The organism is Campylobacter concisus UNSWCS (assembly GCF_000466685.1).
GTDB classification, from domain to species: domain Bacteria; phylum Campylobacterota; class Campylobacteria; order Campylobacterales; family Campylobacteraceae; genus Campylobacter_A; species Campylobacter_A concisus_A.
In genome coordinates, this window is the sequence record NZ_ANNG01000044.1 from 1 (window position 1) to 57,671 (window position 57,671).

53 protein-coding genes and 2 pseudogenes (1 of these 55 running past the window's edge) are annotated in these 57,671 nt (G+C 39.7%); 15 read left to right on the forward strand and 40 right to left on the reverse strand.

What is annotated here, in order from left to right; genetic code table 11:
* The 14 genes and pseudogenes from UNSWCS_RS09185 to dnaG form a co-directional block, all read right to left on the reverse strand.
* Positions 1 to 312 (reverse strand): annotated as a pseudogene (locus UNSWCS_RS09185) (flagellar biosynthesis protein FlgG); the annotation flags it as partial.
* Positions 313 to 1,069: 757 nt separating this feature from the next.
* The gene (locus UNSWCS_RS09190; protein ID WP_035143834.1) at positions 1,070 to 2,332 is read right to left on the reverse strand and encodes a hypothetical protein; all 1,263 of its coding nucleotides are present in this window, start codon (positions 2,330 to 2,332) and stop codon (positions 1,070 to 1,072) included.
* The gene (locus UNSWCS_RS09195; RefSeq protein WP_021088291.1) at positions 2,317 to 2,646 is read right to left on the reverse strand and encodes a hypothetical protein; all 330 of its coding nucleotides are present in this window, start codon (positions 2,644 to 2,646) and stop codon (positions 2,317 to 2,319) included. Before UNSWCS_RS09195 ends, UNSWCS_RS09190 begins: the two co-directional genes overlap by 16 nt.
* Before the next feature lie 307 nt (positions 2,647 to 2,953).
* Positions 2,954 to 3,241, reverse strand: a complete 288-nt coding sequence (locus UNSWCS_RS09200; protein WP_021088304.1) for a type II toxin-antitoxin system RelE family toxin — start codon at positions 3,239 to 3,241, stop codon at positions 2,954 to 2,956.
* Complete coding sequence (locus UNSWCS_RS09205; protein ID WP_021088296.1) at positions 3,231 to 3,482, reverse strand: type II toxin-antitoxin system Phd/YefM family antitoxin; 252 nt, start codon at positions 3,480 to 3,482, stop codon at positions 3,231 to 3,233. Before UNSWCS_RS09205 ends, UNSWCS_RS09200 begins: the two co-directional genes overlap by 11 nt.
* Before the next feature lie 270 nt (positions 3,483 to 3,752).
* Positions 3,753 to 4,517 carry a DUF996 domain-containing protein gene (locus UNSWCS_RS09210; protein ID WP_021088284.1) on the reverse strand — a complete coding sequence of 255 codons (765 nt, stop codon included), beginning with the start codon at positions 4,515 to 4,517 and terminating at the stop codon, positions 3,753 to 3,755.
* A gap of 710 nt (positions 4,518 to 5,227) precedes the next feature.
* Positions 5,228 to 6,808, reverse strand: a complete 1,581-nt coding sequence (locus UNSWCS_RS11550) for a retention module-containing protein (protein WP_021088301.1) — start codon at positions 6,806 to 6,808, stop codon at positions 5,228 to 5,230.
* A 189-nt stretch (positions 6,809 to 6,997) separates the two neighbouring features.
* On the reverse strand, positions 6,998 to 7,987 hold the full coding sequence (locus UNSWCS_RS09220; protein WP_021088307.1) for an argininosuccinate synthase domain-containing protein: 990 nt from the start codon (positions 7,985 to 7,987) through the stop codon (positions 6,998 to 7,000).
* Positions 7,988 to 8,046: 59 nt separating this feature from the next.
* A complete protein-coding gene (gene pepT, locus UNSWCS_RS09225) occupies positions 8,047 to 9,270 on the reverse strand; it encodes a peptidase T (RefSeq protein WP_021088269.1) in 1,224 nt (407 codons plus the stop codon).
* 9 nt (positions 9,271 to 9,279) lie between these two features.
* A complete protein-coding gene (gene dcuC, locus UNSWCS_RS09230) occupies positions 9,280 to 10,590 on the reverse strand; it encodes a C4-dicarboxylate transporter DcuC (protein ID WP_021088318.1) in 1,311 nt (436 codons plus the stop codon).
* A gap of 14 nt (positions 10,591 to 10,604) precedes the next feature.
* Positions 10,605 to 11,303: a dipeptidase PepE gene (gene pepE, locus UNSWCS_RS09235; protein ID WP_021088305.1), complete on the reverse strand. Its 699-nt coding sequence runs from the start codon at positions 11,301 to 11,303 to the stop codon at positions 10,605 to 10,607.
* Complete coding sequence (locus tag UNSWCS_RS09240; protein WP_021088288.1) at positions 11,300 to 12,619, reverse strand: amidohydrolase; 1,320 nt, start codon at positions 12,617 to 12,619, stop codon at positions 11,300 to 11,302. The genes pepE and UNSWCS_RS09240 overlap by 4 nt, the downstream gene beginning before the upstream one ends.
* Positions 12,620 to 12,621: 2 nt before the next feature.
* Complete coding sequence (locus UNSWCS_RS09245) at positions 12,622 to 13,860, reverse strand: M20 family metallo-hydrolase (protein ID WP_021088276.1); 1,239 nt, start codon at positions 13,858 to 13,860, stop codon at positions 12,622 to 12,624.
* Between the two features lie 98 nt (positions 13,861 to 13,958).
* Entirely contained in the window at positions 13,959 to 15,671 is a 1,713-nt protein-coding gene (gene dnaG, locus UNSWCS_RS09250; RefSeq protein WP_035143835.1) for a DNA primase, read from the reverse strand.
* 61 nt (positions 15,672 to 15,732) lie between these two features.
* Between dnaG and UNSWCS_RS09255 the strand changes: the two genes are divergently transcribed.
* From UNSWCS_RS09255 to UNSWCS_RS09285, 7 genes are all read left to right on the forward strand, one after another.
* Positions 15,733 to 16,758 carry a tetratricopeptide repeat protein gene (locus UNSWCS_RS09255; RefSeq protein WP_035143836.1) on the forward strand — a complete coding sequence of 342 codons (1,026 nt, stop codon included), beginning with the start codon at positions 15,733 to 15,735 and terminating at the stop codon, positions 16,756 to 16,758.
* A complete protein-coding gene (gene rnhA, locus UNSWCS_RS09260; protein WP_021088313.1) occupies positions 16,736 to 17,170 on the forward strand; it encodes a ribonuclease HI in 435 nt (144 codons plus the stop codon). Before UNSWCS_RS09255 ends, rnhA begins: the two co-directional genes overlap by 23 nt.
* On the forward strand, positions 17,167 to 17,838 hold the full coding sequence (gene rnc, locus UNSWCS_RS09265) for a ribonuclease III (protein WP_021088317.1): 672 nt from the start codon (positions 17,167 to 17,169) through the stop codon (positions 17,836 to 17,838). The genes rnhA and rnc overlap by 4 nt, the downstream gene beginning before the upstream one ends.
* Before the next feature lie 8 nt (positions 17,839 to 17,846).
* Complete coding sequence (gene aroC, locus UNSWCS_RS09270) at positions 17,847 to 18,914, forward strand: chorismate synthase (protein ID WP_021088315.1); 1,068 nt, start codon at positions 17,847 to 17,849, stop codon at positions 18,912 to 18,914.
* A 559-nt stretch (positions 18,915 to 19,473) separates the two neighbouring features.
* Entirely contained in the window at positions 19,474 to 20,742 is a 1,269-nt protein-coding gene (locus UNSWCS_RS09275) for a hypothetical protein (protein ID WP_021088308.1), read from the forward strand.
* Positions 20,735 to 21,076 (forward strand): YolD-like family protein, encoded by a 342-nt coding sequence (locus UNSWCS_RS09280; RefSeq protein ID WP_021088311.1) that lies wholly within the window; start codon positions 20,735 to 20,737, stop codon positions 21,074 to 21,076. The genes UNSWCS_RS09275 and UNSWCS_RS09280 overlap by 8 nt, the downstream gene beginning before the upstream one ends.
* 107 nt (positions 21,077 to 21,183) lie before the next feature.
* Positions 21,184 to 21,492, forward strand: coding sequence for a hypothetical protein (locus UNSWCS_RS09285; protein ID WP_035143837.1), 309 nt, complete (start codon positions 21,184 to 21,186; stop codon positions 21,490 to 21,492).
* Positions 21,493 to 21,918: 426 nt separating this feature from the next.
* Here the strand turns inward: UNSWCS_RS09285 and pyrF are convergent, their stop codons facing one another.
* The 10 genes from pyrF to UNSWCS_RS09340 all read right to left on the reverse strand — a co-directional run bounded on the left by pyrF (position 21,919) and on the right by UNSWCS_RS09340 (position 30,111).
* Positions 21,919 to 22,599, reverse strand: a complete 681-nt coding sequence (pyrF, locus tag UNSWCS_RS09295) for an orotidine-5'-phosphate decarboxylase (protein ID WP_021088303.1) — start codon at positions 22,597 to 22,599, stop codon at positions 21,919 to 21,921.
* On the reverse strand, positions 22,596 to 22,991 hold the full coding sequence (nusB, locus tag UNSWCS_RS09300; RefSeq protein ID WP_021088290.1) for a transcription antitermination factor NusB: 396 nt from the start codon (positions 22,989 to 22,991) through the stop codon (positions 22,596 to 22,598). Before nusB ends, pyrF begins: the two co-directional genes overlap by 4 nt.
* Before the next feature lies 1 nt (position 22,992).
* Positions 22,993 to 23,463, reverse strand: coding sequence for a 6,7-dimethyl-8-ribityllumazine synthase (gene ribH / locus UNSWCS_RS09305; protein WP_021084559.1), 471 nt, complete (start codon positions 23,461 to 23,463; stop codon positions 22,993 to 22,995).
* A 53-nt stretch (positions 23,464 to 23,516) separates the two neighbouring features.
* A complete protein-coding gene (locus UNSWCS_RS09310) occupies positions 23,517 to 25,949 on the reverse strand; it encodes a TonB-dependent hemoglobin/transferrin/lactoferrin family receptor (RefSeq protein ID WP_021088278.1) in 2,433 nt (810 codons plus the stop codon).
* Between the two features lie 209 nt (positions 25,950 to 26,158).
* Positions 26,159 to 26,482 carry a DMT family transporter gene (locus UNSWCS_RS09315; RefSeq protein WP_021088286.1) on the reverse strand — a complete coding sequence of 108 codons (324 nt, stop codon included), beginning with the start codon at positions 26,480 to 26,482 and terminating at the stop codon, positions 26,159 to 26,161.
* The gene (locus UNSWCS_RS09320; RefSeq protein WP_021088292.1) at positions 26,479 to 26,808 is read right to left on the reverse strand and encodes a DMT family transporter; all 330 of its coding nucleotides are present in this window, start codon (positions 26,806 to 26,808) and stop codon (positions 26,479 to 26,481) included. Before UNSWCS_RS09320 ends, UNSWCS_RS09315 begins: the two co-directional genes overlap by 4 nt.
* Before the next feature lie 4 nt (positions 26,809 to 26,812).
* A complete protein-coding gene (locus UNSWCS_RS09325; RefSeq protein ID WP_021088281.1) occupies positions 26,813 to 27,331 on the reverse strand; it encodes a hypothetical protein in 519 nt (172 codons plus the stop codon).
* Between the two features lie 13 nt (positions 27,332 to 27,344).
* Positions 27,345 to 28,145, reverse strand: a complete 801-nt coding sequence (gene kdsA / locus UNSWCS_RS09330) for a 3-deoxy-8-phosphooctulonate synthase (RefSeq protein WP_021088300.1) — start codon at positions 28,143 to 28,145, stop codon at positions 27,345 to 27,347.
* Between the two features lie 10 nt (positions 28,146 to 28,155).
* Positions 28,156 to 29,205 carry a hypothetical protein gene (locus UNSWCS_RS09335; protein WP_035143839.1) on the reverse strand — a complete coding sequence of 350 codons (1,050 nt, stop codon included), beginning with the start codon at positions 29,203 to 29,205 and terminating at the stop codon, positions 28,156 to 28,158.
* Positions 29,206 to 29,220: 15 nt separating this feature from the next.
* Positions 29,221 to 30,111: a DMT family transporter gene (locus UNSWCS_RS09340; protein ID WP_004317649.1), complete on the reverse strand. Its 891-nt coding sequence runs from the start codon at positions 30,109 to 30,111 to the stop codon at positions 29,221 to 29,223.
* Between the two features lie 152 nt (positions 30,112 to 30,263).
* Between UNSWCS_RS09340 and der the strand changes: the two genes are divergently transcribed.
* The 6 genes from der (at position 30,264) to UNSWCS_RS09370 (ending at position 37,906) form a co-directional block, all read left to right on the forward strand.
* A complete protein-coding gene (der, locus tag UNSWCS_RS09345) occupies positions 30,264 to 31,652 on the forward strand; it encodes a ribosome biogenesis GTPase Der (RefSeq protein ID WP_021088273.1) in 1,389 nt (462 codons plus the stop codon).
* Positions 31,633 to 32,154 carry a shikimate kinase gene (locus UNSWCS_RS09350; protein WP_021088274.1) on the forward strand — a complete coding sequence of 174 codons (522 nt, stop codon included), beginning with the start codon at positions 31,633 to 31,635 and terminating at the stop codon, positions 32,152 to 32,154. The genes der and UNSWCS_RS09350 overlap by 20 nt, the downstream gene beginning before the upstream one ends.
* A 716-nt stretch (positions 32,155 to 32,870) precedes the next feature.
* Positions 32,871 to 33,836, forward strand: coding sequence for a tryptophan--tRNA ligase (gene trpS, locus UNSWCS_RS09355; RefSeq protein WP_035143840.1), 966 nt, complete (start codon positions 32,871 to 32,873; stop codon positions 33,834 to 33,836).
* A gap of 8 nt (positions 33,837 to 33,844) precedes the next feature.
* Positions 33,845 to 34,285: a hypothetical protein gene (locus UNSWCS_RS09360; RefSeq protein WP_021088323.1), complete on the forward strand. Its 441-nt coding sequence runs from the start codon at positions 33,845 to 33,847 to the stop codon at positions 34,283 to 34,285.
* A gap of 10 nt (positions 34,286 to 34,295) precedes the next feature.
* Positions 34,296 to 35,540, forward strand: coding sequence for a serine--tRNA ligase (serS, locus tag UNSWCS_RS09365; protein WP_021088289.1), 1,245 nt, complete (start codon positions 34,296 to 34,298; stop codon positions 35,538 to 35,540).
* On the forward strand, positions 35,540 to 37,906 hold the full coding sequence (locus tag UNSWCS_RS09370; RefSeq protein ID WP_021088306.1) for a tetratricopeptide repeat protein: 2,367 nt from the start codon (positions 35,540 to 35,542) through the stop codon (positions 37,904 to 37,906). Before serS ends, UNSWCS_RS09370 begins: the two co-directional genes overlap by 1 nt.
* Positions 37,907 to 37,960: 54 nt before the next feature.
* On the opposite strand, the gene UNSWCS_RS09375 is transcribed toward UNSWCS_RS09370, so the two are convergent.
* The 16 genes and pseudogenes from UNSWCS_RS09375 to selA all read right to left on the reverse strand — a co-directional run bounded on the left by UNSWCS_RS09375 (position 37,961) and on the right by selA (position 55,606).
* Complete coding sequence (locus tag UNSWCS_RS09375) at positions 37,961 to 39,214, reverse strand: DUF2920 family protein (protein WP_035143842.1); 1,254 nt, start codon at positions 39,212 to 39,214, stop codon at positions 37,961 to 37,963.
* Positions 39,215 to 39,245: 31 nt separating this feature from the next.
* Positions 39,246 to 39,824 (reverse strand): hypothetical protein, encoded by a 579-nt coding sequence (locus UNSWCS_RS09380; protein WP_021088293.1) that lies wholly within the window; start codon positions 39,822 to 39,824, stop codon positions 39,246 to 39,248.
* An 8-nt stretch (positions 39,825 to 39,832) separates the two neighbouring features.
* Positions 39,833 to 40,327 carry a TlpA family protein disulfide reductase gene (locus UNSWCS_RS09385; protein WP_021084538.1) on the reverse strand — a complete coding sequence of 165 codons (495 nt, stop codon included), beginning with the start codon at positions 40,325 to 40,327 and terminating at the stop codon, positions 39,833 to 39,835.
* On the reverse strand, positions 40,317 to 41,006 hold the full coding sequence (locus UNSWCS_RS09390; RefSeq protein WP_004317741.1) for an ABC transporter ATP-binding protein: 690 nt from the start codon (positions 41,004 to 41,006) through the stop codon (positions 40,317 to 40,319). The genes UNSWCS_RS09385 and UNSWCS_RS09390 overlap by 11 nt, the downstream gene beginning before the upstream one ends.
* A gap of 1 nt (position 41,007) precedes the next feature.
* Positions 41,008 to 42,150: an ABC transporter permease gene (locus UNSWCS_RS09395; RefSeq protein WP_021088316.1), complete on the reverse strand. Its 1,143-nt coding sequence runs from the start codon at positions 42,148 to 42,150 to the stop codon at positions 41,008 to 41,010.
* Positions 42,137 to 43,429 (reverse strand): ABC transporter permease, encoded by a 1,293-nt coding sequence (locus tag UNSWCS_RS09400; RefSeq protein WP_021088298.1) that lies wholly within the window; start codon positions 43,427 to 43,429, stop codon positions 42,137 to 42,139. Before UNSWCS_RS09400 ends, UNSWCS_RS09395 begins: the two co-directional genes overlap by 14 nt.
* The gene (locus UNSWCS_RS09405) at positions 43,426 to 44,805 is read right to left on the reverse strand and encodes a Fe-S-containing protein (RefSeq protein ID WP_021088321.1); all 1,380 of its coding nucleotides are present in this window, start codon (positions 44,803 to 44,805) and stop codon (positions 43,426 to 43,428) included. The genes UNSWCS_RS09400 and UNSWCS_RS09405 overlap by 4 nt, the downstream gene beginning before the upstream one ends.
* A 51-nt stretch (positions 44,806 to 44,856) precedes the next feature.
* On the reverse strand, positions 44,857 to 45,378 hold the full coding sequence (locus tag UNSWCS_RS09410) for an iron transporter (RefSeq protein WP_009294901.1): 522 nt from the start codon (positions 45,376 to 45,378) through the stop codon (positions 44,857 to 44,859).
* Between the two features lie 20 nt (positions 45,379 to 45,398).
* Complete coding sequence (locus UNSWCS_RS09415; RefSeq protein WP_021088320.1) at positions 45,399 to 47,342, reverse strand: FTR1 family iron permease; 1,944 nt, start codon at positions 47,340 to 47,342, stop codon at positions 45,399 to 45,401.
* Positions 47,343 to 47,657: 315 nt separating this feature from the next.
* Positions 47,658 to 48,218 carry a formate dehydrogenase FDH3 subunit beta gene (gene fdh3B / locus UNSWCS_RS09420; RefSeq protein WP_021088297.1) on the reverse strand — a complete coding sequence of 187 codons (561 nt, stop codon included), beginning with the start codon at positions 48,216 to 48,218 and terminating at the stop codon, positions 47,658 to 47,660.
* A gap of 10 nt (positions 48,219 to 48,228) precedes the next feature.
* Positions 48,229 to 50,883 (reverse strand): formate dehydrogenase subunit alpha, encoded by a 2,655-nt coding sequence (locus UNSWCS_RS09425; RefSeq protein WP_235044403.1) that lies wholly within the window; start codon positions 50,881 to 50,883, stop codon positions 48,229 to 48,231.
* A gap of 60 nt (positions 50,884 to 50,943) precedes the next feature.
* Positions 50,944 to 51,204, reverse strand: a pseudogene (locus tag UNSWCS_RS12770) (hypothetical protein); the annotation flags it as partial.
* Positions 51,205 to 51,215: 11 nt separating this feature from the next.
* A complete protein-coding gene (locus tag UNSWCS_RS09435) occupies positions 51,216 to 51,422 on the reverse strand; it encodes a twin-arginine translocation signal domain-containing protein (RefSeq protein ID WP_004317725.1) in 207 nt (68 codons plus the stop codon).
* A 280-nt stretch (positions 51,423 to 51,702) separates the two neighbouring features.
* Complete coding sequence (locus tag UNSWCS_RS09440; RefSeq protein ID WP_004317675.1) at positions 51,703 to 52,410, reverse strand: thioredoxin domain-containing protein; 708 nt, start codon at positions 52,408 to 52,410, stop codon at positions 51,703 to 51,705.
* Positions 52,411 to 52,463: 53 nt separating this feature from the next.
* Positions 52,464 to 54,284, reverse strand: a complete 1,821-nt coding sequence (gene selB, locus UNSWCS_RS09445) for a selenocysteine-specific translation elongation factor (RefSeq protein ID WP_021088280.1) — start codon at positions 54,282 to 54,284, stop codon at positions 52,464 to 52,466.
* Entirely contained in the window at positions 54,281 to 55,606 is a 1,326-nt protein-coding gene (gene selA, locus UNSWCS_RS09450) for an L-seryl-tRNA(Sec) selenium transferase (protein ID WP_021088310.1), read from the reverse strand. Before selA ends, selB begins: the two co-directional genes overlap by 4 nt.
* Positions 55,607 to 55,760: 154 nt before the next feature.
* Here selA and UNSWCS_RS09455 point away from each other — a divergent pair, with 154 nt between their 5' ends.
* The gene (locus UNSWCS_RS09455) at positions 55,761 to 57,434 is read left to right on the forward strand and encodes a 4Fe-4S dicluster domain-containing protein (RefSeq protein ID WP_021088272.1); all 1,674 of its coding nucleotides are present in this window, start codon (positions 55,761 to 55,763) and stop codon (positions 57,432 to 57,434) included.
* On the forward strand, positions 57,427 to 57,671 hold the 5' portion of the coding sequence (locus UNSWCS_RS09460) for a molecular chaperone (RefSeq protein WP_021088270.1). The gene runs 469 nt beyond the window's last position; 245 of the gene's 714 nt are visible here — the first part of the coding sequence; it begins with the start codon at positions 57,427 to 57,429; the stop codon falls past the right edge of the window. The genes UNSWCS_RS09455 and UNSWCS_RS09460 overlap by 8 nt, the downstream gene beginning before the upstream one ends.

Genomic DNA, 57,671 nt, shown 5'->3' on the forward strand with positions numbered 1-57,671 from the left:
AAGCTCATCAAGCGTGCTTTTGTGGATTTTAAAGTCCTGTGGCAAGCCTGCAGCCTTGTTAAAATCAGCTCCCATAAAGCCAGCCCTATCCACTGTGTAGCCATAAGCTTGAAGGTCACTGAAATTTAAAGAGACGAGGCTATTTTGTGAAGAAGTGGTATAAGTAAATTTAGCTGGCTCTTGGCTTGGTTTGTTGCTTTCTTCTTTAACACTTTGCTTTATAAGATCACTAAAATTTAAAAATCTCTCACGTTTGTGTTGTTGCTTAGTGTATGAATTTATATTTGTGCTTAAGATGCTAATATCATTCATGGCTCGCCTCCTAACTTCTTGCTTGATACCAAGCAAAACATATTCCAACCCACAAAAATAAAAAATCAATCAATATAAATAAAATTTGGTCTAGTAGTTTAATTTTATGTTCTATTTGTTGCTATTATTGCCTACTACATAAAAATTGCTATTTACTATTTGTTTATATAAAAAATTAGTTTAAAAATATAATCTCTATTTAAGTAATAGTAAATTCATCTTTCATGTTGTGTTTCAGTTACTAATAAGCATCATCTCAAAAAATATCTTTCAAATATAAGTTTTAGCTCTATGGTGCTAAAACTTATTTAGCACTATCAAGAGATTGATAGTGCTATAAGGTCTTAGCCAGACGGGCGAATAGCCTAAGGGCTATTATAAAAATAAGTCAAATAATGCCAAGAGTCTAGTAGCTTATTTTTATGACTAGAGGCAATAAAATATTAAATAAGATATTTTGTTTATTTTATATTTAATATTTTTACTTTATTTTTATATGAGAAATCAGTCAGTAAATTGATAATGTATATTAACTTTGTAAAATATTTAAAGCATAAATTTCACTATAGCAGGTTACTTTTTTATAAATCAGCCAAATTTAGCCAAGTTGTACAACAAAAGTAGTAGAAATTTAAGATCGTCTATTTTTACGTTCTAACTTTAGTAGAAGTAACACATACTTAGATAAGCCAGCTTAATATAATACCTAACTGGCTTACTGATAAGTAGCAAAAAGAGCCTTGCGAGAGAGTCGCTATCACATTTCTAAGCTAGAGTCTTTTTTGCCAAATATCTCATTTTTTATCTCGGGTAGATGACTATTTATAAAATCCCTGACATTTGGGATAGTGCTTGCCACACTTTTAAAGAAGGTTACCACTTTTTCTTTAAAGACCTTAAGAGTTGTATTTTCATCTTTTAGCTTTTTATTTTCATATGCTAGACTTTGATTTTCATTTTTTAACGATTCATTAGCTTCCATTGCTTGCCCCAGCTCCTCTACCTCTTTTTGTTGTTTGGCAGCTAGTTCTTTATATGTTTTAATTTCTTTTTCTAGCTCTTCTTTTTCTTCTTCCACTTCTATTTTCTTGGCTTCAACACCCTTTAGTCTTGTCAGCTCTTCTTTGTCTGCCTTGGATTGGTTCATAATTTCTTTGCTGTTAAGTATCTGACTTTTATAACCGCGTATAGCTACATCTTTTTGCTTCAAGCTTTCTTTTAGTCCATTAATCTCTTCTTTTTGAGCCAATACTATATCTTTATCCTCAAAAGTCTTATTTAGCTCTTTTAGTTCTAAAACCTCCTTATGTAAGAGTTCATTTTCTAACTCTAACTCATTTTTTCTAGCCAATACTTCACTCTTGTCGGCTAGTTGTTTTTCCAGCTCATCTATCTTATTTTGAAGATCAGTGTCTTTAATTATGGTTATGTTTTGTTTTGTTAAATCATAGATATCTTTACTAATAGTTTTTATAAACTCTTCCATGCCCTCCTTGGATATCTCATAGTGTATCTTGCCAGTGAATGACTTTTTTTCATCAAAAACTTTCCCAACATACTCTTCAAAACTAGAAGTAATATCTTTTTTGAGTGCTTGTTCGCTTTTATAAGATAGCTCTGTTTCATGCATTTGTTTTAGAGTTTTATGAACAGCTTTGCTTCCAACCACGCCTCTTACAGCTATACCACTAAGTGCGTCTGCACCCATATCTTGCATTTCCCTACCATATATAGCCATATTTTTCATATCTCTTCTTATGCAAGCGTGCTTAGTAAAATCATAGTTTGAAAAAAGAATTTGCCAGTGTTTGGTTTTTTCATCATTATGCTCAGCTGCAGCTACACATTCTACGCCGTATTTTTTACAATATTTATTAATAAAATCCTTGGCGTTAGCAATAATGTTTAGCCCATTTATAAACTTGGTCTCTTCTTCGTTGAGTCCTTCATTTTCTTCTTTGGGTCTTTGTGTTCCAAATGTTAAAAGTATCTCCGTAAAAGGGGTCATCTTTTTTGCCATACACGCTTTCTTGACTTGCCGTTTTTATCAGTTATCGTTTGGCTCTCATAGTCTTTTTTGAATAGCAACATCATCTCTTTTAGCTTATTTTCAATATCTTCGTGAGACATGCTACGAGATGACTCTTTTTCTATAAGAACGCCATGGCTATTTTGCACAAAATACCTATTGGCTCTTGTATCCCTTCTTAAATACTTTATATTCTTTGTTTGTTTGGGCTCACGCATGTTGTGACACATTCTATCTATGGCTTTTTCATAGGTGATATTGTCAGTTAGCGTATTTATAACTATTTCATAACCATTTATCTTCATCTTAATATCCTTATTTAGATAAATTTTTAAGGTTATTTTGTAAAAATTCACAGCCTAAAACAAGGAATTCGGTAGGCTTCAGCCCCCTAAAATGCGTGTTTTTTAAAAATACTATGAAATATATAATATAATTTTTGTAGCTTTTAAATTTTCTCTTAGAAATTTAGTCTGGTATAAAATTAAGAAAATAAAATAATAAAAATATAGGGGTTGCGCTCATCATAAAAGAGCACTTTAGATAGGACAAGTTAGCAACATGAAATTAGTTACTAGTAAATCACAGATGACTAAAATTCTAGCTTTATGCTTAGTTAAATTTATCCTTTAGCATCTCGTATACTTCGTTGTTCTCTCTTTTGCCGACAACTAGCACCAATACTACGATCTCGTCATCTTTTACTTGATAGGCCAAGCGGTAGCCGATATCTCTTAGCTTGATCTTATAGACATCTTCGTAGCCTCGTAGCTTGTCCTTGGCAACCTTTGGGTTTTCTAGACGCTCACTTAGCTTCTTTTTAAACTGCACTTTTATGCTACTATCTAGCTTTTGCCACTCTTTTAAAGCGCCTGGTAAGAACTCTAACTCATAGCTCATCTAAGCTTACTTTTACTGGTTTTTCACCACTTGCTAAAGCAGTATCTACTGCTTTACTTAGATGATACTCTTCTATTATCTCTGCCATTTTTTCATAGACAGCACTTGGTACTAGATATGCGCTAGGGACATTGTGGTTTAGTATAGCTACGACATTATCTCCAGCTTGTTTTAAAATTTGAGCTGGAGACTTTTTTAGCTCACTTATGCTAGCTGTAAAATTTGCTTGTATAGTTTGCATTTTTATCCTTTATTTAATACCTAAAATAATACTAAATAAGATATAAAGATAGTCTTAAAAGTTTATGCTTTGAAATTTATCCCTACTCATTATCATACGATACCATCTCTACTTTAGCCTTTAGTGTGTTTGCATTAATAGGCTTGGCGTAAATGTTTAGCAAATTTTATACTGCAAACTTACTATAATAAGGCAATTAAATACAAGTTTTGTGTTATATAAAGAAAGAAAATCGGAGCAAGAAATTCTTCTCCGATTTATGATTGAAGTTTAAGCTGTTTTGATCTCTTGCAATCTATACCATGCGATGATTTGTAAAACAAATGCCACAATCAACAAGATATAACCAATAAATATGAATACAGTAATGGTTCCAACAACCGAACCTATAAAATAGTATAGGAAAAATTTATCGCCAGATATGTTTGAAAGCTCGTTATAGACTTGAAATTCTTTGAAAAATGCATAAATCATACCTACAACGCCCACTAAACCTAAAATGACGCCAAAAATAGCACCTGTCCCACCAGCATTCGCATAGCCAGAACCCATACCAGCAAAGCCTAATGCCCCAGTTATTGCACCGATCGAGATCAGGATAGTTGATGCTACCGCAACAACTAGATATAAGATATAGTTTTTCTTTAGTGTAGGACTGCCAACTTTATCTGATAGCTTAAATATAGCAAACAACATACATAAAAATCCGGCGATAAAAAAGATAAATCCGATGAATGGGATAATGCCCAAAATAGGTAAAGCAGAGCCTGCTAATCCCAGCGTTCTAATGGTAGATAAATCATTGCTTTTAATATCAAAATTTATGTTATCTAAATTTAGATTCATAGATTTTGCTTTTGTGAGATAGATTTGTTTTGCAGTTTGTCCGTCCGCGATAAAATCAACCTCATCGCCTTGTTTTAAAACTATGGCGGCTCCGTCTTTTGCCACCGATGCTACGTCTTCTTGTAGATAAGTAAAACGCTGTTCATCAGCATTTAATATTATGCCAGGAGCTAATACAGTCCCTTTCATGTCTATTCCTTTAAGATTAAGATAAAAAATGCTTATTATAAATTTGTTAAACAAAGTGTTGGCTTAAGTTTATAAGGTATAAAAGATAATTTTATAGAAACTAAATAATGTGGGGGGGGATTATGTATATCTAAGCAGTGACTACTTTATAGCATTAGCTTCTCTTTTTAGTATAACTGGCGACAAAAAAACTTATATAATAGGTCAATCTCTAATTAAATTTTTGAAAAGCAATTAATTTAATTGCGAGAATCTCAGGCTAAAAAATGGATTATGTTTTTAGGCGTTGACTCTTTCTCCTTCTTTCCTCTCCCCAACCATCTCTATAACACTATCATCATAGATCTAAATAAAACAGCAATATAGATACTACTAGAGCTAACTGATCGCAATTGTGATAAAGTAGCTATAAAGTATCTTGAATAGGCAAAGAAAGCGATCATGTGATTTATGATAAAAAATTTAATAGGAAATAGTTTTAAAAATTTTTTGGATTTGCGACATAGTTGTAAATTTAGATAGCAAATATTTTAAATTTTTTATCTAGCTTTTGCCACTCTTTTAAAGCACTTGGTAGAAATTCCAACTCATATCTCATCTAAGCTTACCTTTACTGGTTTCTCGCCATTTGTATAAATCTAAATTTGTGTCAAATAATAATTTTTTAAATAATAAGAAATAGCGAAGAGAAAAACTCTTCGCATAATTGATTATAGGTGATCTTCAGGCGCAGTTGTTGGCATAAAGAATGTAGTTGGAGTAAGATCAAGCGTCTCACCTGATGGGTTGGTAGCTTTTGCCTCAACTGTGTGGTAGTCAAGCATAGAGTCTTTATAATCAACTTTTGCCTCTACGCTCCATTTGCCATTCTCATCAGCTCTTGTTGTTAAAATATCTTGTATCTCAACTGGAGTTCTCGTTTCTGTATTAAAATCATAACCATGATGCTTAACAACTAATGTTATCTCAGCATTTGCTTCTGCTGTGCCCTCAAATGTTGGCTTTCTATCCCCATCAACAGGTCTATAAATAGGACTATAATCGCCTTGCACTTCTGTTAGATCACTAAATTCATCATCATATATGCGCTCTATTGAGAATGCACCATTTTTTGGCGTATAGTTTTTAGGCAAATTTGTAAAACTTGAATTACCAGCAGGGTCAAACACCTGTGTTGTGAAAGAGTATTCACCAGGCACAAAGTGTTCTGGGAAACCATCACCCATTGTAGATTTATCTACTGTGAAGTTGCCATTATCATCAGCTGTTACCTTGCCTTCAAAAACTGTATGAGTTCCACTATCGTCTATTTTGCCTATTCTTACATTTATTTCAGAATTTGGCTCAGTCTTACCACTCATTGATGGCTCAGAATCACTATCGCTCATAGAAATTACATTTTTTCTTATAATGTTATGTGGTAAATCTGTCCACTCTACTGTTGGTTTAGTTGTATCAATAGTAACCTCAGCCCCTTTGCTGCTAAGGCTTCTCTCGCCATCTACAACAGCCACAGTTGTGATAGTGTGCTTTCCATCAGGAAAGTCATTTTGCACCACATACTCCCAAGTGCCATCATCATAGGCTCTTGTTTCATCTATCTTAGTGCCATTGTCATAGATTTCAACTATTGACCCAGCCTCTGCTGTTCCTTTGATAAATGGTCTATTATCATTTGATAGATCACCTATTACATCAGCATTCCATTTGCCACCATACTTGCCATCTATTATTGTTGTAATAGTTGGAGTTGGAATACGGCTAGTTGGGTATATCTCATCAATAGCAGCTGCAATGAGATCAAGAGTGACCGCCTCTGCACCGCCTACGTTTGAAACAGCTGGGGCATTTGCGCTTGCTTGAGATGAAAGGTTAGAAAAATTCGCACTTATATTTGAGTAGTGACCACCCTGTGCAAAGCTAGCAGCACCAAGACTTACTCCGTCACCTCCAGCGTTTCCACCAGCTTGGTTTCCACCAGCTGCAGTCTCTTCTAAAGCGTTAAGGTCTTGACCGCCTAAAATTGCTTTTTGAAGTGAATTTATATCAGCTGTTGTTTGAGAATTTTCACTAACGCTTTGGTCTAAATTTATTGAGTCTTTACCTATTAGGCTTATCTCTTTTCCATCTGCTTTTGCTATTACTACTTTTGCGTCAGTTGTTTCAGTGACTATCTTTTCACCTTGATATACTATGTCACCTACTTTTAATTCTCTGCTTTCGCCTGTTGGGCTTACAGCTTTTACGCTTCCTTGCGTTACATTTTTTACTACGCCTATTTCCTTTGACATGTGTCTCCCTTTTTAAATTTTTTCTTAAATTTAGCGGTTTTATTAAAATCAAACCATTGTACTTCGGTACAGTTGTGACATATTTATGACTGAAAATTTTGCAAATTTAGATTTTGTGGGGGTTTGGGTGGTTGGGAAAATTTAGATATTGCAAAGAAATTTAGATCAAATTCCTTTGCAAATTTGGATTTACTTCACAAAAAACTCTTGTGCTAGCTTTTTATCTTCAGGCCTAATAATAAATTTCTCATTAGCGATACTAACTTCAAATTCATCATCTTGGCTAGCTTTTGTATAAGCTAGTGCGAGCCTTGCGGCAAGCTCTTTGTCAGCTTGGCTAGCATTTTTGCTTATAAAACTAACAGCTCCCACGATGTCGTCGCTCTCTTTAAATTTAACCTGCTCAAATTTATCATTTGGGTGAGTTAAAAGTGCGTTATTGTCGCTCTCATCACGTCCTATTATCATTTTTGCGCCTTCAAGCAAGCGCAGATGCCTACCAAGCTTTAGCCACACGACATCGATATCTCGCATCTCTTTATCAAATTTTAAGTAGTCTTTTATCTTAACTGCAAAGCTCTCGATCGTTAGCAAACAGCCACCTCCAGGAGTTGCAAAGTCCTCAAAGCCAAATTCCTTCGCCAAAGCAAGCTGCGGCTTTCTATCGCGCCCGCTTATGTCAAGTAGCTTCTCTCTATCGACCCAACCCTCGCGCTCTGGCTTAGTTGGTGGCAAGAGCTTGGCACACATCGGACGAAGCACTAGATCATCCTCATCATCAGCTAAGCGCTTAACCTGAAAGAGTGCATCTCTGCGCTGGCTCATCGGCCTTTGCCCTACGACTTCGCCCGTGATTATAAAATTTGCATTTTCGCTTTTTAGCATATTTAAAGCGGTTTTAAACATATATCCGTGGCAGTCGATGCAAGGGTTAAACTGCTTGCCGTAGCCGTATTTTGGGTTAAAAAGCACGTCACGAAGATACTCGTTTCTCATATCAACCACCTTTAGGCTAGCCCCAGCCAAGGTTGCACGGCGCCTTAAAACTTCGTGCTTCTCCTCATCCACGCCAAATCCAGTATCCATATAAAGTGCGACCACTTCGATACCCTGGTCGCTTATTATTTTCATAGAGAGCATGCTATCAAGCCCTCCGCTAAACAAAGCTAAAGCCTTCATTTTTATCCTGAAAGTAAAATTTAAAGCCTAAATTTACTAAATCTAGGCTTTTATGAAGTTTATTTAGCAGCGTTAATTACGATTTTTTTGATCACTTCGCTTGCGGCTTTTAGGCTGCTAACTGGCAAGTACTCGAAGATAGAGTGAAAGTTATTTCCCCCTGTGAATAAATTTAGCGTTGGCACACCCTTTGCAGAGATCGCGGCGCCGTCATATCCGCCACGCATCGGCTTTATGTTTGGCATGATATTTAGCTCACTAAAGGCATCTTTTGCTAGTTTTATAGGCAGTGAGTTTTCATCTTTTAAAAACTTAAAGACATTTTCATAGCGTGTTTTTAGCGTGATCTCACAGCACTGCCCATAAATTTTGTTAAAAGAATTTGCCATATCACTTAAAAACTCGAGCCTTTTTTGAAATTTAGGCTCGTCAAATTCTCTTATGTCGATCTTGAGCGTCGTTTTTGCGCTGTTTCCGCTAAGCTCTTTCACCCAGAAATAGCCCTCTTTGCCCTCGGTGCACTCTGGCACTTCGCCACCTGGCAAAAGCGAGATAAATTTATGCGCAAGAAGTAGCGAATTTACAAGCTTGCCCTTTGCGTTCATCGGATGAGCCGAAACGCCTTTAAAGACCATCGTGCAGTCAGCTGCGTTCCAGTTTTCGTATATTAGCTCGCCTATCTCGCAGCAGTCTAAGCAGTAGCCAAAGTCAGCTCCAAGCAAATTTACGTCAAGCGCCTTTGCGCCAAGCAAGCCCTGCTCCTCATCAGGCACAAAGCAGATCACGATCTTGCCGTGCTTTACATCAGGATTTTGCATGAAAAAGCTAGCCATATTTACGATACTAGCGATCGCAGCTTTATCGTCAGCACCAAGCAAGCTAGTGCCGTCAGTCACGACTATATCATCGCCAATGTATTTTTTAAGCTCTGGATTGTCGCTAAATTTAAGATAAATTCCCTGCTCTTCGTTTAGGCAGATGTCGCCGCCTGTGTATTTTACTATCTTAGCTTTTGTGTCGTTTTTTTGCTCGCTACTTGTATCTAAGTGCGCAAAAAAGGCGATACTTGGGGCGTTTTCGCAGTTTGCAGGGATCTTTGCTATCAAGATAGCATTCTCTTGCAAGATGATATCTTTTATGCCAAGCGAGCTAAGCTCGTCTTTGATAAATTTGGCTAGCTCATACTCGGTTGGATTAGAAGGCATGATGCCTTTTAATCCATTCTCTTTATTTGTCGTGGTGTTAAATTTCGTATAGTTTATAAATCTCTCTACGATATCCATCTTTCATCCTTAGATGACGAAAAATGCTATAACCACAACAGAGAGAAACATGCCTAAAAACGTTCTTTTTGCAAGCTCAACTGGGCTAACCATAGCAATGCCCGCACAAACGATAGCAGCACCAGCGATCGGAGAAGCTGAACGTCCAAGTGAGCCTGCGATTGCTGCAGCCATACCAAGCTTATCTTGCTCAAAGCCAAGAGCAGCAGCATTTGTTGTAACAGCTTCGTTAAATGCAAATGTAGCAGCGTCGCCTGAGCCTGTAACTATACCCATGATAAATGGCACAAATGTTCCGCCAAATTTAACGTAGCTTTGATCAGTTTTTAACCATGCGATGACCACATCAACAGCTCCACATGCCTTTAGACCTGCGACAAAGACGCCAGCTGCGATGATGATACCGATAACATCAGCGTAAGCGTGACCCATGCCGTTAAAGAACTCTTTTGTGATCTTTTGTGGGTTTGTAAGGGTAGCAAAGATAGCTATGATAGCACCAAGTATCATCGCCTCAGCAACGCCCATCTTTGTCCATGCCAAAAAGCTGTAGTCTTTTGCAAGGCTTGTTCCACCAATAATCAAGATGACAAGTGGGACAAGTGGCATAAGAGCGTAGATCAAATTTACTTTAAACGCTGACTTCTCTTCGCTAGCAGCACCGCTTTCGATAGTGAAATTTGTACCTTTTTGATAGTCTTTAAATAATATTGCGACGATAGTTAGCATGACAACTACGATAACAAGAGCTGTAAATGCGCTAGGAATTTGCACTTTTATGATGTCTTGAACTGTGTAGCCCTCAACTGTCTTTTTAACAAGGTCAGCCACATATATGTTGTGCGCAGAGCCTGGGCTTAGGACTGAGCCAAATGTACCTGCAAAAACAGCCGCACCAGCCATCGCAGGGCGAACGCCTGAAGCCATTAGAAGCGGTATAAGTGTCGCACCAACAGCAGCCGAGCATCCAGCAGCTGAAGGGATAGCGATATTTATAAAGTAAGTTAGCACGGTTGTTACAGGGATCAAGATAAATCCCACGTTTTTAAGTGGCTTTGTAAGAAGCGCAACAAGGTGCTTATCGCACATTGTATATTTCATAACAAACGCAAAACCCATACTAGCACATATAGCCTTTATAAGACCAGCTTTTGTCATATAGTCAGTAAAAGCACTTAGTGCCCCCATCGGTTTTAGTGCGATTATACAAAGCACCAAACCAACACCTATTAGCACCGTTCTTGTCTCTTTTTTTAAGACTAGAAGTGCTACAACTGCAACGATGCCAAGAATGGCAGCGATTAGCTTGAATGATTCCATACCTCTCTCCTTGTTTAGATTTTAAATTTAGTTCCAACTTCTATTTTTTCTATCTCTTTTTGATACTCAAATTTTAAAATTTCGCTATATCCTATGACCTCGGCTTCGCTACCCGCTATGAGCAAAGCCGTGCCCTCAGGCAACGCGTAGATAGTATCTTTTGGATTTGCTATTAAAAACTCTTCTAGCCTCTCCTCCCTGCTCTCGCCGTTATGTCCTGCTAGCTTGCCACTTATGAAGTGCGGATTGATCTGATATGGGAAGATATTTAGGCTATCAAATGACTTTGGCATGATGATAGGCATATCATTTGTCGTCATCATCGTCTTGCCGGCGATATTTGCGCCAGCTGACCAGCCAAAGTACTTTGCGCCGTTTGCCACAGCTTCTTTTATAGGCTCAATTAAATTTAGCTTATAAAGCGTGTAAAGAAGCATAAAGGTATTGCCGCCGCCAACTGCGATACTGCTGGCATTTTTGATAGCTGAAATTTTATCCTCGTAGTGGTGGATCGATTTTATATTTTTATTTTTTAGACGGTCGATCACCTTTTGCTCGTATTCGTCATTTGTTCGTCTAACTCCAGCATAAGGGATAAATAAAATTTCCTCCTTGCCGCTCTCGCCCAAGAAGTCCTTAACCCAGTTTTTGCAGTGTCTCAAGTAGCCAGTATCTTGGTAGCTTGAAGCGCTGATTAGTAAAGCATTTTTCATTTTTTAGCTCCATTTAGTTTGTAAGCAGCCCTTAGATATATATCAACCCCAGCGACCAAACACTCCTCGTCAAAGTCAAATTTGCTGTTATGATGTCCTGCTTTTAAATTTGTACCGATCATCATATAGCCGCTCTTTGCGCCCCTATCTTGCAAAGCTCTCATAAAGTGAGCGAAGTCCTCGCAAGCGCCAAAGTCAAGCTCTTTAACGATCTTATCATCATCTATAAATGGACTTTGCTTTGCTGCTTCATAGAAAATTTCAGTCACCTCTTTGTCGCTATTTGCTCCGCTTGTGCCCCCAGTCATCACGACTTTGCTATCGACGCCGTAAATTTCGCTCACACCTTTTACGATATCCATGCATTTTTTATACATAAACTCATTTAAATTTGTATCCTCGCCCCTTGTTTCGCAGGCTAGATAGCCATTTGGTGCTATGACGTTTCTGCCCTCGCCTGCTCTTAAAACGCCCACATTTATCCTAGTCACGCCCTTTGCGTGCCTTGTGATACCATGCATATTTAGAGCCATTTGAGCAGCGGCTAAAAGGGCGTTTGCTCCTTCCTGCGGCGCTCCTGCTGCGTGGGCTGAGCGACCAGTGATATGCACGTCAAATTTTGAAGTTGCAAGCAGTTTGTTTGTGCCACAAACTATGCCCCCATTTGTTTCTGCTTGAAAGCCGATGTGTCCGCCAAGCAGGTACTCAACCCCATCAAGCACCCCAGCAGCCTCCATAGCCACAGCGCCTCTTGTGCCCTCTTCTGCGGTTTGAAATATAAATTTAAATTTGCCATTAAAATCGTCTAAATTTTTAGCGATCAGCTTTGCAAGTGCTAGACCCATCGCCATGTGTCCATCGTGCCCACAAGCGTGCGTGATACCAGCGATATCTGAGCCAAAGCCCTCTTTACAAGGTCTATGAGCAGCCTCTGCACTCTCTGTCACATCAACACTATCGATGTCAAATCTAAAAGCGCTAAATTTACCAGGTCTTTTTGTGTCGATAAAAGCAGTTAGCCCAGTTAGGCCATCTTTCATGCATTCAAGGTATTTTGCCTCATCAGGATTTAAAAGACTTTTTGCTCGCTCGATCGCCTTTTGACACTGCTCTTTGCTGCCAACGCCAAGCCTTGCATCGCTTTTTACGACCTCTTCGCCAAGCTTCACCTCATATCCTAGCTCGCTAAGTCTTTTTGCCAAAACCGCAGTCGTAAAAAAGGTAAACCAGCCAGTTTCTGGGTGCGAGTGAAAGTATCTGCGATCTTTGATCATATCCTCTTTTAAAGATAGTGCTAATTTTGCTATTTTGTCCATGACTACTCCTCGTTTGAAAGTCTTATTAGTGCGTTTGTTAAAATTTTAGTTGCTGCTACGGCGTCTTTAAAATTTATCGCCTCTTTGGTGTTGTGACTGATGCCATCCACGCAAGGGATAAAGAGCATGCCAACGCTGTTTGCAAGCTTTGTTAAATTCATCGCATCATGCCCAGCCCCACTTGGCAAAGTAAGAGTTTTTATGCCAAGCTTTCTGGCTTCATATTCAAGTAAATTTATGGCATGTTCGCTTAGTTTTACTGGCTCGTCGTTACTTAGCTCTCTTATCTCGTAGCTAAATTTAAGCTCACGGCTTAGCTCACCCACAAAATTTCTCAGCTCTAAATTTAGCTCCTCTAAGCTCGCCTTATCGATATCTCTTAGATCAACGCCAAGCCTTGCCTCGCCTGGCACGACGTTTAAAACGCCTGGTTTTGCATGCACGTAGCCAACGGTCGCGACAGCTGTTTTTTTGTTTTTGGCAAATTTATTGGCTGCGATTATGATGTGTGAGGCAGCAAGCAGGGCGTCACTACGCATATTCATAGGAGTTGCGCCGCTGTGATCAGCCTTGCCATGTATTGTGATCTCAAATCTAATTGGAGCTGCGATCCCGCTTACCACGCCAACGCTTATAGCACTTCGCTCAAGCACTGGGCCTTGCTCGATATGAAGCTCTAAGTATGCGTGTAGGGAGTTTTCTTTTAGGATGGCTTCGTCTAAATTTTGTGGTTTAAACCCAGCCGCACTCATCGCCTCAAAAAGCGAGATGCCATCTTCATCTTTTAGCTCATGAAGCCTTTGCTGGCTTAGTTTGCCGCTTATTATCTTGCTGCCGATAGTGGCTGTCTTAAAGCGGCTTGACTCCTCACAGCTAAAATTTATGAGCCAAAGTGGGCGCTTTAGCTTGATGCCAGCCTCTTTTATCGCAGTTAGCGCCTCAAGACCAGCCATGACGCCAAGTGTGCCGTCATAAAAGCCACCATTTGGCACGCTATCTATGTGAGAGCCCACGCAAACTGGCTTCGCGTCCGCCTCGCAGCCATCATCATAGATAGCGAAGATGTTGCCGACATTGTCAATTTTAAGTTTAAAGCCATTTTTTTCTATCAAATTTATAAGAAATTTTCTTGCTTCAAGGTCCTCTTTGCTAAAGGCTAGCCTTGTCAGCCCTCCACCTTTTAGCGCTCCAAACTCGCTTATAGCGTTAAAATTTCTCTCAAATCTTTTAGCGTCTATCATCATAAATCCTTAAAATATAAAGCCAATCTTAAAAAGATTTATTACTTTAAGCATTTTACATTTTGTTTTATGATTTGAAGCTGAAAAAGTGTGAGTTTTTAAATTTTATAAAGCTGAGTCTTGAGATCTTTGATGATAAAGAGCAGTTTTTCTAAAATTTCTATCTTATTTGGGTTGTCTGAGCCTTTTAAAATTTGCTGTTCGTTCTCGTAAAATGCGATTTGCATATTTAAAATAGCCTTTTGCAAAGTGGTTGGATCGATGATCTCATGGATATTTTCGTCCATTAAAATTTCTCTAACCATCTGCTCATCGCTCACGTCGTATCTATAAAGGATGGCGTTTAGATACTCAGGATGCTTTATAAAGTATCTAGCTCCAAGCTTTGAGAGTATCTCATCTCTGTAGTTTGGGTTATTTAGCATGGTTTTAAAAAGAGCAAACTCGAGTGGGTCTTTGTTCATCACAGCTGGCACCTCATCTACCATGACAGAGTTGCTAAATTCATCTTTATCTTTTTTTCTAAACTCTTTTTTAAATTTATATTCATTTTTTGACTTCTGCTTTAGTCCAAACCTATCTGCCACACTTTGTGGAGTTAGGTTAAATCTTGCCGCTACTTCTGTTACATACGAGCTTGCTATCTCCTCTCCAAGCTCGTCCATATAGGCTTTTATCTCGCTTAGGCAGTTATCTCTTTGCATTGAGCGGGTTATATCATACTTTTGCATGATCTTTTCTATATAAAATTTCACCGCGTCCTCGCCTGAGCCAAAGAGCTCATTAAGCTCCTTTATCTTGCCTGCAAAGACCATATCAGCAGGATCTGCGCCGTTACTTATGATGACTACTTTTGTATCTATCTTATTTATGCTTAGCAGGTGAGCCGACTTTATGGCTGCATTTATGCCAGCGCCATCGCCATCAAAGCAAAGTACTACGCTTATCTCGCCCCTTTTTAAAAGTGGCAAGTGACTTGTTGTAAGTGCTGTCCCAAGCACGGCAACAGCATTTGTAAAACCAGCGTAGTGAAGCATAATGACGTCAAGGTAGCCTTCAGTGATTATTATCTGTTTTTTCTCAAAGATACTTTGCTTAGCCAGGTGGTAGCCATAGAGTAGCTTTGACTTGTCAAATACCGCACTTTGAGGCGAATTTACATATTTTGCAGGGTGATCTGAGATCGTTCTGCCGCCAAAGCCAACAAGCCTTGTCGTGTGCGAGTAGATGGGAAATGTTATGCGCTCGATAAAACTAGCATAAATTCCCTTCTCATTTTGCTTTAATATGCCAACTTCAAGCGCCTCTTTAGGCTCGATATTTTCATTTTGCAAAAGCCTAATGGTGCTTTTACTATCCCCAGCCCAGCCAAGCTCAAATTTCTCGATCATCGCATCATTTATACCGCGCGACTTGATATATCTAATGGCTGCTTCATTTTTGTAAAACTCGCTTCTATAAAAGGCATTTACCTTTTCTAAAATGTGCTTATTTTCTTTTTGCGTTGGCACCTTGTCATTTGTGTATTCAAGGCTAAAATTTGAAATTTGAGCGATCTTTTCTATCGCCTCTGGGTAAGTAAGCTTTTCATAATCCATCACAAATTTGACCGCATCTCCGCCAGCCTTGCAGGCAAAGCAGTGATACATCTGCTTGTTTTGATTTATGCTCATGCTCGGGTTTTTGTCGTCGTGAAACGGACAGACACACTTGTAGCTTGAGCCCATCTTTTTAACAGGGATATACTGCTCGATGATATTAACAATGTCTATTTGGTTTTTTAATTTTTCAATGGATTTTGGATCTATCATAAGCAAAATTATACAACTGCTTTGTTATAATTAAAGTAAAATTTTATTACAAAGTATAAGCGTGGATATTTTTTTCATTGGACACAGAGATCCGATATTTAGCCTTATTATTCTATTTAGTATCATCTTGATGATCGCAGCTTTAAGCTATGCTTGGGGTATATTTTCTAGCAAAGATGAGAAAAAACGTATCGAGAAATTTATAAAGAAATTTGACAGCAAAGATGGCATAAGCGACGAGCACAAGCAGATGCTAAAAAGCCCAGAAGTAGATATACCAAGCCTTAGCATGCTAGGTCAGACCTTCGCTAAAAATGGCGACTTTGAAAAATCGATCGGCGTCTATCTAATCGCGCTTAGCAAGGTAAAAGATAAAAACGAGAAAGAATTTATCCTAAACGAGCTTGGAGAGGTATATTTTAAGGCTGGATTTTTAAAAAAAGCTAGCGAAATCTTTGAAAAAGCGCTTGAGCTAAGCCCTAGAAATGTCCTCGCGCTGCGCTTTTTAACGATGATAGATGAGAAGCTTAAAAACTACAAAGAAGCGCTTTATGCACTAAATTCTCTTGAAGAGCTTGGAACAAATGTAAAAGATCAAAAGGCCTATATAAAAGCGATTAGCACGCTTGATGATAGAAATTTAAGCTTTAGCGAAAAGATAGAAATTCTCTCGCACCTTAGCCAAAATTTTGAGCTTTTAAAGCGCATGATCTTAGCACTTTTCATAAGACACAATGAAAATTTAGAAAATTTAAAAGATTTTGCCAAATTTGAAGATGTGCTAGACCTGCTTTACAACCTAAAAACGCCTATAAATTTAAGCGATCCAAAATACAAATCCCTCTTTTACGCAAAGGGCGATATAGATGAGCCATGTGAAATTTACAGCTTTGAGCTAAATGCCATAAAAAGGCTAAAAGACGCTAAATTTGATGCAGCTGGGCTAAGCTTTAACTACGTTTGCAAAAACTGCAAAAACTCATTTCCTATGCACTTTTACCGCTGTCCGGTCTGTCACGAGCTAGGAAGTGTGAAAATTTTATCCCACATCACAGAAAAATCAAGTGAAGATAGTAACACTTTTTAGCGACGGCTCGTGCCTTGGAAACCCTGGAGCTGGTGGCTGGGCTTACATTTTGAGATATAACGAAGCGCAGAAAAAAGCAAGTGGTGGCGAGGCATATACGACAAATAACCAAATGGAGCTAAAAGCTGCGATAATGGGGCTAAAAGCGCTAAAAGAGCCATGCGAGGTAAGGCTCTTTACCGATAGCTCATACGTGGCAAATAGCATAAATGAGTGGCTTGCAAACTGGCAAAAGAGAAATTTTAAAAATGTAAAAAATGTCGAGCTTTGGCAGGAGTATTTAGAAATTTCAAAGCCGCATAAAGTCGTAGCTAGCTGGGTTAAGGGGCATGCTGGACACCCTGAAAACGAGGAGTGCGACCAGATGGCAAGAAACGAGGCATTAAAAATAAAAGATGAGAATAAGATATGAAAAATTTAGAAGAATTTGAACGTAATCTTGGCTATAAATTTAAAAAATATGAGCTTTTAGAAGAGGCGCTAACACACAAGAGCACCAAGCAGGCGTTAAATAACGAAAGGCTCGAGTTTTTGGGCGATGCGGTGATGGATCTGCTCGTGGCTGAGTATCTTTTTAAGAAATTTAGCAAGATCGCAGAGGGCGATATGAGCAAACTTCGCGCCGCACTTGTAAATGAAAAAAGCTTTGCAAATATGGCTAGACGGCTAAATATGGGCGAGTTTTTAAGGCTTAGCCAAGCTGAAGAAAACAACGGCGGCAGAGAGAAAGATAGCATTTTAAGCGACGCATTTGAGGCGGTGATGGGCGCTATCTACCTAGAGGCTGGACTTGATAAAGTGCGAGAAATTTCGATCGCCTTGCTTGAGCTTTGCTATCCGCAGATCGACTTTGCGCACCTTGAAAAGGACTACAAAACAGCCCTTCAAGAGGTCACTCAAGCAACCCTTGGTGTCATACCAAGCTACGAGCTCATAGGCTCATTTGGCCCTGATCATAAGAAAGAATTTGAGATAGCCTTGCTACTAAATGGCAAGGAAATTTCACGTGCCGTTGGAAGCTCGAAAAAGCAAGCCCAACAGCTCGCAGCAAAAATTGCACTAGAAAAAATCAAAAAATAGGATAAATTTTGAATACATTTGGCAAAAAACTAACCTTAACTAGCTTTGGCGAGAGCCATGGGGTGGCGATAGGTGGCGTGATAGACGGGCTGCCAGCTGGGATAAAGATCGATGCAGACTTCATCCAAAGCGAGCTTGATAAACGTCGCCCTGGACAAAGTAGCTTCACAACGGCAAGAGATGAGGCTGATAAGATAGAAATTTTTAGCGGCGTCTTTGATGGCATGAGCACTGGGGCGCCGATAGGTTTTGCCATTTTTAACAACAACCAAAAGTCAAATGACTATGAAAATTTACGTGAAATTTTCCGCCCAGGGCATGCTGATCTTACATATTTTAAAAAATATGGCATCAGAGACCACAGAGGAGGCGGGCGTGCAAGTGCGAGAGAGACAGCTGTGAGGGTCGCTGGTGGGGCATTTGCGCAGCTACTTTTAAATGAATTTAAGATAGAAGTTTTAAGCGGCGTGCTTGGCATCGGCAAGGCGATTATCGATAAGTTTGATTTTGATTTTGCCAAAAATTCGCAAATTTACGCCCTTGGCAACGAAGAGGCGATGAAAGAGGCGGTAAATAAAGCTAGAAGTGAGCACGATAGCGTTGGAGCTGTGGTTTTAAGCGTGGCTAGAGGCGTGCCAGCTGGTCTTGGCGAGCCACTTTATGATAGGCTTGATAGCGCTTTGGCAGCTGCTTTAATGGGCATAAACGGAGTAAAAGCCGTAGAGATCGGCGCTGGCGTAAATGTAAGCTCTATGCTTGGCTCAGCAAACAACGACGAGATGGACGAGCTTGGCTTTTTAAGCAACAACGCTGGTGGCATACTTGGAGGCATAAGCAGTGGGGCTGAGATCGTGCTAAAGAGCCATTTTAAGCCAACGCCTTCGGTATTTAAAGAGCAAAAGACGCTAAATTTAAAGGGCGAGGCGGTGGATTTTGAGCTAAGAGGCAGGCATGATCCTTGCATAGGCATACGTGGCAGTGTCGTCGCAACCGCGATGATAAGGCTAGTTCTTGCTGATATGCTACTGCTAAATGCAAGCACAAAGCTTGAAAATTTAAAGAAAATCTACGGCTAAATTTGACTTAGCCACAAAACGAGGGCTAAATTTAGAAATTTACAGCGACTGTAAAATTTTTGGTTTAGAAAACGCGGTGATCGGTTTGATCTTGTCTTTATATTTTTCTAAATTTACTAAGACCCCGTGTCTGCAGTTGCTTTGAGTGGTGCCAGATCTGCCTTTTGTCGCGAGTTAGGACATTGATGCAGCCGTGCTTGCAAAGACTCTTTTGCTTAGCACTTCAGGATCATATCATGCACCCTCACAGATGGCGATGACGTGCTCTGGGATGATGAACAACAATCGCGCCAACTAAAATTTCACCCTATCTCGTTAAATACTCTCACCACATCGCCGGTTGCGATGCCTTTTTCTTAGCTTCATTTAAATTTATAAGCATCGGCTCTTTCGCGCTCAGCTTGGCATGGTATCTGATCACGGAGTTATTTTGGTATCTTTAATGTGTGGTCTTTGCACTAAAATTTAGCCTTTTTTATTTTATTTTCTAAAAAATTTCAAACCATTTCAAACAAAATTTGCAAACTAGTTTTTACCAAATTTCATCTATAATCCTCTCATGAAAAATGAAAATCCAAAGAGCAAAATTTACGCCGTTATCGACCTAAAGTCCTTTTACGCCTCGGTTGAGTGCGTGGAGCGCGGGCTTGATCCATTTAAGGCTGATCTAGTCGTGGCTGACGCTAGTCGTGGCAGTGGCGGCATCTGCTTAGCTGTTAGCCCTGCGCTTCGTGCCAAAGGGGTAAAAAACCGCTGCAGGCTCTTTGAGATACCAAGAGATGTCAAATTTATCATCGCGCCGCCCAGGATGCAGTTTTACATCGACTACGCCGCAAGGATCTATGAAATTTATCTAAAATATGTCTCCAAAGAGGACATCTACGTCTATTCGATCGATGAGTGCTTCATAGACCTTACTTCTTACTTGAAATTTTACGCTCTTGGCGCAAAAGAGATGGCGAAGATGATGATGGATGAGATCTTAAAAACGACTGGCGTGACGGCGACTTGTGGCATGGGGACAAATTTATACCTCGCAAAGATCGCGCTTGATATACTAGCAAAGCACCAAGATGACGGCATCGCCTATCTTGACGAAGAGCTTTATAAAAAGCAGCTCTGGACGCATCAGCCACTAAGTGACTTTTGGCGTATCGGTAAGCAAACTAGGCTAAAGCTCGAAAAATGCGGCATCTTTTGCATGAAAGATATCGCAAATGCGCCAAAAAGCCTGCTTGAAAAAATTTTTGGCGTCGATGCCTACATCACGATAGACCACGCAAATGGCATAGAGCCAACGACGATAGCTGAGATAAAGGCGTATAAACCAAGCACGAAGTCCTACTTTAGCTCGGAAATTTTGCCTAGAGACTACGAGCGCTGCGAAGCGGTGATCGTGCTAAAAGAGATGGCTGACAGGCTCGCGCTTAGGATGATAAACAAAGATGTAAGGGCGAGTGGGCTAACGATAAATGTGAGATTTGCCGATAAGCTTGAGCCGCAGCAACGCGCAAGCATGAGGTTTAAAACGCCAACAAATATCTCAAGCGTGCTGATGAGTGCGGCTGAGGAGCTACTTTTAAACAAGATAAAAAATGTCGGGCTAATCAGGCAAATAGGCATATCAGCAAACGATGTGGTGAAAGAAAATTTGGTTGAGTTTGGCCTATTTGAAGATGACAGCAAGGAAAAAGCGGTGTTAAAGTCGCTAAATTTGATAAAAGAGAAATTTGGTAAAAACTCGATCCTACGCGCGATCGACCTGCTTCCAGAAGCGACTGGACAAGATAGAAACAAAAAGATCGGAGGGCACAAGAGCGGTGAGTAAAGATAGGGCGAAAATTTTTAGCTCGTTTAATCCTCTTTCTACCTTAGAGCGAGCCTTGCGACAAAAAGAGCGAGAAAAATGCGAAAAACTAGAGCTTGATGAGAGCAAGATCGATGAAATTTTAAAAAAGATAAGCGAGATAAAGATAGCTGATGAAGTGTGTGTGAGCTACCACGACGGCTTTACTTACGTAAAAACTAGCGGCCTAGTCTCAGATGTAAATTTCAAAGATAAAATCCTCATGATCGTAAAAACTAAGATCAAATTTGAGGATATAAACGAGGTGGAGATAGTAAAAAGTTTAAAATTAATAAATCATCATTCATTTCTTTAAAAATATTCTAATTTTCTATATTTTATCTCCAAAATTAGTTACAATTTTTATCTTACACCACTTAAACAAACCATACTAATCAACAACATCTATAGCTTTTGCCAAACATGGTCAAAAATAAGAATATTTTATATATAATAATCAAATCAAATAATATTCAGGAAATTTTTATAGTAACTAGAGAAATAAAGTGTAGATATTGTCAAGGGTATGGCTTTATAAAACCTGGTGAAACTTGTCCTATCTGTGGTGGCTCAGGTAAGATAGAACAGACAGACTTTGAGATAGGAAAAACTATTGGAAAAGCTCCATCTGCCATTGGTGCACTTATTGAATCTGTTTTTATTATTTTTCAAAAACCACTTATCTTTTTCATACCTGGTTTAATCATTTATATTTTTTTAAAGATAATCTAAGAATGCAATTAGATACTATAAATGGGGCACTTGTAGTTGGTTCATTTCTACATATACTTAACATTTTTAGTAAAAAATTTGGTAATATCCATAAAATAGCTATAGCTATCTCTCTCATACTTTTTGGCGTATTTTTTCTAAATATATCTAAAATACAATACCTAGATCCATTGTTGTTATATATTGCTGGGTTTTTATTTGTGAATTTTATTAGCTTTTATAAAACATATTTTAATTTCATTAAGTATTCGATAGCTTTTGCTTTTTCTATATTATTATTAATAGCATTATTACTTACGGCGATAGCAATATTGATAAAATTTTTATCTTAGATGACTACTAGTAAATTTTTAAATATATTATGAGATAAAAATTTAATTTTTATCTATTAAACTCTTAGCTACACTAAATTTATCTCAAAAAAATTTAAATTTGCTCCAAAATGCGTTCGCAAATTTCTCTTGGGTTTGCGTTTTCATAAATCGGTCTGCCAACAACGATAAAGTCGCTGCCCTCTTGCTTTGCGCTAACCAAATTTGCAACCCTCTTTTGATCGCCCGCACTCTCGCCAAAAGGCCTAACTCCAGGGCAAAGCGTGATGAAATTTTGATTTGTCACCTCTTTTATGAGCTTGCTTTCAAAGACCGAGCAGACCATGCCGTCAAGCCCCGCTTCAAAGCTCATCTGGCTAAATTTCCTAACCGAGCGAGAAATAGTATCGTTATAAACCGCTTCAAATTCGCTCTCGCTAAAGCTAGTTAGCGCTGATACAGCAAGCACCAAAGGGCGATTTTGCAGCGAACTAAGTCGCTCCATCACAGTTTTCATCGCTCTCTCGCCAGCACTTGCATGCAAATTTATCATATCCACGCCTATCTTTGAGACGACCTCGGCCGCGTCTGCCATCGTGTTTGAGATATCATAGAGCTTTAGATCAAGAAAGATTTTAAACTCCCCTGCCCCTTTTAGCTCCTCTATAAATTTAGCTCCGTCTCTAAGATAGCTTCTAAGCCCCACTTTTAGCCAAAGATCAAGCCCTTTTAGCTCACGCACGAGGGCTAAATTTTCATCCTTGCTCGCCATATCAAGAGCGACACAGAGCCTCATAGATCGCCCTTTATCTTATCTAGCACGCCGTTTATAAATTTTGGCGCCTGGTCGCTTCCAAGCTCCTTTGCAAGCTCGATCGCCTCATTTATGATGACGGCTTTATCAGTCTGGCTAAATTTCATCTCATAAAGCCCAAGTCTAAGGATAGCAAGCTCAGTTGCGCCAACCTTGCTAAAGTCGCCGTCTTTTAGGTGCGGTTTTAAAATTTCATCTAGTTTTTCTTTATTTGCAAGCACCTCTTTAAAGGTCTGCTGCACCTCATTTTTACGCTCATTTCTTATCTTTTTCTCTTCTAAAAATTCCTCTTCAAACTCCGCAGTTACGGGGTTTATCTCGTTTGAGTAAAGTAGCGAAACTATGGCTTGTCTCACTTGATGACGTGTGGCCATTTTACTCTCCTAGCTTTTTGTATAAATTTAGCATCTCTATAACGCCCGTCATCGCTTCAAAGCCCTTGTTTCCAGCCTTGCTGCCAGCTCGCTCGATCGCTTGCTCGATGTTATCTACTGTTAGCACGCCAAAAGTGACTGGTTTTGCGTATTTTAGCGTTACGTTTGCGATGCCTTTGGTAGTCTCAGCGCTTACGTAGTCAAAGTGCGGCGTTGCGCCTCTTATCACCGCTCCCACGCAGCAAACCGCGTCAAATTTACCGCTTGCAAGCACCTTTTCAAGCGCCATAGGTATCTCAAATGCGCCAGGGACTAGCACTAAAGTTAAATTTTTCTCATCGCCGCCGTGGCGTAAAAATGCATCTTTTGCGCCCTCTACTAAGCGGTCTGTGATGATGTGGTTAAACCTTGCGTTTATGATCGCTATCTTTTCGTTGCCTTTTAGGGCTAAATTTCCTTCGATTATTTTCATCTTTTCTCCTTAGTTTTTTTGCCTAGTTTATCAAAATCTTATTTAAACTAAAGCTAATATCTAATCTCAAAAGAAACGCTAAAATTTCTACCAGGAGCAGTATATCGCTCAAGTCCAGTACCATCAAATTTTACATAGCTTTGGTTGCCGTTATATCTAAGCTGTCTTAAATTTTCCCAAGTAGAATACTCTTTGTTAAAAATATTAAACACCCCTGCATTGATGCTGAAATTTTTACTGATCTTATAACCCATAGTTAAGTCAAAGACAAAATAGCTTTTACTCAGAAATTTATGTGCTTCTGGCTGTGTTGTGCCTGTTACTTTACCTGTATCTCTATCAACAGTTATTTGAGAAAAATTTGGTGGTATTTTTGAAACTGCATCTTTTGCTTTTTTAGCTGCTACAAATTTGCTAGTTAATAATAGATCAAATTTATTATCACTATACCCAAGTCCAGCTACTGCAGTAAATGGCTGAATAGCCATAAGTGAAGTCCCATCATTTTTTTTGCCACGTGTATAGGTCGCTTTTAAGCTTGCGTATAAATTTTCATTTAAATTTAGCACATCACCATTTACACGCGAATTTAGTTCCAAACCTTTGACGGTTGCCCTACCGACATTTACATGCTTAAAGTCGAGACTTTTTTTGCTATATTTTTTTACAAGCTCCCATGTTCCAAAATCAAATTCTTCTATCTCATCAATACCAACCTCATAATCACTATCAATAAAATCTCTATATTTGGAGTAAAAAGCACTAAGAGCAAGCGCATAACTCTGGCCTGATGACAATAAACTTACCTCATGATTAAAGGCTTTTTCTGGTTTTAGCTCTAAATTTCTAACATATCTTGTACTATCCCTTGGTGTATCAAAATACATCTCCTCCACCCTTGGCGCACGAAAACCGGTACTAAATGCGTAGCTAACACTCACATTGTTATTTATATCATACTGGGCTCCTGCATTGTAGGTAATGGCCTTAAATTTACTTTTTTGTAGCTCTGGTGTTGTGACCATTTTATATCCTGCACCAGAGGCAATATTTGCTTGCTCTGGTTTATAAACATATTTATCAAGCCTAACTCCATAGTTTAGACTTAAGGCCTCATTTAAGCTCATATCATCTCCCAGAAAAACATATTCAAGAGTGCTTTTTACTGGCTGAGCAAAGGTTACATCCGTTGCTTTAACTGGTTTAAAAGGATTTGCTGGATCTACGATAAAACCACTACCGCTCCATTTTGTATTAAAACTTTGTCTAAGTTGTAAATTTCTATTTTTAAAGGTAGAGATGTGTCTGCCAAGACCAAAACTCAATATGTGAGAAAATTTACCTGCATTAATGTCGCCACTCATGCCACTTATATCGAACTGTTTTTTATCTTGAAAAAATTCGTAGCTATCTTTTTGATCAAAACTTGAGTTGTATTGCATGTCGTTTGGATAGTTTGCATGATATCTCGTGAAATTTGACCTCTGCTGCACTCTTTGTTTATAAAAGCTTACCTTTAAATTACTTAGTAAAGTATCATGGTCTGGTACAAACTCGTAGTAAATTCCATATCTTTTGTAGGGGATGCTATCTCTTGTTTGCTTTCTATTAAGTGTTGCGGTGCTATTACTCTTCTCTTCTGTAAAATAGTTTTGCCTAAAGTCTTCATAAGAAGTGTTTATAAAATGCGAGTCAAACCTATAACCAAATTTCATCAAATTTGAGTGCGTGCGAAATCTCACATCATCGGGCAAAATTCTACCAAAGGAGCAAAGCTCTGGGTATTTATCTGCCAAATACGAATCCTCTATACTAGTCCCCATCCCACAAAATGGCACATCATCTAACTTGCCGCTGTAAAAATTCTTTGTCTGTTTGCCGCGCTTATACGTATGCTGAAACAATGCTTCGATACCACCTGATTTTATACCTGCGCCTGCAACTTGCCTAAATTCACTATTTTTTGATGCGTATGCGCTTTTGCTATAAAAGCCAACATTTTGCCCATCCCTTACAAAATCATCAATATTTTTTGTCTGCATACTAACGCTACCACCGATCGCGCCACTACCTTTGTTTAATGAATTTGCACCTTTTACAAACTCTACACTGCTTATGTTTTCAAGCTCGGTGCTGTTTCGATTGCCATTTAATATCCCTAAAATATTGTAAGAACGAGGCATAAAGCTCTCAACGGCTTCCATTCCGTCTATCTTTAAAGAAACCCTATCGCTATCTACACCTCGTATGGCATACCCATTATTTCCGCTTCTACCGCCTTCTGTGACAGTTACGCCAGTTTCGTTTCGCACAAGATCTCGCTCGGAGAAAATTTGACCTTTTTTTAGCTCGCTTTTACTAAGTTCTGTCTTTTTTGCTGAGATACCACTCGCACTTACTACAACACCTTCTAGCAGCGTATCTTGCGATGAAAAGACAAAGCTGGACGCCACACCAGAGATAAACAAAATTCTACAAATTTGCACAATGTCTCCTTAAATTTGAAAAATAACTTGAAAGTGTAGTGTTATTTTTATAAATTTATTTTGAATTTAAAAATCAATATTTTGTAAAAAATAATATTTATGGTGACTGGTATCTTAGAAAGTGAGTTTAAATATTATTATTTTTAGAGTATATAAGTGTATAAATTTGAAGTTATCTGTTTTTAAAAATATATTTAAAATTTGGCTCCTTAAACGATCTTTAACATCACTACGCTAAAGATGATGAGCGCCAAAAACAAGGCTTTTTTAAAATTTATCTTCTCACCTTCAAAAACTACGCCAACCACTACTGCTCCGATCGCTCCGATGCCTGTCCAGATCGCATACGCCACCGACATAGCGATAGTTTGCATCGCATAGCTAAGTAGCGTTAGAGAAAGGGCGAAATTTCCAAGCAAAAGGATAAAATTTGCCCACTTTTTTACGCCTATGCTTTTTGAAAATTTCGTGATAAAAAAGACGCCAGAGACCTCGCAACATCCAGCTAATAAAAGCGCTAAAAAATGGATCATTCTTTTATGCCTTTTAGCCCAAGCACACCTAAAATGAGCGTCGCTATGAAAAATAGCCTAATGAAATTTGGCAAAGCCCCGCTTGCTACGTAGTCGCTAACGATCTCAGCTATGACGATAAAAACTGTCCCAAAGCCCACAAATACAGCATAAGAGATGCTTACAGGCAGATACTTTAAAGCTTTCATAAACGAGACAAAACTTATGCTTACAAGTAGCGTCGTAAGCAAAAATTCACTTAAATTTGACGCGTGCTTTAGCCCATACGCCCAGCCACACTCAGCCACCGCACCAAGAAATATCCACAAAAAACCTCTATTTGACATAAATTTACTTCATGCCTTTTATGGTATCAACGATCTCTTTTACATTTGCGCTAATCGCCTTATTTTCAAGGCTATCATCGTTATTTTGTCCAACTAGCCCCTTTAAATTTCCAAAGACTCCAGGGTTAAACCTTAGCTCGCTAGAGCTATAATGCCTCAAAACTTCGCCATTTCTAACAACTTCTACCTCGTAAGTAAAGTAGATATTGCCCATTCTGTCGCTTTTAGCAAAGGTCGCTTCGCCTATAAATTCTCTGCGGTGAGTTATCTTTATCTTTAGCTCGTCGCTAGAATTTGGATCGAGCAAATTTTCTTTTGTAAGCGCCTCCAAAATTTGTTTGTTATACTTTTTTTCGATCATTTTTGGGCTTTGATAGAAAAATTTTGTCGGCTCGTGGCGCTGCACATGAGTGTAGCTAATGCCCTCAAATTTATACTTGCCAGCAAGTGGCACCTTTGGCTGAGATGAGCCACAACCTACTAAAAACAGCACTCCCAAAAGTAGCGCTAAAATCCTTTTCATCTCTCTCCTTAGTTTAAAAATTTAAAATTTCCTCTATCTTTAGTGTGTCACTTACGACCTTTTCAAGCTCGTCTAAATTTAGCATATTTGGTCCGTCGCAAAGCGCTTCGCAAGGGTTTATGTGCGTCTCATAGAAAAATCCATCCACCCCAACGCTAGCTGCTGCTCTTGCAAGATACGGCACAAACCTAGCATCTCCGCCGCTTTTTTCGCCAAGTGCGCTTGGCATCTGCACGCTGTGGGTCGCGTCAAAAATGACTGGCGCAAATTCTCTCATCATCACCAAATTTCTCATATCAACGACTAAATTTCCATATCCAAAGGTACTACCTCGCTCCGTTAGCCAGACGCCATTTGCCTTTGCGACCTCGTATCCATCGCCGCTAACTCCTCTTGTTTCAAGCACCTTTTTAACAGAGTGCTTCATAGCAGATGCCGCTAAAAACTGCCCTTTTTTTATATTTACGACCGCTTTTGTCTTTGCAGCTGCCACGAGCAAATCAGTCTGGCGGCACAAAAATGCAGGGATCTGCAGCACATCAGCCACTTCGCCAACTGGCTGAGCTTGATAGCTCTCGTGGATATCGGTTAAAATTTTAAAGCCAAATTCCTTTTTTACTTCAGCCAAAATTTCACAACCCTTTTCTAGCCCAGGGCCACGAAATGAGCTAATGCTCGTGCGATTTGCCTTGTCAAAGCTAGACTTAAAGTAAAAGTCAAGCTTTGGATTTTCATTAAATTTAACTAGCCTTTTTGCCACTTCAAAAACAAGTTCCTTGCTCTCTATCACGCAAGGTCCAGCGATTAATATCATATTTTCTCCTTTATTTTTCTCTAAATTTTCTAATCCAATCTATCAAAAGCGGTCTATCATCGTTTGCAGGCACTTCAAACCATTGAGAACAAAGTTTATAGTATATGCCATTTATTATTATTGGGACCGCATAGTAGCGAACTTTTTCATATTCACTATCTGCCTTAACTAATGCAGCATAGTTTAGCCCGAGATAATCTTTGCTATATTTTTCACTTTGTAGCCTGCTTATCTCATCCGCACCCACTCTACCACTTTCTAAAATTTCTCTCATTATGATACGCGCTATTTGTCCGACTTTTAGCTCTGCGTATTCATCTTGATTGTTTTTGTTGTCAATATATTCTTTAGAAAATTGATAAGCATTTGAGACTATTTTTCGCTTCTCTTTTTCGATTTTTTCAATACTTTTTGGCTCTTTTTTATCAAATAAAGTTAGCATCTGATAAGAGCGCATAAAAAGCTCTGCTGTGTCGGCTATATTGCCACTTACTTCCAAAATAGGTTTTAAGACAGAATTTAAAAAGTCATCATTAGCAATTATTCTAAAATCAAATTCCAATCCCATTTCAAGCATCATCTCATTTAGATCAATAACGCAAGGTTGCAAGGAATATAAAATTTGTTTGTTTATTTTTGGAGATGCAAAAATAATATTGGCTTTTTTAACACCAAAATATCCATAAATACACATAGCTGTTCTTACACATTTTTTTACAACTCTCGCCACCGTTTCATCAAGTCCACCATAATTTAGTCCAGACTCATGAAAAGCAACATCAACTGCATAAATTTCACTAACTCCATCACTCATACAAACGCCAAGTGCATCACACTCTGCTTGTTGCAAAAGTTGATTTAATGAGGTATTTTGTTTATAAATTTTATATCCGTATTTGTTAGAAAAAAACTCATCTGTTTTTAACATTATATTTTCTAACTCGTCTGAAAATTTTATCTCCCATTTTGGAGAAATTTTCCAGTTAGTTTGCACTATTTGGCACTCTTTTACGTGGCGAAGCCAAGAATAAAATAAAGACTCTCCAATTTCTATTTTCATAGCATTACCCTATTTTTATTTTTCTTTAACAACTAAAATTCCACTCACCACGACAAGCACAATACCTGCGAGTGCTAGGTGATTTGGCAACGCATCGCCCATAAAATAGCCAATTATAAGCGTAAAAATGACGTCAGCGTAGCTAACCGCAGCGATCACGCCAGCTTTTTTGCCAACTGCAAATGCCTTTGTCATAAACGCCTGAAAATAGTAGCCACTAAGCCCCATCAGCAAGATAAACACGACGTTGTGCCAGCTTGGCATAGCAAATTTAGAAAATAAAAAATCAAGAGGCTCATAGGTGAAAAACTCAGCCATCCCCATGCAAATAAGCGGCAAAAACGAGCCCCAAAGCATGAAGCTTAGCACGATGATATTTGTGCCGTAGCTCTTGTTTAGCTCCTTGACGCTTGTGTAGGCAATAGCCGCTCCAAGGCCGCTCCAAATGCCGATGATATCGGTTTTATTGATACCTAAATTTGGCTGGATAACAAGCAAAATTCCACCAAATCCTAAAAAGACAGCAAACCAGCCAAGCGAGCTTAGGCGCTCCTTAAAAACAATAGCTGCGAGAATGGCTGTAAATATCGGGTTTGTCTTTTGAAAGGTAAAGGCTGTGGCTAAATTTACGTGTGCGACGTTATAAAAAAATGCAAAAAGCGCCACCGTGCCCACAAAACCACGAAACATCAGTAAGAAAAAGTGTCCGCCAGTTTGTTTAAATGGAAATTTATAGATGGCATAGATGACGATGAAAAGTCCGATCAAATTTCTAAAAAAAACAACTTCGATAGAAGGCATATCTTTACTCAGATACTTTGCAAATGCGCCAGTCACGGCAAACATAAAGCAAGCAAAGAGCATATAAAAAATGCCAAGATGTGAAATATAAAACCTTTTTAACATCGCAAAACCTCTAAATTTAAAGCACTCATTTTAATGAAAAATGGCTTAAATTTTGGTTGATTTTTTCTTTTATTTCGGCGCTTTTAAGCGTAATTTTATACTTTATATAAGAGAAAAATTTGTATAATCAGCCATCATAAAAAGGACAAAATTTGCAAAAAGTAATATTAGTAGGCAAGCCAAATGTCGGCAAAAGCTCACTTTTTAACCGCCTAGCAAGAAGACGCATCGCCATAACAAGCGACGTTAGCGGCACTACAAGAGATACAAATAAAGCTAAGATCGAAGTTGAGGGCAAAGAGTGTATATTAATCGACAGCGGCGGGCTTGATGATAGCAGCGAGCTTTTTAAAAACGTAAAAGCAAAGACCTTAGCAGAGGCTAGAAACTCAGACGTTATCCTATACATGGTCGATGGCAAAATGATGCCAGATGACGAAGATAAAGCCATTTTTTACGAGCTTAGCAAGCTAAATTTACCAATCGCTCTAGTCATCAACAAAATCGACAGCAAAAAAGACGAGCAAAGAGAGTGGGAATTTGTAAGTTTTGGCGCAAAAAACTCATTTGGCATTTCAGTAAGCCACAACACCGGCGTCGATGAGCTTAGCATCTGGCTAGCAAAGCACATAGAAGATAAAGTGCAGATAAAGGCCGATACGAGCGATGATTTTGATGATTTTTTAGAAAACTATAACGACGAGGGCGAGCTAAGCGACGAGATAGACTATGAGAGCAAAAACATCAGAGTTGGCATCATAGGCCGTGTAAATGTCGGCAAAAGCTCACTTCTAAACGCCCTTGTAAAAGAGAGTCGCGCCGTCGTTAGCGACGTGGCAGGCACTACGATCGACCCAGTCAATGAAATTTACGAGCATGATGGCAGAGTTTTTGAGTTTGTCGATACTGCTGGTATCAGAAAGCGTGGCAAGATCGAGGGCATCGAGAGATACGCACTAAATAGAACTGAGAAAATTTTAGAAGAGACAGACGTGGCGCTACTTGTGCTTGATAGCTCTGAGCCACTAACAGAGCTTGATGAGCGCATAGCTGGCATCGCCTCGAAATTTGAGCTTGGCGTCATCATCGTGCTAAACAAATGGGACAAAAGTAGCGAAGAATTTGACGAGCTTTGCAAAGAGATAAAAGATAGGTTTAAATTTCTCTCTTACACGCCGATCATCAGCGTCTCAGCACTTGGTGGCAAAAGAGTGCATAAAATTTACCCGCTCATAGTTGAAATTTACAAAAACTACACCCAAAAAATCCAAACATCAAAGCTAAATGAAGTGATCGGCGAAGCGACCAAAGCGCACCCACTGCCACGAGATAAAGGCAGGGTCGTAAAAATTTACTACGCAGTGCAGTTTAAAACCGCGCCTATCATGATAGCGCTAATAATGAACCGCCCAAAATGCCTACACTTTAGCTACAAACGCTACCTGACAAACAAGCTTAGAGAGAGCTTTAGTCTAGCTGGCGTGCCTATCGTACTGATCCCTAAAAAACGTGGAGAGAGTGATGAAGACAAAGAACAATAATATCGTTTTGATAGGGTTTATGGGCGTTGGCAAGGGCACGACTGCAAGGGCGCTAAGCAAGGCGCTAAAGACGATGAACCTTGACTGCGACGACTTGCTAGAGAGCTCACAAAATATGAAGATAAAGGCTATCTTTGATGAATTTGGCGAAGAGCATTTTAGACGGCTTGAAAAAGATCTGGCTAAATTTCTAGCCACAAATGTCAAAAATGCGATCATCTCGACAGGTGGGGGCTTTGCAAAGGTTAAAAATTTAAACAAAATAGGTACCGTGATCTATCTAAAAGCAAGCTTTGATGCGATCATGCAAAGGCTAAAAAATAGCAAAAATAGCGAGAAAAAACTCGCTAAACGCCCACTTTTAAGCGACTTAAAAAAGGCTGAGGCACTACATCTGGAGCGAGAGAAGCTCTATGAGAAAAAGGCTGATTATATCGTTGAAGTCGAGGGCAAGACCCCAAAGCAGATCGTAAAAGAGATAAGGATACTTTTAAAAGTTTAGTTGCAAAGTGGCGTGGGCTGCTTGCAACGATAAATTTCAAGATCAGGCTAGATGGCTGTCTGGCGTGGTGTTGGAATTTGTGATGTTGAGCCAAATTTAACGTTTTGTAGTGAGAAATTTTGACGAAATTTTGAGTTAAATTTTGCTTCTATTTGTTAGAGTGCTAAAGTGACAAATGTCGTGCTGTTAAATTTTTAATCAAGACTAGGCATTTAGCCTGCGAGATAAATTTTAAGATTAGATTGGATACAAAAATCTAATGTAACGTTAAAATTTAAAAAAGCATTTTGGCGAAGTATCTTGAGATGATTTTTTGCTTCACTTGTTCGCAACGCTAAAGCGACAAGAGTTGTGTAGAAATTTGAAGTCGAAACTAAACTTGAAGCCAAGTTAAATTTTAAGATTAGACTAGATTAGAGAAAGTCTGATGTAACGTTGAAATTTAAAAGCTTTGGCAAAGAATTTTTTGTTTAGGCGAGGCGAAATTTTGTTTTTAAGTGAGGGCTAGCAATCTAAATTTTAAGATTAGACTAGATAAAAATATCTACCCTGATGTTAAAATTTAAAAAAGCATTTTGGCGAAGTGTTTTGAGATGAATTTAAATGTTGTGCAGTCAAATTTTAATCAAGACTAGGCATTTAGCCTGTCGATGATTAAAATTTACAAACTCATTTAAAGGCGCTCAAAAAACGAAGCCAAAATTTGAAAGGATAAGATGAGAGTATTAACCGGCCTCCAACCCTCCGGCAAATTACACCTTGGCAACTATTTTGCCTCGATAAAGCAGATGGTTGATATGCAAGAAAAAAACGAGATGTTTATGTTTATAGCAAACTACCATGCGATGACCAGCCTTAGCGACGGCAAGGCACTAAAGCAAAACACTTTTGACGCTGCGTGTGCATTTTTGGCGCTTGGGATCGACCCAAACAAGAGCATTTTCTGGGTGCAAAGCGACGTTAAAGACGTGCTTGAGCTTTACTGGGTGCTAAGTCAGCACACGCCCATGGGGCTACTTGAGCGCGCGCACAGCTACAAAGACAAGGTCGCAAAGGGTCTTAGCTCGCACCACGGACTCTTTAGCTATCCGGTTTTGATGGCGGCTGATATCTTGCTTTATAACGCGCAGGTCGTGCCTGTGGGCAAAGACCAGATCCAGCACGTAGAGATCGCGCGTGATATCGCGATCAAATTTAACAACGAACATGGCGAGATTTTCACTCTGCCTGAGGCAAAGATTGACGAAAATGTCGCTACCGTGCCTGGCACAAACGGCGAAAAGATGAGCAAAAGCTACGGCAATACGATCGATATCTTCGCGGACGCCAAGACGCTTAAAAAGCAAATTTCAAGCATCGTGACTGATGGCACGCCACTTGAAGAGCCAAAGCAGTGGCAAAACTGCAACGTCTATAACATCGCAAAACTTTTCTTAGATGAGAGCGGACAGCGCGACTTGCAAGCTAGATATGAGCGAGGCAGCGAGGGTCACGGACACTTTAAAGCCTATCTAAACGAGCTTGTTTGGGACTATTTTAAAGATGCAAGAGAGAAATTTGAGCACTATCAAAACAACCCTGACGAGGTGGCTAAAATTTTAGATCTAGGCGCTAAAAAAGCCCAAAATGTAGCTCACGCAACGATAAAAAAAGTGCGTGAAGCGGTTGGAATTTACAGATAAGGAAAAATATGCAAAATTTATATCCCTACGCGCAGATAATTCACCTTTTTTGTGCGATCATCTTTGTTGGTTATCTATTTTTTGATGTGATCATATTAAGAGCGGCGAGCAAAAAGATGCCGCCAGAGCTTGCTCAAAAGGCAAAGCAAGCCATCGGCTCAGTAGCTGTTAAGATCATGCCTATTTGCGTGCTACTTTTAGTTTTAACTGGTGGCATGATGATGAGTAACTGGGTCGGCAGCAAGGCTGGAGGCTACTTTGAGACAAATTTACAGATCGCTTTTATGATCAAATTTTGCTTAGCGATGGTGATCGTAGCTGCGGTTATAATAAATTTAAGCTGCAAATTTATATTTAAGCGTCCTAGCCCACTTGGCAACATCCACCCTATTGCACTTACGCTTGCGGTGGCGATAGTTTTGCTTGCAAAAGTTATGTTTATGGTTTAAGGAGAGGATAATGATAAATTTAAAACTACTTGAGACAAACTACGATGAATTCGTAAAAAAACTAGAGGGCAAAAACGTTAAAGCTAGCCTACTAGACGAGCTCTTACACACTTTTAACGAGCTAAAGCAAAAGCGCAAAGCACTTGAAAATTTCCAAGCGATCCAAAACGCAAAGAGCAAAGAGCTTGGCGTAAAAGCAAGAGCTGGTGAAGACGTAAGCGAGCTTAAAAGTGAGCTAAATTTAAACAAAGCTGCCCTTGCTGATGCTGATGAGATCGTTAAACAATATGAAGAAAAGCTTGAGCAAATTTCATTTAGCGTGCCAAATATCACCGATGATGACGTGCCATTTGGCAAGGACGAGGACGATAACGTCTGCATAAAAACGGTGCTTGAGCCAACTAAATTTGACTTTAAGCCAAAGGAGCACTGGGAGCTAGGCGAGAGCCTTGGCTGGCTTGACTTTGAAAGAGGCGCAAAGCTCTCAGGATCTCGCTTTACCGTGCTTCGCGGCATGGGAGCAAGGCTTAGTAGAGCGCTTGTTAATTACATGATCGACTTTAACAGCGCGCGTGGCTTTGAGCTTGTAAATGTCCCTTATCTAGTAAGCTCAAACACACTTTTTGGCACCGGTCAGCTGCCTAAATTTGAAGAGGATCTTTACAAAGTGCGCGACGAGGATCTCTACCTCATCCCAACTAGCGAAGTGCCTGTGACAAATTTATACAATGACACCATCATTGAAGCTGAGCAGCTACCTATAAAGATGACTTGCTACTCAGCATGCTTCCGCCAAGAGGCAGGCTCAGCAGGACGTGACACTAGAGGTATGATCCGCCAGCACCAGTTTGAAAAGGTCGAGCTTGTAAGCATCACAAAGCCTGATCAAAGCGAGGGCGTGCTTGCTGAGATGATATCTTGCGCGAGCGACTTGCTAACTAGCCTTGGTTTGCCTCACCGCCACATGCTTCTTTGCAGCGGCGATCTAGGCTTTAGTGCCGCAAAGACGGTGGATCTTGAAGTTTGGCTACCAGGTCAGGGCAAATACCGCGAGATAAGCTCTATCTCTAATACTCGTGATTTTCAAGCAAGACGCGCGAAAATTCGCTTTAAAGATGGCAAGAAAAATATGCTTGTAAATACCCTAAATGGCTCAAGTCTGGCAGTTGGCAGGACGCTAATAGCGATAATGGAAAACTACCAAAAGGCTGATGGCACTATCGAAATTCCAGAAGTTCTTAAAAGGTATATGTAGTGGCTGATGACGAGGTTGTAGTTCTAAAACCACCTGGCGAGCAAGCAGAGCAAGCGCCTGAGGAGGCAAAAGCCGAGGCGCCTGAAGAGATCGTCTCGCTTGAGAGCATCGCAAGTGACGGCGTGCTACAAGATGAGAGCATCCCAGAGCCGATACCAGTAAAAAAAAGCAAGAAAAAGCTCTTTATCATCATCGGTGCGGCTGCTTTGGTGCTTGTCATATTGATCACTGTTTTGCTAATTGTTTTGCTAAAAAAAGATAAAAAAGAAGAGATAGACACTACAGCTATCGTAAAAAATATAGAAAACAACTACCAAACGCAAAATTTTGGCGCTTCAAAGATCGATGAGATGATAAACAAGGCCAACCAGCTCTACGAGCGTGGCAATAAATTTGAAGCGTTAAAAATTTATGAAAACATAGCTGTTTATAACCAGTCACTTTCAAACTACAACCTAGGCGTTTCGCAGATGAAACAAGAAAAATGTGACGAGGCGATCATCTCGTTTAATAAGGCGATAACTGACCGAGAAAACACCGCAGTGAGCGCCATAAACGCCGCTGTTTGCTCGCTTGAGCTAAATAACACCAAAAATTTCAACTACTACATAGGGCTTGCAGACTCCTTTTTGCAGTATGAAAACAGCTCGCCACTTTACAGCTACTACTATGCGCTGGTTAATTATTACAAGGGTAATTACTACGAGGCATTGCAAGCTCTCTCTCACCCTAGCACAGAGGACTATAAGGGCGAGTATGCTTATTTGAGCGCTAAAATTTTATCGCTTCTTGGAGATGATGAGAGAGCCATAGCTAAGCTTGAGGGACAAAAGGCGTTTAAGGCTGACTTTACGCTAGCACAGCTCTACGCAAGACTTGGCAAATACGACAAGGCAAGGGACTATCTAACAAAGGCTTCTAAAAACACGCCAAATATCGATCTTATCAAGATGACTGAGGCACTAATCGATCTAAAAACGGCTGATTATGGCGATGCAGCGGCATTTATCAAAGATGTTTATGACTACAACGCCTCTATGCCAAGCAAAATTTACAAGATAAAAACGATACTAAAGCCAGATCTTTTTGACGTTAGCCTAGCTCAGGCGCACTTTAGCGACGATATGTTTTTTGATAGGACAAGACGCTATGAGACGCTCTTTTACTTCGCACCTTACAAGGTTTTTGACGCGAAACAGAGCATAGAGCAGATAAGAAAAGGCGGAGTTAGCGTCTTTTTAGACGATACCTCAGCGGCAAATGACTACCTTAGCCAAAGTGCCGCCGCCTCAAAGGTCAATGCCAAACTTAGCGAAGCCATCGCAAAGGCACTTAACTACCGCTTAAAAGAGGCAAACAAGGACTTTGAAGAGCTTGCCAAAGCCTATCCAAACCACTCGATCTTGCAGTATAACCTAGCTCTTAGCTACGCTCAGCTTGGGAATTTTAGCCTTGCAGCAAAGCACTTTATAGCAAGCTACCATCAGGACGTAAATAACCACCTCTCTGGCATCTTTGGCGCGATCTGCATGGATATAAATAGAAATTTAAACCCAAAACTAGTTGAAGAGATCGGCGAAAATTTAGAAAACGACAAGAGCCTAAAGCCTGTAAATTTATACGCCTCGCTTCTAAGCCTAATTAGCGGCAACCAAAGTGCGATGATAAGGTGGCTTGAAGAGCCAAAAGAGCCTACGACGCTAAATTTAGCCTTTGATATCATCATCGCTAAAATCTCAAACAATGATGAACTAATGTCAAAAAAAGCTGATGAGCTTATGAAAATTTTGCCAAATGATATCATCGCAAATATCTTAAATTTCATCTCCAAAAACAAAGATCAAAACGTCAAAGAGTATGCAAAAGCGATACAAATTTACTTCATCGATAAAAATCTCGACTCAAATGCCTTCTACCACGGAGCTGACATCATCAAAAAGCAATACATCAAGCTACTTCAGATCTCAGGCCTGCTAACAAGGGAGCGCGACAAGCTAAGAGCCGAGCTAAAAGAGGCTCCAAAAAATATAAATTTGATCCAAACTCTAGCCTACGTGGATATCTTTACAAATGACTTTGATGAGAGCTATAAGCTTTATAATGAGGTCATAGACGAGTTTAAGATAAATGACGCTGGCACGCTCTTTTTAGCGAGTGTGGCTGCGACTGGAGCGAACAAAATAGCAAATGCGATCGCACTTTTGGAGCTTACAAAACTAAATGATCCAAGCGCTGTTGAAAACAGAGCCGCCCTTGGTTTTATGTATCAGCAAATCGATAACATAAAAGCAGCTCTTATACAATACAGCAAAGTAGGAAACGTCGGATATAACAACGAATTTTATGATTTTATGATAGATAACTAGAAAATTTAAAGCTAGGTCTTTAAAAGCCTAGCTTTAGATAAAATGGCTCTAAATTTAAATATTAGTAACTTCAAGCCTTATCTGATCTGAGACTTCACTAAATTTATAAAGCAAATCACCACACTTATACTCTATGCATTTTTCATTAATCTCATCTTTTTTATCTTTTTTAGACAAAATTTTCTTCATAACGCCAGAAAGCTCTCTTTGCAAAAGCAGTTTATAAGACATCCCCATGCCGTGAGTTAGAGACTTTATAAATTTACCATCAACCTCGCTCTCATCTTTTATCATATGCAAAGTTGCGTCAAATTTTAGCTTCTTAAGAGTCTCATAAAGCTTGGTTTTATCCTTTGCGGGGGCTACTTCTTTATCATAAATGCAGTGATAGCTCACGTAAATTGGCTTTTTATAGCTGCTTTGAACAGTTAAATGATCTAAATTTAGGATGTTTCTTATCTCTTCTCTTGCATCACTAAAATAATATGGTGATTTATCATTAAGAGTCCAATAAGTTTTATCACAGAAATAAAGATTTAAATTTTCATATAAATTTCCAGTGCCACAGCCAAAAAACCTAGTAAAATCAATCTCCTTTCCAAAACCAATAAGTTTCCATAAAAATATAGCGTAAGAGCTATTATCTATCACCCCATCAACTAGCCAAGGAGCTATCTTAGCGCACATATGTGCCAAGTATCCACCATGTGAGCTGCCTACCATTATCACTGGTAGATGCTCAAATTTGGCATTATTTATATATTTTTTTGTATAAAGCACGGCATTTAGCACGTCCATTGCTTGCATAACGCCAAAATTTTGGTATTCGTTTTTTGTCGGCAGCATAGTCATACTGATATCTAAAATAAAATCATCTGGCAAGACCCCGCTCTCTTTTCTAATAGTGATCTCCTCGTTAAGACTTTTAAGTAAAACGCAGGTTTTATCATAGTTATCAACTATTTTTAAATCAATAGGTAAAGTTATACCGATCTTTGCCAATTCTCTTATTAGTATCGCGCGGTCTATATCATCAAGCCCAAATTTTGCCCCAAGCTGTGGGCGGTTGCCTATACAGTGATAATCCACACTAATGCATGCCACATCATAAGACTCTACCATGCTTCGCATTAGATGGGTTCTATAGCCAGAGTCAGAGTCCTCTCCAAAACCAGAGATGATAACTAAAAGAGCTTTTGCCTCTTTAACATCGTCATAACAGGCATAAAAGGACAAAGCAGAGCTTCTTTTGATGCCAAGCTCCACATCATCACAAGATAAAATTTCGTAGCTTCCATCAACTAGCACCTTAACTCCTTTTAAATTTTGCTAAATTTCTCTATCTTTGTGAGACGTTATAGAAAAAGCTAACGATCTGTTTTGCTAGGCGCTCTTTGAAAAATGGCCAGATGTAGCTTAGCGAATAGACATTACCAGCTTGCATGAGCGAGATGTTTGTCGCTTTCTCACCGCCATCTTTTGGACGCACTAGCACGCTTACTTGCATGTAGTAAGCATAGCTGTTTGTGCTAAAGTCATCATCGTCATCATAGTCAAATGGGAAAAACATCGAGTAGCCAAAGCCAAAACTTGGCCTGCCAAAGCCATATCCCATGCCCATTGAAAATCTAGGATCTCTCTTGGTTGTCCTAGAAAAGCTTTGCACGTCGCCAAGGATGATGAAGTCGGCATTTTTGATATTTGGCTCATTTCTAAAGCCAGCCTTTGCAAATTCGCTTAAAATTTCAGCATTTACATCTTGTCCAGTCGCGCTATTTTTAAAATTTACATAGACGCTTTTGTTTGTTTCACTAAGCGTAAAAAATATCGGATCGCTCGTTTTTACCGAGATATTTGGCGTGCTGCTAGCACATCCGACAAAAAACACCACTAGGACAAATAAAAAGAAATTTCTCATCTTCACTCCTATAAGAGCGATCTTATAGCACCTTCAAGCACACTTTTTGGTGTAAGACCGATAAATTTTGATCGCATCTTACCATCTTTATCAAAAAAATAGATAACTGGCACGCCCATAACGCCACCAACTGCCTTGCTGAAATAATCCACCGAGACCTTGTCGCTTGTAGTTTTAAAGGTGATGTTGTGCTCTTTTAAAAGCTCGATATCTTTATCAAAGCCCTTGCTAGGCCCTAAAATGCCAATGAACTGAACCTCTTTGCCATACTCTTTTTCAAGCGCGTTTAGATCAGGGATCGCAGCCTTGCACACTCCGCAGTCCGTGCCAAAGAAAAAGAGCATATATGGCTTATCGCCTATCTTTAGGCGCTTTTCGGTAGGGAAAAACTGCGTGTCGATGCCACTTGAGTCATTTAGCGTGATATGATGCTTCTCATACTGTTTGACGCAGCCCAAAACTAGGGCTGAGACTAGACATAAAAGTAAAATTTTATATCGCATTTGGCACCTTTGGATTTTCGATAGTGCGGATCTTCTCTAGTTTGCCGTGTCTTAGATAGACGATCTTATCGCCATACTCGCCAAGATCTGGATTGTGAGTGACTAGAAGTATCGTCTTACCCTCTTTTCTTAGCTTGCAAAATAGATCAAGTATGATCCTCTCATTTGCCTCGTCAAGGTTACCAGTTGGCTCGTCTGCTATTAAAATTTCAGGATCGTTTATGAGCGAGCGCGCTATACAAAGGCGTTGTTGCTCGCCGCCACTTAACTGACTTGGTCTGTGTGTGAGTCTGTGAGAGAGACCAACTGCCTCAAGGGCTTTTTTAGCGTCCTCTTCATCGACTGAGCTATGATAATACTGCGCTATCATCACGTTTTCAAGCGCGCTAAGATATGGCACTAGGTGAAACTGCTGAAAGACAAGTCCGATCTTTTCACGTCTAAATTTAAGCGTATCATCGGCATTTAGGTTGCTCGCATCATCGCCGCCAAGCATATAGACGCCACTACTTGGAGTATCCATTAGAGAAAGGATATTTACAAGTGTGCTCTTACCACTACCGCTTGGTCCCATGACGCTGACCCACTCGCCCTTTTTAACCTCAAAACTTATATCATCAAGTGCTTTTACATCGCCAAAAATTTTACAAATATTTTTAAGTTCTAGTGCATTTTGCATATCATTCTCCTCTTAGTGTATCTGCCATTTTGTTATTAAGTGCCCGCTTAATCGGGTAAAACGCTGCGATCGCTGCAAAAAGAAGTGATATGACCACAGCTACTGGGATGCTTAGAATTCTAAAATCAATACTAGAATCAAATATCGCATAACCTAAAATTTGAGCTAGTAGATAACCTAAAAACGCTCCAACTAACGCTGAGATAAGCGCTGTCACAAATGTCTCAAAGCCAAATAGCCTCAATACATCTTTTTTGCTTGCGCCTATAGCTCTAAGAAGTGCGATCTCACGTGACCTTGAAAGCAAGATAGCACTAAGCGTTGTATTTACGCACATTGAAGTAATGAGTAAGATAACGAGGCTCACAAGTGCCATTAGAAGTTTGATCTTCTCTAAGATATAGCCTTCAGACTTTGAAACCTTTGCCACTGGTTTTGCGACTATTTCGTCGTTGCTAATAATCTTTGCAAGCGATGTTATCTCGTCAAAATTTCCAAGCACAACAGCTTCAGCATAGTTTATCTTGCCAGCTTTGTTTGAAATTTTCTGAGCCAAAGATAGCGACGTGATCAAAAGGGCGTCCTCTTTGTCGCCACTTGCCACTACGCCTTTTATCTTTACATTTATGCTCTCATTTGAGCCAATGGCACGAATTTCTATATCATCGCCTGCTTTAAAGCCAGCTTGACGAGCAAGATCGACGCCTATTAGCACGTTTTTGTCGTCAAAATCGACATTTATCATAGTTCCATCTCTAACATCTAAAAACGGCTTAACCTTTTTTAGATTGCTAAATTTTGTCCCCATGACGATGGCATTTGTCGGACCGATATTTGCCTGAGCAAAGAGATAACCGCTCTCGCCAAGAAGCTTATCTTTTGGCACCTTAGCGATCATTTCATTATAGGTTTTTTCGCTCATATCATCACTTGTCGCCATATCTTTTGGAGCAAAGATCATATTTGCACCATAAGTTTTTAGCTCGCGTGAGACCTTTGAGTCGATATCCAGATAGACATTGACAAATGCTGCACACACGCACGCTCCAAGCAAGATCGAGATCACGATGACCATAACCCTTGATGAGCCATTTTTTAGGCTTTTGTAGATCAGATTGTAAAAGAATTTGCTATTTGCGGTCATATAGCACCTCCGCAGGTAGTAAATTTATGACGTTTCTCATTGGCATTAGCGAGCCAACGACTGAGATGAGCAGGGCAAACGCCACGCTAATTGGCAGCACGATCCATGCTATGCCTATGCCGTGAGAGAAGATGATGTAAGACATCACGTAGCTTAGCGCGTATCCTAAAAATGCTCCCGTGATGCCCGCAAAAAAGGCAACCACAAGGCTCTCGCTAGCAAAAAGGGCGTAAATTTCAAAGTTGCTTGCGCCTATGGCTTTTAAAAGGCCGATCTCTTTTTTGCGGCGATAAATTTCACTTGTCATTAGCGACGTTATACCGATGGCTGAAACCACAAGAGCGATGATACTAACGATACCCATTAGGCTTTGAATTTTCTTTACGATATTACTCTCAGCGTCACTTACTTGAAGGCTTGCTTTTGCGCTAACGTTTGGTAAATTTTCTTCTATCTGAAATGCGATCGATCCCGCATAAGCTGAGCAGTACCATTTATCGTACTCTGCGCTATCAAGGTTGTCTAAATTTCTTCTTGCTTTTAGCGATAGGTCGTTTTCTGGGATCGTCATGGCTGAGACCTCAGCTTTTGTGTATGAGCCAGGATGCCCTGAAAGATCGCCAGCAAGTTTAAGCGAGCCTATTAGTTTATGTGCCTCATCGCTTGCTCCTTTTAAGATGCCAACCACGCTAACCTCTTTTGTGCCGTTTTTGCCTACAAGGCTAAGCTTGTCGCCAACTTTTAAATTTTTAGCCTTTGCAAGCTCATCTCCTACTAAAATTTCATCCATGCTCTCATCTTTTGGCCAAGCGCCCTCAACACCCCAAAATCCATACAAGCTCTTAACGCCTGTGCTAAATTCTGGCTCGTCTTTTAGTCCGATATTTTTATCAAAATATGTTCCTTCAAAGCTAAACTCATCGCCCTTAGCGTCTTTCACCTTTGTCTCTAAAAACGGAGCAAAAGCAACGATATTATTTCTCCAAAAGATCTCTTTTATCTTGTAGATATCAGCCTCTGGGAGTAAATTTTGTGATTTTAGCGGGGTGAAATTTTTACCCTCGATCTCGATGCTTAGGCTCTCACCGCGTGGTAAAACGACGATATTTGAACCATATCCTCTAAGCTCGCTTGCCACTTGATCGCCGATTTTTAGCGTGATATTTAGCATGCAAGCTATCAAAAGAGCAGCTAGCAAGATGGTGATAAACGCCATCGTCTTTTGCACCTTTGAGCCAGTGATCGAGCTTTTTATCATTCTTAGTTGCATATTTTTCATTTTAACGTTCCATTTGTTTCTACATATTTTTCTGGATTTGCTTCAAATTTCGCCTGAGTTTCGTTGCTCTCAAAGAAATATGTGCGTCCGTAGTATAAATATGATCTTGAATCAAGATTGCTCACCTTTTTGTGGCTTACAGGATCAAGCACCATCTTTTCGACGACCTTGCTAAAGTAGTTTGCCCCTGCGACGATCGTTTTGTAATCAACTATGATATTTTTACCATCAAAGGTAAATGCCATAGGGATCGGGTTACAACCGCCCTCTTTACCAACTGACGGCAAGAAAATTCTGACGTTACAAGAGATGCAGATAAGGTCGTTTCCTTTCTTGATATAGCCCATGTCGCCACAAATCATACACGAGTCAAAGACGATGACAGGAGATGGGCGGTCGCTAAAGCGATTTAGCAAGAAAAATCTTATCTGTTTGCCCTCATCTGTGATGTAGGCAAATCTGTGAAGTTCATTATCTTTTAACATATCAACATCAAATATAAATTTATCTCCCACTGGCTCAACCAAGATTGGCTCTGAAATTTGAGGTGGTCGAGATGCGTAAAGGTCATAATAAAGTGAGAAGCCAAGCGCTATTAAAACGCTACAAAATGCAAATTTTGCATTGTCAAAGACATTTTCTCTAATGGCTTTTGTAAAGCGGTATTTGATAGAGCCAAACGTGCTCTTATCGATACTTTTTGGCATGAAGCAAAGTGCGATGATGCATAAAAGTAGGATCACTACTATGTAAAAATAGGCACTAAATTCTGTGACGTAGATGCCTTTTGCGCTGATAGATAAAATTTGAGAATTTAGCTCGCTACTTATCTTTAAAGCACCTGCACGTAAAAGCTCAAGTGCAGTTTGTGAGCTTCTATCAACTAGTAAAAATATTAGTGTGATAAGAGCTAAAATTTTAGCTACTGATGATGGGATGCTAGCTTTTAAATTTGAAATGAAGAAAAATAAAAACAGTATCAAGATCATCGCAAAGATCATCAAAAAGAAGCTAATGACTGAAAGCGTGTCAAGCAGCTCGCCGCCAAAAAGTGGGAACAATGCGCTACTTGAGCTATAACCAAAGCCAAAGCCGATGCCTAAAATAAAAAATGTTACGATTTTTGCTATCTTAAGCTCGAAAAATATCCATAAAATGCTAATGAGTAGAAAAACTAGTGTCACAGAATCTATGAAAATTTTAAACTGATCATCAACAAGCGCATGACGAGCAGCTTTAAAGATAAGCACACCAGCAACAACGCCAAGAAATGACGGTAAAAAGATCGTTTTTAAACTTTTGCCATTGTTATTTAAGGCAGCAAAAAGCGTAAATCCAAGGAGGGCTAAAAAGACCTGATAGAAGTAAATTGACATAACTAAACCCTATGAGAATTTTTAAAAAGGGGCGAGAACGCCCCAAAGCGATTATTTAACAGGACCACCTGTCCATTGAAATTTATAAGTTGTTGTGAAAGGCTCAAACCATTTACCAACACCAGTCTCTTTGTCAGCGTGGCGACCAAAGCCTTGTTTTTCTGGATTGTCGATGTGGAATTTAAGCTCATAGTTACCAACGCCTGTATCCATTTTTACGTTAGCACCGTAGTGTGGGCCATCGCTTGCAACCATTGGCATAAATGTACCTTTTTTAGTTTTACCATTATCAAGGTTTTTTAGCTCATAGTTGATCTTTAGATATGGGATCCACTCGCCTTCGCCAAAGCCGTTTTTGTTGCCTTTTACAGCGTGGATGTCAGCTTCTAGGTGAAGATCAGCTAAGCTTGGAGCTAGATCAACGCCTTTTGGCTCCATGTCGATTGGCTCAAGATAAACTGCAGCTATCTCCATGCCATTAGCCTCTACAGGCTCGCCGATTGGGTGCTCTCCAGCAAGTGCAAAACCAGCTGCTAGGCTAAGTGCTAGAGCTGAACTAAGAATTTTATTCATATCCTCTCCTTTATATAAGATTAGTTTTTATTTTGTTTTGATTTCATGATAACAATGCCTATAATTAGGGCAAGCACCATAATGATTTGAGGTATTAAACTCTCGTAATATGGCATAAGTCCTAGCCAGTCTCTCATCCAGTCAGGAAAATTTAGTCCTTTTATGATAGTTGGGATGAAAATTTTGCCCTCAACTAGCTCGCCAACGCCCTTGCCAACAAAGACGATCGACATGTAAAAGATGATAGCTGATGTAAATATAAAAAATGGCTTAATAGGAATTTTAATAGCGAAAATTTTAAATAAGAAATAGACTATTAAAAGAACGATAAGACCTACAACAAAGCCAGCTGCGATCATTGAGTAGCCAGCTGAGTCTTTTGCGTCAAAGATAAGCGCTTGATAAAATAGCACTGTCTCAGCGCCCTCTCTAAATACCGCTAAAAATACAGTCCACCAAAGCATCGTGCTTGAGCCACTTGAGATAGACTCAGATACATGTGATTTGATGTAGTCGTTCCATTTTTTAGCGCCAGCATTTGAAAGAAGCCAGAAGCCAACATAAAATAGAAGTCCCACTGCAACAAGCATCGTGATGCCTTCCATAAGCTCTCTTTTTTGACCTGCTGCCTCGCCAAAGATGACGTTCATTATCCAAGCCATGACAAAGCTTAATATGACAGCCACGCCAACTGAGCTATATACGACCTTGCCCATAGATTTTGCATTGCCAGTTTTTACAAGATATGCAACGACGGCTGCAACGATGATAAGAGCCTCAAAACCCTCTCTTAAGATGATAGTTAGAGCCCAGATAAATAGCGTCCAAGGTGAGCTTGAACCGCTAGTTTTCTCAAGTGCAGCTGCTAGCTGAGATGACATCTTGCTTGCACTCTCTTCAAGTGTTTTTTCATCTGCACCTGATTTCATAAGGGCTACAAGGTTACCAAATGTAGCTTCGATAGCTGTTTTTAAATTTACATCTATCGCACCTACTTTGTTCTCCATGCCGCTACCTTCAAACTCATCAAAGTAGATGTCTTGGATATCGCCCATAGCTTTGGCACTATTGCCACCTTTGTAAAGCGCGATGGCTGCTTGAATTTTGTCATTTATGTTTTTAACAGTTTGAGTGTAGTCTGTGCCACTATCTTCGCTGCTATCGCTAGATGCTGCACTACTCATATCAACTTTTGCTAGTTTTACTGTTTCAGCTGGAAGTTTTGCAACGGCATCATAAGCTAGCTTTTTGATCTCTTCTAGCTTTACTTTAAAGTCATCTTTGCTTATGCCATTTGTGATGCCACTGATCGCTTCACCCATCTTTCTTTGGATATCAGCATCTATGCTTTTGCCATTTTCTATATATTGGCGAACGGCAATTTCAAGTTGAGTGTTTCTATAATCATTAAATTTAGCATCTTGGATAGAATTTTTAGCATCATCTTGTTTATCACCCTCGTAGCTTGCTATGGCTTTATCTAGAGTAGCTGATAAATTTTCAAATGCCACCTTCCACTCAGGGATAAATTTAGAAGTGTCATAGCCACTTGCAGCAGCTTGTGCTGGGCTGTCTGAATACTCACCAACAAGCTTATGACCATTTAAAATAACTGGCAAAACTTCAGCGATTTCGCTATTTATCTGATCTATTCTTTTTTGCACATCATCTGGTGCTTCGCCAGCTTTTATCGCCTTTCTGATCTCGCCAAACTGCTTCTCCATAGAGTAAGCTTTTTTCTGACCTAAATTTATTCTGATGCCAGCTTCGACATCTTCAAACAGACCAAAATAAGCATTTTGAGTATCGCTAACTGCTTGCTCGACGTTGCCAGCTCTATACTCTGTTATTACTTTTTGTAATGACTCTTTTATCTGAGCTGCGACTTGTGTGTAGTCGTCATTTTTTGCCACAAGCCAGATAGGCAGGAGCATGATAAGCATAAATTTAAAAAATTTATTCATTAGTTAAACCACCTGTGAGATTATTTTAAAGTGAAATATTACCAATGCTTTACTTTGATTAAAATAAAAACGATTATCATAAAAGAATGTAAATTGAAAGTATAAATAATATTTTTTACAATCTAATAATCAACTTTACGTAAATTTAGGGCTTTAGAGGGTTAGATCAAAATTTCATATCGAGATAAAAAAGTTATATATTTTTGCTAATTTCAATAGATAAGAAAAATTATTGATGAAATTTTAGATTATAAAAATCATAAAAATAATTTAAATTTTATAAATTTAAAAGGAGAGCAAGCGCCCTCCTTAGTGTTATACGTTTAGTCCTGTATTTCTTAGCATAACGCGTTTGCGATACACATTTGAAACTTCAGCAGCGTCGCCAACTAAAAGTGCATTTGTAGAACAGATAGCCGCACACATAGGCACTTTACCCTCAGCCATTCTGTTTTGACCGTAAAGCTCTCTCTCCTCGTGTGAGTTAGTTGGCTCTGGGCCGCCTGCACACATAGTGCATTTATCCATTACGCCTTTTATGCCAAATGCCCCGTCTTTAGGGAACTGCGGCGCACCAAATGGACAAGCATATAAGCAGTATCCACAGCCTATGCACTTGTGTTTATCATGAAGCACGATGCCATCAGCTCTAATGTAGAAGCAATCAACCGGACAAACTTGCTCGCAAGGTGCGTCGGTGCAGTGCTGGCATGCGATAGTGGTTGAGACCTCTTTGCCCTCGATACCATCGTGAAGCGTGATAACCTTTCTTCTATAAATTCCAACTGGAAGCTCGTGAGCAGAAGAGCAGGCGACTTGACATCCAAAACAGCTGATACATCTATTAGTATCTACAAAAAATTTCATTCTTGCCATTTTTCTCTCCTTACTCTTTACCTAGGGCGTCTCTTTCGCCATACTCGTGATAAAACGATGTTTTAAAGGTGTTCTCTTCAGCTTTTTCTATGCGGCAAAGACCTGCGTTAAATTCTGAAATTTGAGTAACAGGGTCAAATCCGTAGTTAGTAACTGTGTTAAAGCTCTCGCCGATAACATAAGGCTTAGTGCCCTCTGGGTAACGAGCTGAGAGATCGACACCTTGCATAACGCCAGCGAAGTTGTAAGGCATACAAATTCTATCTGGAGTTACCATGTAGCTGTGGTAGCATCTTACTTTGATCTTCGTGCCTTGTGGGCTGTGGATCCACATCATATCGCGATCTTTTATGCCGTATTTTAAAGCAAGCTCAGGATGGACGTTAGCAAACATCTCAGGTGTGATGGCTGAGAGATATTTACTTGTTCTTTCGATCATTCCCGCACCACTTAAATTTACGACGCGTTGCGTGCTAAATACGATAGGGAATTCTTTTGACCAGTCTTTTGCTTGTTGCTCTGACTTAAATTTAGTAGAAACACGGAAATTTCTAGCTTGATCATCAAATGTCGGATACTTTTGGACAAGATCCCAGCGTGGTGAGTGGATAGGTTCTCTATGTTTTGGGATAGGATCAAGGAACTCCCAAACGATAGCTCTAGCCCTTGCGTTACCATACGGCACGACCCCTTTTTCACGGCATTTTTCCAAGATGATACCGCTGTAGTCCATGCTCCAGCTAGGTCCTATTTTAGCCCTCTCCTCTTCTGTTAGAGTGATGCCTAGGACTTTTTCTATATTGTCTCTTGTGATTTGTGGGTAGCCACCTTTTATGGCTGAGCCAACTAAAGTTGCCTCTTCGCTAGCTAGTTGGCTAACGCCGTTATGCTCTAAGCCAAAGCGGTTTCTAAAGCCAGAGCCGCCCTCTGCATAAGACTTGCTCATATCGTAAAGTATCGGTGTGCCAGGGTGTTTTTCATCCCATGCTGGCCACGGCTTGCCGTAGTACTCACCTTTTACTTCGCCGCCAAGACCTATTAGCGTATCTGGGTCAAATTTATCCCAGTTTGCTTGGTGACGTCTAAACATCTCAGCAGTTCTGCCGCCATAACCGATAGAATTTCCAACCCTTGCTATCTCATTTGTCGCATCATCTGGCCATACAAAGTCATCTTTTACTTGTTTTAGCTCTCTATCTACGACGGCCATCTTCATGCCTTTTACATACTCATCGTAAAAGCCAAATTTCTTAGCAAATGCAAACATAACTTCGTGATCGCCCTTGCTCTCATAAAGTGGATCAACGACTTTTGTTCTCCACTGACCTGAGCGGTTTGTAGCGTTTAGGTGACCTTCGTTTTCAAAGGCAGTTGCTACTGGCAAGATATAAACGCCATCTTTTCTATCTGAAAGGATAGAAATTTCATTTACAAATGGCTCAGCAACTACGATCATATCTAGTTTTGAAGCTGCTTCTTGAATTTTAGCTAGGTGCGCCATAGATGTAAGACCAGTTCCTTGCACCCAAAGAACTCTTAATGCACCACTACTAAAGGTATTTTCCTCTTTTAAGACGCCTTGCCACCATTTTGAAAGCGACCAGCCTTTTTCATTTCTCCAGTTTCTATCCTCTGGGTTTTTAGGATCGTGATAATAATACTCTTCAAAAGCAGTATTTTTAACTGGTGTGCCGCCTTGTTTTGGCTCTTTGGTTGAGACTGCAAAGCGTTTTACAAACTCATCATAATCAACACCCCAGCCTTGGCAGTAGTACTTCCAAGCTGCGTCAGTTAGTCCGTAGTACATCGGCAAGCTGTCTGAGAGGTTACACATGTCGGTTGAACCTTGAACGTTGTCGTGACCACGGATGATGTTACAGCCGCCGCCTGGTTTGCCCATGTTGCCTAGGATTAGTTGTAAGATAGGTAAAATTCTCGTATTTGAGCTACCAACTGAGTGCTGAGTGATACCAAGCGCCCAGACCACTGTGCCTGGCTTGGTGTGAGCTAGGATATTTGCAGCCTCCATTAGCTTATCAACTGGCACGCCTGTAACGTCAGATGTAACCTCTGGTGTCCAGTGCTCAGCCTCTTTTGCTATCTCGTCGATACCATAAGTTCTATTTTTTATAAATTCTTTATCTTCCCAGCCATTTTTTAAAATAATGTGGATAAGACCATAAACAAGCGCTATATCAGTGCCTGATCTTTGTCTTAGGTATAGATCAGCGTGTGCAGCTGATTTTGTAAAATTTGGATCAGCTACGATCACCTTTGCGTTGTTTCTATCTTTTGCTTGCAAAGTGTGCTTCATACCGCCAACTGGGTTTGCCACAGCTGGATTTGCACCTATTATAAATATACATTTTGAATTTGCAGCCATATCTCCAAAGTGGTTTGTCATCGCGCCATAACCCCAAGTATTCGCCACACCGGCGACTGTTGCGCTATGTCAAATTCTTGCTACGTGGTCGTTGCTGTTTGTGCCCCAAAACGCAGCAAATTTTCTAAAGTAATATGCTTGCTCGTTGTTAAATTTCGCAGATCCTAAGAATATAACGCTATCAGGACCATCTTCTTTGCGGATCTGAAGCATCTTATCGCCGATCTCATTTACAGCTTGATCCCATGAAATTCTTTGCCATTTGCCATCAACTTTTTTCATAGGATATTTGATGCGTTGTTTGCTGTGTGTAAGGTCGATCTGATCGATACCTTTTGAGCAGTGTGAGCCTTGAGATATCGGGTGAAACATCGCCATATCTTGGCGAACCCAAACACCATCTTGTACCTCAGCCTCGATACCACAGCCTGCTGAGCATATAGAACAAATAGTTCTAACCTTTTTTGAGCCAGGGAAAGGATCTTTTATCTCCTCTGCGCTCGCCTGTCTGATCGTATCATTTTGTCCAAAAGCCATTGTAGTGCCAGCACCTAGTGCGGCTAGCTTTAAAAATGAACGTCTTCCTATACGTGCATCACTCATGGTTATCTCCCTTAGTATGCGATTTTATAGTAGGTTTCCCAGTTTTTGCTTTTTTTATAAAGCACCTCTTTTTTGTTAGACTTGCCTACGACAACGCCATTGTCATCAGGAGCCAAGTCATCGCTAGTCACTTTTGCTACAGCTGAGACTGCGAGTACTCCGCTGGCAGCACCGACTTTTAGAGATTTTTTGAGAAAATCTCTTCTTGATCCTTGCATTTTTTCTCCTTATGCCTCAAAAATTTTTGAGAAATTTGGTTCATTAATATGTAAAATTTGCATATTTAGAATTTCTAAAATATCGCAAATAGCCTATTTTAGGGCATTTTAGCACCCTAAAGTTAAACTATGTAAATTTAGCATATTTCTAAGTTAAGCAAAGTAAATATATAATGTTAATTGTATTTGTTAAGTATTTATTAAAAATATAGTTAAATATACTTTAAATTTAAGAAATTTATTTGTAGTAGAAATTCTAGGGAGAGCTCCCTAGAAAATGTTATTTTAGATCGCTTTTATTTACGATAAATGGTACTGATCTAACACCAGCTGCAAAGTATTTTTTGCGCAGATTGTCGATCTTTGCGACATCTTCTTTGCTAACGCTCTTATCATCTACATTGTAGTCTTCAGCGTAGTATTTTCTTAAAATTTTAACCTTATCACTGTCACTCTTAGCAGCTTTTGCATCTTTGTAGATTAGTGAGCTTTTTTGAAGTGATGAGATGTCATGCACTGGAGTTAGGACGATCTCAACGTTGCTATCTTTTAGTGTTGTCTCGATCTTTGCTAGCTCAGCTCTGCAGTATGGGCACTCAGGGTCTGAAAACATTATGATAGTTGGCTTTTTAGGGTCGCTACCAAGAACGATGATGTTTGCCTTGTCTTCATCTTTATAAATTTTAGAAATTCCCTTTGCGATGACCTCTTTTTTCACTTCAGCTAGGTATGATTTTTGCTCTTTTAGATCGATCACGTCTGGGAAGATGAAGTCACCTTTTGTAAATACTATCTCATCTTGTGAGTTGCCATCTTTGCTTAGTTTTACCACGACAGCTTCGATGTCGCCTGCCACTTTGTGACGATCAGCTACCTTTACTTTTACGCTGCTATCAACCATTTGAGAGTAGAAGTCCTCTATTTGCTTATCGCTTGCTGCCATTAGGCTAGTTGCCGCGATGATTGAGGCTAAGATCACTTTTTTCATTTTTATCCTTTTTAAAAATTTGGCGGATTATATTTGCTTTTTGTAAATGAATACTAACTGCGAAAAATCCTATCATTTCCTTGCTTCATTATGTCACTCTCAAGATCGAGCTGCTCAAGGTAGGCGATTATATATTTTCTACTTAAATTTAGCTCATCCTTCGCGTTTGTGACATTTACAAAGCCTTGATTTTTTATGATCTCTCTTAGTTTATCAAGTGCCATTTTTAGTGAATTTCTAGTGATGAAAAGATTATGCTCTAGCCTTATGACCCTACCCATTGCAGTAAGTTTTTTAAGGGCATTGTCGCCACTAACCCTATCGATCTCTAAATCATCATATATATTATATGGCGCTGTTGGGGCTAGCTTGCCACTTTCTAAAATTTCATAAATTTTCTCTTCAAGCCTTACTTTTAGCTTGCTAAGATCAACGCCTTTTTTGGTATAGACACCGCTATCTTTGGCGATCAAATTTGCACTTTCAAGCTCATCAAGCGCTTTTTGGGCTAAATTTTGGCTAGCCCAAGTAAGTTTTAGGCTGATACTTTGAGCTGAAAAGACAGCGAATTCATTCTTTTCTATCATAAATTTAATGGCTGATTTTATCCGCTCAACCGCGCTTAGATCATAGATATTTAAAGCCTTTTCATCGACAAAGACGTTTGAGACTTTTTTGGCTACGTTTATGGCCTCTTCGTGATTTAGACCAAATCTTTGATAAGAAGAGATGATGCCAAAGCCATTTTTGTGAGCCTCTTTTAAGATAGAAAAAGCTTCAACAAAATCATGCTTTAAAAGCGAGGCTAAAAAGAGAATTTTGCCAGCCTTTTTTAGTGGCTCAAGCACAGGGTTTAGCACTCTACCACCGCCTATCACACGCGCATCTGAGATGAGCACAAAGGCCTCGTCAAATTTCAAAAACATATCGCTTTGAAATTTAAAGCTCACAAAGTAGCTATCATCTTTTTGGCTAAGGATTAGCACCTTTGCAGGCACGTTTTTAGCGCCTACGCAAAATGTCACGCTTTGTGAATGTATCAAATTCTTAGCAGTTACGACCGCATCAACCTCTCTAAATCCCCTAAAAAAGCCCTTTTTGCTAAGTAGCTGACCCTTTTTTAGCTCGCTAAGCTCTATGCCAGTTAGATTAAGCGCCACGCGGCTGCTAACTCCGGCGCTATCAACGAATTTATCGTGGCTTTGCACGCTTCTTACTAGCACCTCTTTGCCAGCGTCGTAGTTAAAAAGCTTCTCGTTTTTACTAACGCTTCCCTCTATAACGGTGCCAGTTACGACATTTCCGATACCTTTTAGACTAAACACCCTATCGATGTAGTATCTAAAAACGCCCTCCTCATCGCGCTTTTTGGCTCTTAGCGTAAAGAGGTAGTTTCTAAGCTCATCGATGCTCGCCTTATCCTTTATGCTAACGGCAAAAATTTCTAAAATTTGCAGGTTTTTAAATTTAGAAATTTCATCTCTTATCTCTTTTTTTCTTAAATTTATGGTGGCTTCATCTACTAGATCGCACTTTGTAAGCGCAACGATTATAGATTTCACACCAAGGAGATTTAAAATTTCAAGGTGCTCCAAGCTTTGAGGCATGAGCCCGTCATTTGCCGCCACTACAAACAAGCACGCATCAAAGCCATACGCGCCACTTATCATCGTTTTTATGAGATTTTCATGTCCAGGCACGTCGATAAACGCGATATTCTCATCATTTTTGCTTAAATTTGAAAAGCTTAGATCGATCGTTATGCCACGCTTTTTCTCCTCTTCAAGATTGTCACCCTCAAAGCCGTTTAGCTCCTTTATAAGCGCGGTTTTTCCGTGGTCGATATGCCCTGCTGTTCCTATTATTAAACTCATTTTTCTTCCGTTTCATTTATTATTTTTATTAGCGTCTCTACGTCTTCATCAAGAAGCGATCTAAGATCAAGCATAAATTTGTCATTTTCTATGCGTCCGATCACCTTTTTTTGCCTAAATTTTAGCTCATTTAAATTTGCATCGCCACCAAATGCCAAAGCCACACTTGGGATCTTTTTATTTGGCATAGCACCACCTCCCACAAAGGTAGAAGTTCGCACTATCTCAAGCGAAGTTTTTAGGCTTTTATTTATAAAATTTGCTAAGTTTTCAAGCTCTTTTACGCTTTTGTGAAGCAACTTTTGCGTTGTGATTAGCTCAAATTCTTTGTTTAGATAAGCTTTCATGCTCTCGGCCAAAAGCGAGATGATCACTTTATCGACGCGAAGCATCCTTAAAAGCTGGTTTTTTCTAAGCTTTGCGATGAGCTCTTTTTTGCCAACAATTATGCCACACTGCACCGCGCCAAGCAGTTTATCGCCGCTAAAACTAACTAGCGAAACATCTTTTAAATTTTTTAGATCTGGCTCGTTTTTGTCAAGATTAAATGGTAAATTTCCATAAAATCCACTGCCAAGATCAAAATAATCTATCAAATTTTGCCTGCTTGCTAGCTCGCTAAGCTCATTTGCCGTAGTCTCTTCGCTAAAGCCAACGATGTCAAAATTTGAGCGATGAACCTTTACAAGCATCGCTGTCTCACCACTTATCGCCTCTTCGTAGTCTCTTAGCCTAGTTTTGTTTGTAGTGCCGACCTCTTTTAAGATGCATCCTGCATTTGCCATCACTTCTGGCACTCTAAAACTACCGCCGATCTCGACTAGCTCGCCTCTACTAACGACCACTTCTCTGCCCTTTGCAAAGGTGTTTAGCACCAAAAATACAGCGCTTGCGTTGTTATTTACAACGATGGCGTCCTCAAAACCAAAAGCTCTTGCTATTAGCGAGCCAACGTAGTCGTATCTGTTGCCGCGGCTGCCCGTTTTTAGGTTGTATTCGAGGTTTGAGTATCCTGTGATAACAGGTGTTGCTCGCTTTAAAATTTCTTTATCTATAACGCTTCTAGCGAGGTTTGTATGTATGGTCACGCCAGTTAAATTTAGCACTCTTTGAAGGCTAGCTTCATTAAATTTATAGTACTCATCTAGGATCAAATTTATTATCTCTTCGCCGCTAAAGCTTGCATTTTCATTTAAAATTTTAGCTCTAACCTCATCTAAAATTTGCCTTGCTAGCATAGTGACTAAACTCGTATCAAGCCCCGAAAATGCCTCGTTTTTTATGATCTTATCAACTTGTGGGATGTTTCTTAAATCGTTCAATTTGCGCTCCTAGTAAGTTAGTTTTACCAAGGCGTGATTTTAACATAAAAATATTATAAATTAAAACTTAGAGCAAAAAAAGAGCATATAAATTTCAGAGTCTATTAATCCCATTAATATTAGAATAAGCCCGTTTTTGATAATAGGAGAAACAATGAAAGAATTTGGCTTTTATAACGATTTTGACGACGCTTTGATGCTAAATGAGCAGATAGAGATCAACAACGAAAATGGCGACTATCTAGTCTCAAACTCTCCAAAGCTAAAAGCAAGCATCATCGCACCTGAGATAAATTTCTACCTTAAAAATACCACCGCAAGTGTCTTAGAAAAAGCCAAAAACACACTTTTACTCTACGAGGCAAGAGCGAGCGCCTTTGACATGGCAAAGGATGTGGATTATGAAAAAGAGGTCGGCAAAAATGTCGTGATAGTAAGCAACTCAGGCCGTGAAGAGCTAGCAAATTTACTAAAAGAAAATGGCTACAAAGTGATAGAGCTTACGCACTTTGAGGTTAAATTTATATATGGCGCAGCTGGCGAGCTAAGCGTTTTGGTGCTTAGAGCAAATGATGAATTTGAGGTTGATTGCGACTTTTTCTTAGTTGAAAACGCAAGGGATTATATGCTAAAGCAAAGCGGCTGCTATGAAATTTCAGGGCTAAAAGATGAAAAAGTGCTTGAAATTTTAAACGCAAAAAGCCCAAAATTTAGATACAAAAGCTTTACGCAGTATGACTCTTCAATCTGCCAATATCACGAGCGCAGGAGTGAAATTTGCGGACGTTGCGCCGAGGTTTGCCCAACGGTTGCTATCTTAAAAGAGGACGAGACAAAGCACCTCGTCTTTTCAGCGATAGACTGCACAAACTGCGGAAACTGCATCAGCGTCTGCCCTAGCGGCTCGCTAGACTCAACGCTTATGCCGCAAAGCTCATTTGCCACTATCGCTAAGCTTTACAAAGATAAAATCGCTCTCATCGTATCTGAAGAGATAAATTTAGAAGAGCTTAACGTGAGCCTACCGCAAAATGTCCTACCTTTTGTCATCCTAGCCCCGCATCTGCTAAGCCAAACGCACTTTTTGACGCTTCTTCAAGAAAGTGGCGTGAGTGTGATTTTATATAGCAAGAGCCTTGGCAAGGGCGAAAAGGACGCCATTAGCATCTTAAATCAAATTTATGAGCTTAAATTTAAAGAGACTGCGGTTCATCACGCAAAAGACAAGGCTGAGCTTGAGAGCGCACTTAAAAAAGCTAAACTAATAGCTGGCTCTCAGCACTCGATCAATGAATACGCGCTACCAAAGAGAGAAATTTTTGCCAAAAGACTTGAGTTTATCGTGGGTGAGAACGATCTTGGCGTGGTAAAAAGCGGCGAGATGATAAGATATGGCGAAGTCACGATAAATGCTGAAACTTGCACGCTCTGCCTTAGCTGTGTTGGCGCTTGTAATGTAAGCGCTTTGGTGGCTGATAAGAAGACAAATTCGATTTTATTTAACCCAAGCGTCTGCACCGCCTGTGGCTACTGCGAGCTAAGCTGCGCTGAGAAAAATACCATCTCACTTGAAGTTGGCAAACTAGCACTTAAGCCTGAGAGCTTCGTTTATAGCGAGCTTGCGCATGACGAGCTATTTGCTTGCGTGGAGTGCGGAAAAGAGTTTGCGACTAAAAAAGCGGTCGAGAAGATCGCAGCGATCATGCAGCCACGTTTTGGTAACGACAGAGCCAAGATCAAGTCACTCTACTGCTGCGCTGACTGCAAGGCAAAGATCATGGTGCAAGCCCAGCTAAACGCGATGAGAGAGGATCTGCTAAATGGATAAGAACATCACAAAAGCAAGGGCATATTTTTACGAATTTTTAGCTTATCCGCTATTTTTTCACACGAGTGATGAGAAATTTGCAAGGTGGAGAGAGCAGCTTAGCTACATAGCGCAAAATCCTTTGAGCGAGCAAAGCGCAGAGGCATTTGCAATTTTAGAAGAATTTAGCTTTAAAGAGCTTGTAAATGAGCAAAATGACGTTCTTTTTGGCTTTACAAATATCCCTTTAAGCGCCTC

Excerpts from the sequence above, each read along its gene's own strand:
- UNSWCS_RS09190 (WP_035143834.1), bottom strand. The coding sequence starts at position 2,332 with ATGGCAAAAAAGATGACCCCTTTTACGGAGATACTTTTAACATTTGGA.
- UNSWCS_RS09195 (WP_021088291.1), bottom strand. The coding sequence starts at position 2,646 with ATGAAGATAAATGGTTATGAAATAGTTATAAATACGCTAACTGACAAT.
- UNSWCS_RS09200 (WP_021088304.1), bottom strand. The coding sequence starts at position 3,241 with ATGAGCTATGAGTTAGAGTTCTTACCAGGCGCTTTAAAAGAGTGGCAA.
- UNSWCS_RS09205 (WP_021088296.1), bottom strand. The coding sequence starts at position 3,482 with ATGCAAACTATACAAGCAAATTTTACAGCTAGCATAAGTGAGCTAAAA.
- UNSWCS_RS09210 (WP_021088284.1), bottom strand. The coding sequence starts at position 4,517 with ATGAAAGGGACTGTATTAGCTCCTGGCATAATATTAAATGCTGATGAA.
- UNSWCS_RS11550 (WP_021088301.1), bottom strand. The coding sequence starts at position 6,808 with ATGTCAAAGGAAATAGGCGTAGTAAAAAATGTAACGCAAGGAAGCGTA.
- UNSWCS_RS09220 (WP_021088307.1), bottom strand. The coding sequence starts at position 7,987 with ATGAAGGCTTTAGCTTTGTTTAGCGGAGGGCTTGATAGCATGCTCTCT.
- pepT (WP_021088269.1), bottom strand. The coding sequence starts at position 9,270 with ATGGATATCGTAGAGAGATTTATAAACTATACGAAATTTAACACCACG.
- dcuC (WP_021088318.1), bottom strand. The coding sequence starts at position 10,590 with ATGGAATCATTCAAGCTAATCGCTGCCATTCTTGGCATCGTTGCAGTT.
- pepE (WP_021088305.1), bottom strand. The coding sequence starts at position 11,303 with ATGAAAAATGCTTTACTAATCAGCGCTTCAAGCTACCAAGATACTGGC.
- UNSWCS_RS09240 (WP_021088288.1), bottom strand. The coding sequence starts at position 12,619 with ATGGACAAAATAGCAAAATTAGCACTATCTTTAAAAGAGGATATGATC.
- UNSWCS_RS09245 (WP_021088276.1), bottom strand. The coding sequence starts at position 13,860 with ATGATAGACGCTAAAAGATTTGAGAGAAATTTTAACGCTATAAGCGAG.
- dnaG (WP_035143835.1), bottom strand. The coding sequence starts at position 15,671 with ATGATAGATCCAAAATCCATTGAAAAATTAAAAAACCAAATAGACATT.
- rnc (WP_021088317.1), top strand. The coding sequence starts at position 17,167 with ATGAAAAATTTAGAAGAATTTGAACGTAATCTTGGCTATAAATTTAAA.
- UNSWCS_RS09275 (WP_021088308.1), top strand. The coding sequence starts at position 19,474 with ATGAAAAATGAAAATCCAAAGAGCAAAATTTACGCCGTTATCGACCTA.
- UNSWCS_RS09285 (WP_035143837.1), top strand. The coding sequence starts at position 21,184 with ATGGTCAAAAATAAGAATATTTTATATATAATAATCAAATCAAATAAT.
- pyrF (WP_021088303.1), bottom strand. The coding sequence starts at position 22,599 with ATGAGGCTCTGTGTCGCTCTTGATATGGCGAGCAAGGATGAAAATTTA.
- nusB (WP_021088290.1), bottom strand. The coding sequence starts at position 22,991 with ATGGCCACACGTCATCAAGTGAGACAAGCCATAGTTTCGCTACTTTAC.
- ribH (WP_021084559.1), bottom strand. The coding sequence starts at position 23,463 with ATGAAAATAATCGAAGGAAATTTAGCCCTAAAAGGCAACGAAAAGATA.
- UNSWCS_RS09315 (WP_021088286.1), bottom strand. The coding sequence starts at position 26,482 with ATGATCCATTTTTTAGCGCTTTTATTAGCTGGATGTTGCGAGGTCTCT.
- UNSWCS_RS09320 (WP_021088292.1), bottom strand. The coding sequence starts at position 26,808 with ATGTCAAATAGAGGTTTTTTGTGGATATTTCTTGGTGCGGTGGCTGAG.
- UNSWCS_RS09325 (WP_021088281.1), bottom strand. The coding sequence starts at position 27,331 with ATGAAAAGGATTTTAGCGCTACTTTTGGGAGTGCTGTTTTTAGTAGGT.
- kdsA (WP_021088300.1), bottom strand. The coding sequence starts at position 28,145 with ATGATATTAATCGCTGGACCTTGCGTGATAGAGAGCAAGGAACTTGTT.
- UNSWCS_RS09335 (WP_035143839.1), bottom strand. The coding sequence starts at position 29,205 with ATGAAAATAGAAATTGGAGAGTCTTTATTTTATTCTTGGCTTCGCCAC.
- UNSWCS_RS09340 (WP_004317649.1), bottom strand. The coding sequence starts at position 30,111 with ATGTTAAAAAGGTTTTATATTTCACATCTTGGCATTTTTTATATGCTC.
- UNSWCS_RS09350 (WP_021088274.1), top strand. The coding sequence starts at position 31,633 with ATGAAGACAAAGAACAATAATATCGTTTTGATAGGGTTTATGGGCGTT.
- trpS (WP_035143840.1), top strand. The coding sequence starts at position 32,871 with ATGAGAGTATTAACCGGCCTCCAACCCTCCGGCAAATTACACCTTGGC.
- UNSWCS_RS09360 (WP_021088323.1), top strand. The coding sequence starts at position 33,845 with ATGCAAAATTTATATCCCTACGCGCAGATAATTCACCTTTTTTGTGCG.
- serS (WP_021088289.1), top strand. The coding sequence starts at position 34,296 with ATGATAAATTTAAAACTACTTGAGACAAACTACGATGAATTCGTAAAA.
- UNSWCS_RS09380 (WP_021088293.1), bottom strand. The coding sequence starts at position 39,824 with ATGAGAAATTTCTTTTTATTTGTCCTAGTGGTGTTTTTTGTCGGATGT.
- UNSWCS_RS09385 (WP_021084538.1), bottom strand. The coding sequence starts at position 40,327 with ATGCGATATAAAATTTTACTTTTATGTCTAGTCTCAGCCCTAGTTTTG.
- UNSWCS_RS09390 (WP_004317741.1), bottom strand. The coding sequence starts at position 41,006 with ATGCAAAATGCACTAGAACTTAAAAATATTTGTAAAATTTTTGGCGAT.
- UNSWCS_RS09395 (WP_021088316.1), bottom strand. The coding sequence starts at position 42,150 with ATGACCGCAAATAGCAAATTCTTTTACAATCTGATCTACAAAAGCCTA.
- UNSWCS_RS09400 (WP_021088298.1), bottom strand. The coding sequence starts at position 43,429 with ATGAAAAATATGCAACTAAGAATGATAAAAAGCTCGATCACTGGCTCA.
- UNSWCS_RS09405 (WP_021088321.1), bottom strand. The coding sequence starts at position 44,805 with ATGTCAATTTACTTCTATCAGGTCTTTTTAGCCCTCCTTGGATTTACG.
- UNSWCS_RS09410 (WP_009294901.1), bottom strand. The coding sequence starts at position 45,378 with ATGAATAAAATTCTTAGTTCAGCTCTAGCACTTAGCCTAGCAGCTGGT.
- UNSWCS_RS09415 (WP_021088320.1), bottom strand. The coding sequence starts at position 47,342 with ATGAATAAATTTTTTAAATTTATGCTTATCATGCTCCTGCCTATCTGG.
- fdh3B (WP_021088297.1), bottom strand. The coding sequence starts at position 48,218 with ATGGCAAGAATGAAATTTTTTGTAGATACTAATAGATGTATCAGCTGT.
- UNSWCS_RS09435 (WP_004317725.1), bottom strand. The coding sequence starts at position 51,422 with ATGCAAGGATCAAGAAGAGATTTTCTCAAAAAATCTCTAAAAGTCGGT.
- UNSWCS_RS09440 (WP_004317675.1), bottom strand. The coding sequence starts at position 52,410 with ATGAAAAAAGTGATCTTAGCCTCAATCATCGCGGCAACTAGCCTAATG.
- selB (WP_021088280.1), bottom strand. The coding sequence starts at position 54,284 with ATGAGTTTAATAATAGGAACAGCAGGGCATATCGACCACGGAAAAACC.
- UNSWCS_RS09455 (WP_021088272.1), top strand. The coding sequence starts at position 55,761 with ATGAAAGAATTTGGCTTTTATAACGATTTTGACGACGCTTTGATGCTA.